Origin of the sequence: Acidovorax sp. Root275, assembly GCF_001428965.1 — a bacterium.
GTDB classification, from domain to species: Bacteria; Pseudomonadota; Gammaproteobacteria; order Burkholderiales; family Burkholderiaceae_C; genus Acidovorax; species Acidovorax radicis.
Genome location: NZ_LMJH01000001.1, coordinates 1,107,879 through 1,165,549 on the forward strand (window position 1 = coordinate 1,107,879; position 57,671 = coordinate 1,165,549).

Sequence of the window (57,671 nt, forward strand, 5' to 3'; positions counted from 1 at the left end):
GCGTGCGCCTGGGGGTCAAGACGACCGGATGCTCGGGGCTTGCCTACAAGCTCGAATATGTGGACGACAGCGAGCCCGAGGACATCGTGTTTGAAAACCACGGCGTCAAGGTGCTGATCGATCCCAAGAGCCTGGCCTACATCGACGGCACCGAGCTGGACTTCGTGCGCGAGGGCCTCAATGAGGGCTTCAAGTTCAACAACCCCAACGAGCGTGACCGCTGCGGTTGTGGGGAGAGTTTCCGCGTTTGAGCACCTGCCGCCTTCGTGCCGTCAAACCGCCATCGCGCTGCGTGCTGGCGGTTTTTTCTTGGATGTTTCGACCCCCGTTGCTCCGCGCATGAACCTGCAATCTGACGACTTTGAACTGTTTGGCATCTCGCGCCGCTTTGCACAGGAGCGCAATGCCATCGACGCGCGCTGGAAAGAGCTGCAGCGCGAAGCCCACCCCGACAAGTTTGCGGCGCAGGGTGCGGCGGCGCAGCGCGTGGCCATGCAGTGGTCCGTGCGCATCAACGAGGCCTACCAGCGCCTGAAAGACCCGATGCGCCGCGCCGCCTACCTGTGTGAACTGCATGGTGCGCCCATCCGCGCCGAGGACAACACGGCCATGCCTGCTGCGTTTTTGATGCAGCAGATGGAGTGGCGCGAGGCGTTGGAAGATACCCGCGCCGAGAGCGAACTCGATGCGCTGGACGATGGTGTCGCCCAGGCCCGCCGCGCCGCGCTGGCACAGTGCGAGCAACTCATCGACCAGCAGCAGGACTACGCAGGCGCGGCCCGCCAGGTCAGAGCCCTCATGTTCATTGCGCGATTTGCGGACGATATTGAACGCCGCCGAGAGCAACTGGGACAATAGAGCGGATTTGCTTTCCCCTTGGGGCCCCATGTCGCTTGCTGATGTGATGGTGTGCCCCACCACGTTGAGACCCGAAATTTCATGGCGCTTCTGCAGATTTCCGAACCCGGCCAATCCCCCGACCCGCACCAGCGGCGCATCGCCGTAGGCATCGACCTGGGCACCACCCATTCTTTGGTTGCCGCCGTGCGCAATGGTGTGTCCGAATGCCTGCCCGACGCGCAGGGCAGGGTACTGCTGCCTTCGGTAGTCCGTTACCTCGAAAAGGGCGGGCGCCAGATCGGATACGACGCCGTGGCCGCGCAGGCCCAGGATGCACGCAACACCATTGCCTCTGCCAAGCGTTTTATGGGGCGTGGCCTGAAAGACGTGGCGGAAGCGGGCAAGCTGCCCTACGACTTTGTTCCCGCCAGTGACGAGGGCGCAGGGGGTATGGTCAGCCTTGCGACGGTGGATGGCAACAAGTCGCCGGTCGAGGTCAGCGCCGAGATTCTGGCGACCCTGCGCTACCGGGCAGAAGACACCTTCAATGATGATCTGTATGGCGCGGTGATCACCGTGCCCGCCTACTTCGACGACGCCCAGCGCCAGGCCACCAAGGATGCGGCCAAGCTGGCGGGCATCCACCTGCTGCGCCTGATCAACGAGCCTACGGCGGCTGCGATTGCCTATGGACTGGACAACGCCAGCGAGGGAGTCTACGCCGTGTATGACCTGGGCGGGGGCACTTTCGACATCTCGATCCTGCGTCTGACGCAGGGCGTTTTTGAAGTCATTTCCACGGGGGGCGACTCGGCCTTGGGTGGGGATGACTACGACGCCGTGCTGGCCGACTGGGTGCTGCAACAGCTGGGACTTCAGGCGACCACTGCCGCGGACAAATCCGCCGTGCGCATGGCTGCCCGCGCCTGCAAGGAAGCCTTGACTGCTACTGATTCGGTAGCATTCAGCGCTTTACTATCAAGCGCTGAAGCCCGATTTGATGTCAAACGTTCGGATTTTGAGGCGATCACGGCCGACTTGACGGCACGCTCCATGGCCGCAGTGCGCCGTGCCTTGCGCGACGCCCATCTGGCCCGCGACGAGGTCCAGGGTGTGGTGATGGTGGGAGGCTCCACCCGCATGCCGCAGGTGCAGCGCGCCGTGGAGGAATTTTTCGCCAAACCGCCGCTCACCAACCTCAACCCCGATGAGGTAGTGGCCCTGGGTGCTGCCATCCAGGCCAACCAGCTGGCGGGCAACAATACGGCGGGGGACCTGCTGCTGCTCGATGTGATTCCACTGTCGCTGGGCATCGAAACCATGGGCGGGCTGGTGGAGCGCATCGTGGCGCGCAACGAGACCATTCCCACGGCCAAGGCGCAGGATTTCACCACCTACAAGGATGGGCAGACGGCCTTGGCCGTCCACGTGGTGCAGGGGGAGCGCGACCTGGTGCAGGACTGTCGCAGCCTCGCGCGCTTCGAGCTGCGTGGCATTCCTCCTATGGCCGCAGGTGCTGCGCGCATCCGCGTGACCTTCACCGTCGATGCCGATGGCCTGCTGAGCGTGAATGCGAAGGAGCAGGGCAGCGGTGTGGAGGCGCGCATTGACGTGAAGCCGTCGTATGGCCTCTCCGATGACCAGATCGCGCGCATGCTGCAGGACGGGTTTGCAACGGCCGCGCAGGACATGAAAGCCCGCGCCGTGGTCGAAGCCCGTGTGGACGCCGACCGCATGCTCATCGCCACCCAGAGCGCGCTCGATGCGGATGGCGATGTGCTGAGCCCGCAGGAGCGCGCCGCCATCGATGCCCTGATGGTGGCCCTGCGCCACCAGCGCGATTCCGACGATGCCGCCGTCATCGAAGCCGCTACCGATGCCCTGGCCAAGGGTACCGAGGCGTTTGCCGCCTTGCGCATGAACCGGGGCATTCACCAGGCCCTGGCTGGCAAGAACGTGCAGGCCCTCTGAGCCCGCCGAACGCATCTCTTCGAACAAAAAAAACACCCCATGCCCGTCATCAAAATCCTTCCCCATCCCGAATACTGCCCTGCAGGCACCGAAATCACGGCCCCCGCAGGCACGTCAATCTGCGAAGCCTTGCTCGACAACCACATCAACATCGAGCATGCCTGCGACATGAGCTGCGCCTGTACCACCTGCCACGTCATCGTGCGCCAGGGGCTGAATTCGCTCAACGAGGCGGAAGAAGAGGAAGAAGACCTGCTCGACCGTGCCTGGGGCCTGGAGCCGCAGTCGCGCCTGTCCTGCCAGGCCATCCTGGCGCAAACCGACGTGACCGTGGAAATCCCCAAGTACACGATCAACCACGCCAAGGAAAACCACTGAAATGACACGGCAGATCGTTCTCGACACCGAAACCACTGGCCTGTCGGCCGAGGGCGGGGACCGCATCATCGAGCTGGGCTGTGTGGAGCTGCTCAACCGCAAGCTCACGGGCAACAACCTGCACCTGTACTTCAACCCGGGCCGCGACAGCCACGAAGACGCGCTCAAGGTGCACGGCATCAGCAACGAGTTCCTGAAGGACAAGCCCAAGTTTGCCGAGGTGGTGGACGACATCCTGCAGTACCTGCAGGGCGCCGAGATCATCATCCACAACGCCGCGTTCGACGTGGGCTTTCTGAACAAGGAGCTGGAACTGGTGGGCCGCCCCGCGTTCCGCACCTATGTGGAGAGCGTCACCGACACGCTGGCCATGGCCAAGGAGATGTACCCCGGCAAGCGCAATTCGCTCGATGCCCTGTGCGACCGCCTGGGCGTGGACAACTCCGGCCGGACCTTGCACGGCGCCTTGCTGGATGCGGAGCTGCTGGCCGATGTGTACATCAATCTCACGCGCGGCCAGGACGCCCTGTTAATCGCCGACGACGCGCAGGACAGTGGCGATGGCCTGAAGGTCGCAGCCATCGACCTGCGAGCGCTGAGCCTCCCTGTCCTGCGCGCCAGCGAGCAGGAACAGACGGCCCATGCGGAGCTTCTGGCGCAAATTGACAAGGCCAGTGGCGGCAAAACAATTTGGCGAACTGTTCAGGCAGCCTGAAAAGCTGTGCCATAATCGAAGGCTGTCACAGCGACACGGGTGATTAGCTCAGCGGTAGAGCACTGCCTTCACACGGCAGGGGTCACATGTTCGATCCATNCGCTTTTGACTTCTTGCGAAAGCACCATGCTTCAGGGTGCCAACGTCGGGTGATTAGCTCAGCGGTAGAGCACTGCCTTCACACGGCAGGGGTCACATGTTCGATCCATNATTTGAAAACCCCTGCAGATTTTGGTCTGCAGGGGTTTTTTCATGGGCGTGGGCATAGGCAGCTGTTTCAGCGGCTGCACCTTGCAGGGCGGCTAAAGTGTCAGACTTGATGCCACGGCGGCTGCGTTTTCTGGCGCCGCGCTGTTTGTCCTCTGGCCTTTTTGCCGCTGTCGATACGCTCCGACCCATGATCACTTTCCACAACCCGTTTCACCAGGGGCATGCCCCCGTCCATGAGTTCTTTCGCGGTGAACGCGTGCCCTGTTTTGAGAAACCGGCACGCGTGGACTATGTCGAAGAGGCGCTGCGGGCGCGTGGCCATGGCCTGATGGCCCCGGACGTGGACAGCGGCCCCGTGTTGTCGCAGGTGCATGCGCCGCGTTATCTGGCCTTCCTGAAGACGGCCTGGCAGCAATGGCTGGCACTTGACGCTGCCAATGCGGGTGTGCAGCCGTTCCCGTCGGTCTGGCCCGTTCGTACCCTGCGCAGCGATCTGGAGCCTGAGAACTTTGTGGCCCGTCTGGGTCTGTACTCCATGGACAACGGCACCCCCATGGCGTCTGGTACCTGGGCTGCAGCCAAGGCGGGGGCCGATGCTGCCGCCAGCGCTGCGACACGGGTGGCCCAAGGAGCCCGCGCGGCGTTTTGCTGCACGCGGCCGCCGGGCCACCATGCCGGACCGGACTTCATGGGCGGCTATTGCTTTTTGAACAATGCCGCCGTGGCCGCACAGGTGCTGCGCAACCAGGGGGCACAGCGTGTGGCGGTGCTCGATGTGGATTACCACCATGGCAATGGAACACAAAGCATCTTCTACGACCGGGCCGATGTGCTGTTCATCAGCATTCATGGCGATCCACGCACCGAGTACCCGTTCTATCTGGGCCATGCGGACGAAACCGGGGCGGGCGAGGGCGCAGGCTTCAATCTGAACCTGCCGCTGCCTGCGGGCACCAGTGCAGCCACCTGGTTCGATGCGCTGGAAAGTGCCTGCTCGCGGATTGCCCGCCAGGGGGCTGACGCCCTGGTGATCTCCCTCGGGCTCGACGCCTTTGAGGGCGACCCCATCTCCAAGTTTGCGCTGGCGTCCGCCGATTTCACCCGGTTGGGTGAGCGCCTCGCGCGGCTGGGCCTGCCCACCGTCTTTGTGCTGGAAGGTGGTTATGCGGCCGCAGAACTGGGCACCAACGCCGTCAATGTGCTTGACGGGTTCGAGCAGGTCTGAGGGCGCAGCGCATTGAAAGGAAAGGCCATGACAAATCAGGTGGATTGTGTGGTGGTCGGCGCCGGTGTGGTGGGCCTGGCCGTAGCGCGGGCGCTGGCTTTGCAGGGGCGTGAAGTGATAGTGCTGGAGTCTGCGGACGCGATCGGGACGGGTATCAGTTCGCGCAACAGTGAGGTGATCCATGCCGGGCTGTACTACCCCACCGGCTCGTTGAAGGCCACGCTGTGCGTGCGTGGAAGAGACATGTTGTATGCCTACTGTGCGGAGCGCAGCGTGCCCCATCGCCGCTGCGGCAAGCTCCTGGTGGCAACTTCGTCGGGCCAGTTACCAAGCCTTGAGTCCATCCAGGCGCGGGCCCAAGCCAACGGCGTGCCGGATCTGCGTTGGCTGGGCCGCCATGACGCCCAGGCCATGGAGCCCGCGCTGGAATGTGTTGCTGCGTTGTTTTCGCCCAGTACTGGCATTGTGGACAGCCACGCCCTGATGCTCGCGTTGCAGGGCGATCTGGAGCACGCAGGGGGACTTGTGGTGCTGAATTCGCCCCTGGCGCAAGCAGAATGCGCGCAAGATGCTATAAATTTGGAAGCATTGGACGGCACCCGCTTGCGAGCGCGCGCTGTGGTTAATGCAGCAGGTCTGCATGCCCCTGGGCTGGCTCGCCGATTTGTGGGGTTGGCTGCCGAACAGGTGCCCCCTGCCCGCTACGCCAAAGGCAGCTATTTCACGCTGTCTGGCAAGGCCCCCTTCAGCCGTTTGATCTACCCTGTGCCCGAGGCCGCAGGCCTGGGCGTGCATCTGACACTCGATCTGGGGGGACAGGCCAAGTTTGGCCCCGACGTGCAGTGGGTGGATTCGCCAGATGACCTGCTGGTAGACCCCGCACGTGGGGATGCGTTCTACGCCGAAGTCCGCAAGTACTGGCCCGCGTTGCGCGATGGAGCGCTCGTACCTGGCTATGCGGGCATACGTCCCAAGATTCACGGCCCAGATGAGCTCGCAGCGGACTTTGTGATCCAGGGGCCATCAATCCACGGCATCCCTGGCCTGGTCAACCTGTTTGGCATTGAGTCCCCGGGGTTGACAAGCTCTCTGGCGATTGCCGAACATGTGGCCGCACTCGTTTGATCTGTGGCAAGCCATTTGCAATCGGTAACCTCTTGAGACCCCGTCCTACGAAGGGGAACAGGGCGGATGGCTAAGATGAACCGGTGCTCTGCCAGGCCATGCCGACAGCGCTGACGGATTTTTTTGTTGCTTAAAGAAAGGCTTGTATGACTGCTTCCGACACCACCACGACCCAGGGCGAACTGGAAAAGCTGGTTTCTGATCTGCGTGGGCTCCTGGCCAACAAAGATCTTGATGCGGTCCCGGAAATCAAGCTGCTGCGCCAGCGCCTTGACGATGGCATGCACAACGTGCGCGAGTCGGCAGTGCGTGCGGCGCAAGATGCCGCCCGCCAGGCCAAGGACGCTGCCCTTGCGGCCGACCGCTATGCACACGATGAACCATGGCGCGTGGCAGGTGCCGCGCTGGCCGTGGGTGCGTTGGTGGGCTTCCTGCTTGCGCGCCGCTGATCTTGGCTGGCAGGGCTCGGTCGCACAACACAGGGGCTGCGCATGAACTGGCTTTCCCTTCTGGGGCTGGAGTCACTGGTGGCCCGTTGGCGTGCCAATGTGATCGAAGGCGCCATCGCTGCCGAAGACCGCATGGACCTCGCCCGGCTGGAGTGGCAGGATCAAAAACAGCGGCTGCAGCAGATGCTGGTGCTGACCATTGTGGTGGCAGGGCTCACGGTGGTGGCATTGATCATGCTCTCGTTGGCGGTGCTCGTGCATTTTTGGGATACGCCCCATCGCACCCTGGTGGCCTGGCTGGTTGCGGCTGTCTGGACCGTGGGTTGGGCTGCCACACTGATGTCGCTCATTTCCGTCGCGCAGAAGGCGGGCAACGGCTTTGCCCTCACGCGCCGCGAGCTCGCGCAGGACTGGCGTGACATCAAGGAGCGTTTGTAATGGCGACATCCCATCCGTCCCCCTCCGTAGCGCCTCAGCCCGTCGTTCCCCCGCCTACTGCCGAACAGCAGAGGCTTCTTGACCGCATTGCCATGCAGCGAGACCGCCTGCGCGCCCGCAGGGCTGCGCGGGCACAGTCGCTGGCCTTGGTGCAGCGTGAACCGGGGGCGGGCGGCATTGACGAATCCTTGGTGCTTCGCGCCGCAGGGTTCGCGCGGGAGCATCCCCTGGCAGTTGCGGCCATGGCAGGGGTTGCCTTGGTGGCAGGGCCGCGCCGCCTGATCCGATGGGCGGGCGTGGTGCTGCCCATGCTGATGCGGCTCCGACGCTAGGCGGGTGCTGCATGCCTCTGCTCAGAGGCGCCTGCTTCTCGTAAATTGAAAAGAGCCGCTGACCACAGCGGCTCTTTTTTGTTTCCGGGTCAATGGGGCAGCCTGGACTCAACCCATGGCCTTGATGGCCTTTGCTGCCTTCACCACCAATGCAGGGCCTTCATAGATCAGTCCGGTATAGATCTGCACCACGTCGGCGCCCGCGCGGACCTTGCTGACCGCATCCTCGGCACTCATGATGCCGCCCACGCCGATGATGGGAAAGCGGCTGCCCAGCGCGGCGCGCAGTTGACGAATGACCTGGTTGCTTGCCTCCAGCACCGGGGCTCCGCTCAGGCCGCCGGTTTCCCCGGCATGGCGCAGGCCCTGCACCGCAGTGCGGCTGATGGTGGTGTTGGTGGCGATCACGCCGTCCATTCCATGGCGCTGCAGCGTGGCGGCGATCACGGACACCTGTGCTTCATCAAGGTCGGGGGCAATCTTCACAAACACCGGCACGCGGCGGCCATGCTGCGTGGCCAGGGCCTCACGCCGCTCGGCGATGGCACCCAGCAAGGCATCCAGGGCCGCGTCGCTTTGCAGCGCGCGTAGGTTCTGGGTGTTGGGTGAGCTGATGTTGACCGTCACGTAGTCTGCGTGGGGGTAGACGCCTTCCAGGCAGGCCAGGTAGTCGCTGGTGGCATTCTCGATGGGGGTGGTGGCGTTCTTTCCGATGTTGAGGCCCAACAGGAGGGGATGTTTGCGACTTTGTGATCGAAAGCGCGCCTGCTGTACGTTGTGCAAGAAGGCGTCCAGGCCTTCGTTGTTGAAGCCCAGGCGGTTGATCAGCGCGCGGGCTTCGGGCAGGCGGAACATGCGCGGCTTGGGATTGCCCGGCTGCGCCTTGGGTGTCACGGTACCGACCTCCACAAAGCCGAAGCCCATGGCGCCCAGGGCGTCGATGCAGCGGGCGTTCTTGTCCAGGCCTGCTGCCATCCCGACGCGGTTGGGAAAGGTCAAGCCCGCCAGTTCCACGGGATCGTCCACGGTTTCATTGCACCAGGCCCACTGCAACGGTGTGCGCTGCCCGCGCGCCAGCATGTCCATGGTGAGTTCGTGGGCGGTCTCGGCATCCAGGCCAAAGAGAAAGGGGCGGGTGAGGGCGTAGGGGATCAGGGACATGGAGGGATAATTCAAGGATTACCCCTGATTTTCTCCCATGACGACCACTCCTTCCCTGACCCAAGACGAACTCAAGACCCTGGTAGGCCAAGCGGCGCTGCAATATGTAGTGCCTGGCGAGATTGTGGGCGTAGGCACCGGCTCCACCGTCAACAAGTTCATCGATGCGCTGGCCACCATCAAGGACCAGATCAAGGGAGCTGTATCCAGCTCGGTGGCCAGCACGGAGCGGTTGAAGGCGCTGGGGATTGCAGTGTTTGATGCCAACGATGTAGCGGCGCTGTCGGTCTACATCGACGGTGCCGACGAGATCGATGGCAAAGGCCATATGGTCAAGGGCGGTGGCGCTGCGCTGACGCGCGAGAAAATCGTCGCTGCACTGGCGAGCCGCTTTGTGTGCATTGCCGACGAATCCAAGCTGGTTCAGGCGCTGGGGCAGTTTCCTTTGCCGGTTGAGGTGATCCCAATGGCGGCCAACCACATTGCGAGGCGTTTTGCGGCGATGGGCGGCCAGGCACAGTTGCGGCTGCGGGACGGGCAGCCCCTGGTGACCGACAACGGTCAATACATCCTGGATGTCCGCGGGCTCTCGATCACAGATCCGGTGGCGTTCGAGTCCGATATCAACCAATGGCCCGGGGTGGTGACGGTGGGAGTCTTTGCCCACCAGAAGGCGTCGGTCTGCCTGCTGGGCACGGCGCAAGGCGTCAAGACGCTCACATACTGATTCCTGGCTTCAGTAAACATTTTGCGCGCAAAGGAAAAGGGGCCTGAAAAGGCCCCTTTGATTTGACAGCCCACGCCAGCTTGTTCCCGGTTTGGAGCTGGCAGGTTTCCCGCGAATTGCGTGGCTTAGAACCGGATACCCGCCGGATTGCTGGGTGTCGGTCCATCGTTGACGGGTGCGGGGGGACGCGGACGCGCCCTGGAAGGCGCGGTGGGAGTGGCTGAGTCTGACGATGCGGGAGTCGCTGCAGGTTCTGCTGCAGCTTTCACGGCAACCAGCGGTGTGGGCGCAGGTTGGCGGTAGTTTCTGGGCAGAGCCGATTGTTTGGGGTAACCCGCCGCGTCCAGGTATTGCACCCATTCGCCTTCGGAGAAGCCTGCGAGCTGCTGGCCGCCGATGGTGCCAAAGGGCAGGCCGGTACCGCCGCTCAGCCGTTGAAGCGCCGCGATGTCCTCGTTGCTGGACACGGTGCGCTCGGTGAAGGGAACACCCCGAGAAGTGAGCAGGTTGCGCGCGGAGGTGCAAGGCGGGCAGTCGTTGCCGGTATAGATCGTGACAGGAAAGCGGTTGGCGATCTGGCGCAGTTCGTAGGGCAGCGCGCCGTTGGCGGCAGGGGGGGGCTCGGTGGCCGCGCGGGCAGGTTGCGCGTTGGCGTCGGCGGGTGCTCGGTCCGAAAACGTCACCTTGCCATCCGGGCCGACGATGCGGTAAACGCCTTGCGCCTGCACGCTGGCGCACGCCAGCGTCATCAGCAAGGACGCCAGCAGGGGGGCGGTCAACGGCTTGTGCATGTTCATTCTCCTCACTCCTTCGTGGTCATCAGGCCCCGGGCGCAGGGTGTGCACGCCAGGGCCATGGTTCGGTTCAGGCGGTTGACTCTTCGGCCATGCCCTGGTGGCGCAGCAGGGCGTCCAGGCTGGGCTCGCGGCCCCGGAAGGCCTTGAACGATTCCATCGCAGGGCGGCTGCCGCCGGCTTCCAGGATGGCCTGGCGATAGCGGCGGCCCGTTTCGATGCTGGGCAGGCCATCGCTCCCAGAGGTTTCCTCGAAAGCAGCATAGGCGTCTGCACTCAGTACCTCGGCCCACTTGTAGCTGTAGTAGCCAGCGGCATACCCGCCCGCAAAAATATGGCTGAAGGTGTGTGCCGTGCGGCTGAATGCCGGGGGTTGCAGCACGGCCACTTCGCGGCGCACCTGGTCCAGCAGAGGCATGATGTCCTGGGCCGGGTCGTGTTCGGTGTGCAGCAGCATGTCGAACAGCGAGAACTCGATCTGGCGCAGCGTCTGCATGCCGCTCTGGTAGTTCTTGGCGGCAATCATCTTGTCGAAGAGCGCGCGGGGCAGGGGCTCTCCCGTGTCCACATGGGCCGTCATGTGCTTGAGCACATCCCATTCCCAGCAGAAGTTCTCCATGAACTGGCTGGGCAGCTCCACCGCATCCCACTCCACGCCGCCGATGCCCGAGACGTCACGCTCGTTCACCTGGGTCAGCATGTGGTGCAGGCCGTGGCCAAACTCGTGGAAGAGGGTGATTACGTCGTCGTGCGTGAGCAGTGGCGGTTTGCCGTCCACGCCACTGGCGAAGTTGCACACCAGGTGCGCCACCGGGGTCTGCAGCACGCCTGTGTCGGGGCGCAACCAGCGTGTGCGCACATCATCCATCCAGGCGCCGCCACGCTTGCCGGTGCGTGCGGGCTGGTCGAGGTAGAACTGGCCTACCAGCTGGGGGCCCTTGTGGGTACCTTCCGGATGCGCGCGCTCGATGCGGTAAAACTCGACGGCCGGGTGCCAGACGGCAGCTGTGTCGCGTCGGATGGACACCTCGAACAGGGTTTCGATGATCTTGAACAGGCCCGCCAGCACCTTGGGCGCCGTGAAGTACTTCTTGACCTCCTGCTCGCTGAAGGCGTAACGCGCTTCCTTGAGCTTTTCGGAAATGTAGGGCCAGTCCCAGGCCTTCGGATCGGCCAGACCCAGGTGTTCGGCGGCAAACGCGCGCAGGTCGGCGATGTCCTTCTCTGCGTAGGGGCGGGCGCGGCGGGCCAGGTCACGCAGGAAGGTGATCACCTGCGCCGGTGACTGGGCCATCTTGGGCACCACGGACACTTCACCAAAATTGGCGTAGCCCAGCAGTTGAGCCTCTTCGCGGCGCAGTGCCAGGATTTCGCTGATCAGTGCTGTGTTGTCGAATTTGCGCGCGTCGCCCTCGGCCTGATCGGAGGCACGGGTCACATAGGCACGGTAGAGCTTCTCGCGCAGTTCGCTGCGCGCGGCAAACTGCATGACCGGCAGATAGCAAGGCATCTTCAGGGTGAGCTTGTAGCCTTCCTTGCCGTCTGCCTGTGCTGCGGCCAGCGCGGCCTGTTGCACATCGTCTGGAATGCCTTCCAGTTCTTCGGCCGTGGCGTAGTAGGCGTAGGCGTCGGTGGCATCGAGGGCGTTTTCGCTGAATTTCTGGCTCAGCTCGGCCTGGCGCTCCTGGATCTGCGCAAAGCGTTCCTTGGCGGCACCGGTCAGTTCTGCGCCGCTCAACACAAAGTTGCGCACCGCGTTCAGGTGGGCCTGACGCTGTTCCGCCGTCAAGGTGGCGGGGTCGATGGCCTTGTATTTGGCGTACAGGCGTTCATCGGCACCCAGGCGCGTCCAGAACTCGGTGACCCGGGGCAAGGCGGCGTTGTAGGCGGCGCGCAGTTCGGGGGTGTCGGCCACGCTGTTGAGGTGGCTGATGCTGCCCCAGGCAGTGCCCAGCCGTTCGGTGGCCACATCCAGCACTTTCGCAATCGCGTCCCAGCGGGCCGGAAAGTCGGGGGCGGTAACGGCCTCCAGCGCCGCGTTGGCGCGCTCGAGCAGTACATCCACCGCAGGCGCCACGTCCTGCGGTGTGATGCGGTCGAAATGGGGGAGGTCCGAGAAGTCGAGAAGGGCGTTGCTCATGCGAAATCAGATGGCGCCAGATGGCGCAGGTTCAAGTTGCAAAGCAGCCGGCATCGACGGCACTGACCCAGGTCAGTGCGCTGCGGTGCGCTCGGCGGCTTCGATGGTGTTCACCAGCAGCATGGTAATGGTCATGGGGCCAACCCCGCCAGGCACGGGGGTGATCCAGCCGGCTACTTCCTTGACGCCGTCAAAGTCCACGTCGCCGCAGAGTTTGCCTTCGTCGTTGCGGTTCATGCCCACGTCGATCACCACGGCGCCAGGCTTGACCATGTCGGCAGTCAGCACATTGCGTTTGCCCACTGCGGCCACGATCACATCGGCTTGCAGGGTTTGTGCCTTGAGATCCTGGGTGGCGCTGTGGCAAATGGTGACGGTGGCATTCTGGCCCAGCAGCATCAGCGCCATGGGCTTGCCCACGATGTTGCTGCGGCCGATGACCACGGCGTGTTTGCCCTTGAGGTCGTAGCCGATGCTTTCCAGCATCTTCATGCAGCCATAGGGCGTGCAGGGCCAGAAGCCGGGCATGCCGGTCATCAGGGCCCCGGCGCTGGCGATGTGAAAGCCGTCCACGTCCTTGGCGGGCGAGATGGCTTCGATCACTTTCTGTGCATCAATGTGTTTTGGCAGGGGCAACTGCACCAGGATGCCGTGGATGGCCGGGTCGTTGTTGAGTGCTTCCACGCGGGCCAGCAGCGCGGCTTCGGTCATGTCGGCCTCGTACTTTTCGAGGACGGAGTACAAGCCGCTGTCTTCGCAGGCCTTGACTTTGTTGCGCACATACACCTGGCTGGCAGGGTTGTCGCCCACCAGGACGACGGCCAGGCCGGGCTTGACGCCGCGTGCCGCCAGGGCAGCTGCGCGTTGCGCCACGTCGGCGCGCAGTTGGCGGGAAAGGGCGTTGCCGTCGATGGGTTGGGCTGTCATGTCAAAAAATATCAATCAAATTGGGCTCTAACGCTTTATTGATAAGCGCTAGAAGCTATCAAAATATGAGTATCAACCCTTGGGGGCATTCTGGCCGAGAGCGATCTTGAGCAGATCGGCCACGGTGTTGGCGTTGAGCTTTTCCATGATGTTGGCGCGGTGCGCCTCCACCGTCTTGATGCTGATGCCCAGGTCGTCGGCGATCTGCTTGTTCAGGCGACCGGCCACGATGCGTTCGAGCACCTGGGCTTCGCGGCTGGTGAGCTTGGACAGCAGGGCATCGCGGCTCGCGGCCTGCTGATAGCCGGCGAAGGCTTCGCGGGCGTGGTCGAGCATGCGCTCGACGAGGCCCACCAGTTCTTCCTCGTCAAAAGGCTTTTGGATGAAATCCAGCGCGCCTTTTTTCATGGTGTTCACGGCCATGGGCACGTCGCCGTGGCCGGTGATGAACACGATGGGCAAGGGGGACTTGCGCTCGATCAGGCGGTCCTGCAGCTCCAGGCCCGTCATGCCGCCCATGCGGATGTCCACAATCAGGCAGGCGACTTCGCGCGGGTCGTAGCGTGAGAGAAACGTCTCGGCCGAATCAAAGCAACGCACCCGATAGTCCTTGCCTTCCAGCAGCCACTGCAGGGAATCGCGAACTGCCTCGTCGTCGTCAACAACGTAGACAGTGCCTTTTTTCGGAATCAAGCTCATGCAATTGTCCTTGGTTTTTGATTGTTTGCTACAGAATTTGTAGTGGCATCAGCAGGCTTGGCAAGCGGCAGCCAGAAGGAGAACCTGCAGCCCGTGACCTCTGATCCATTGTAGAGGTTCTCCGCCAGCATCCTGCCCTGGTGTGACTCGACGATGCTGCGGCACAGATTGAGGCCCATGCCCATGCCTTCTTCCTTGGTAGAGAAGAAGGCTTCGAACAGGCGCTCCAGCACCTCGGGGGCGAGGCCCTTGCCGGTGTCCTGCACCGAGAACTCCACCACTTCGCGGTCTTCGATGTGCTTGGGCACCACGCGCAGCTCCACGCTGCGACCCGAAGGTGGGCGGTTGGCGTGCTGGATGGCTTCGGCGCCGTTCTTCATGAGGTTGACCAGCACCTGCTCGATCAGGATGGTGTCCACCATCACAGGCGGCAAGCGGGCTGCCACATAGTGCGTCAGGCGCACGTTGTGCCGGCGAAGCTCGATGTCGGCCAGCTCCACGGCTTCGTTGACCATCGAATGCACGTCGGCCAGGGTGCGGTTGGGCTCGCTCTTTTTCACAAAGGCCCGGATGCGCTGGATGATCTGACCCGCGCGCTGGGCCTGGTGGGCGGTCTTCTGCAACGCCGTGAGCAGGGCTTCCTCGGTCAGCTGGCCGCTCTGGATGCGCGAGACCATGCCGCTGCAGTAATTGTTGATGGCCGTGAGCGGCTGGTTGAGTTCGTGCGCCACGCTGGAGGCCATCTCGCCCATGGTGATGAGGCGGCTGACGGATTGGGCGCGCTCGGCCTGCCGCGCCGCCTGTTCCTCGGCCTGGCGACGGGGGGTGATGTCGGTGGCAATCACCATCTGGGCCAGGCGGCCATCCACCCAGTTGAGGTAGCGCGAGCGCACTTCGAGCCATTTTCCCAGGTCGGGCAGGTAGATCTCGGCGTTCTCGGTGCGGGCACTGGTGAGCGGGTCGGTCGGCAGGCCCATGAGCCCGTCTTCGTCGTCCATGCCCGTGTGCTCCGTGCCCGCCACGGGCACCACGCCGGCCTGCGCCACCAGCTGCAGGTGCCCACCCGTTTGCGAGCCGAACCATTGGCGGTAGAGCTTATTGGCAAACAGCAGTTCTTCGCTGCCCAGCGGTGCCACGGAGACCGAGGCGTCCAGCGACTCCAGCACGATGGTGAAGCGCTCGTGCGATGCGGAAAGCTGTTCGCGGATGCGGTTGGGCTCGGTGATGTCGGTCATCGAGGTCATCCAGCCCGTCTGCTGGCCGTGCGCATCGATCAAGGGCGACACATAAAGCCTCGCATCGAACAGGGTGCCGCTTTTGCGCCGCACCCGCACCTGAAAACCGCCGACGATGGTTTTGCCCGACAGTTCGTCGCGCAGCTTGGCGTGCAAGGCCTCGTGGTCGGAGTCGGGCCAGTAAGGGAAGGGCGCTTTCAGGCCCACCAATTCGGCCTCGCTCCAGCCGGTCATCTGACAGAAAGCGGCGTTCACGTAGGTGATGCGGCCTTCCATGTCCAGCGCGCGCATGCCTGTCAGGATGGAGTTCTCCATCGCGCGGCGGAAGTTCGTCTCGGCCACCAGGGCCTGCTGGGCCTGCATGCGGCGGCGGGTGTGGCGCCAGGTGGCGATCAGCATCCAGGCCGTCATGGCCGAAAGCGTGCCCACCAGCCAGAACAGCCCGCTGCCCACCACGCCCAGCGAGGTGCGGTAGGCCTGTGCCTTGAGCACCAGCCCGTTGCCCACCGGAGAGACGGGCACCTCGTATTCGTTGGCGCGGGTCGTCCACGGCAGAAGCTGGGTGGCCGTGTTGCGTGGGCCCAGAGGGGTTCCGGCCAGCACCTGGTTCTTGCCATCGAGCAGCGTGACGGCGTAGCGCGCCAGCACCTCGGTGGGCGTGCCATAGCGCAGCAGGCTGTCGATGGAGTATTCGCCCAGCACCACCCCGCTGAATTTGCCCTGGTTGTTCAAAGGCACCTGCAGCTGGAGCAGCGGGGTTGAATCGCCCGAGGTTGCGGCCGGCTGGGCGTACACCGGCTGTTGCAGGTCGCGGGCCAGGCCAAAGGTGTCGGCCGTGTCGCCGGGTTTGAGCACTTCACCGGCAATGCGCAACTCGCTGCTGGCCAGCGTGGGCGCTGCATGGCTGGCACGGATGCGGCGGCGCTCGTCGATCCAGGTGATCGCCTGCAGTTCGGGGTATTGGCTGATCAGGCTTTCGGCACGGCTTACAAACTCCGCGCGTTCCAGCTCCTGGTTCGACAGGTCGCGTGCAATGCGCATGAGCTGTTCCTGCCGCTCCAGCAGCCGCAGGCGCACGCGCTGTTGCGCGTATTCCACGTCACGCCGTAGGGCTTCTTGTTCGCGCTCGGCCTCTTCGGCGCGCAAATACCAGAACGCCGCCACGATGGCGGCCAGAAACATCAGCACGGCCGCCAGGGGCGCCAGCGCCGCGAACCGGTCCTGCCGGGTGGGCGACAACCCGCGCCACCACTTGCGCCACCAGCGGGCGGGCGCTGCCACGACCATGGCCGTGGAGGAGGGGTGGGGGGGCAGGGAATCCATCCTCCGAGTGTAGGGGAGCCGTGGCCCGCCATCGCGGCCATGGGTAATGTGCGTTTGCAGCATTTTCTTGCAATATGAAATGCATGGGCACCATTTGAAATTACAGAAAAATATGCGAAACTAGAGCCAACGTACTAAATTGCTGCCACACCTACAGGAGACAAAGCATGTCAGCTCAGCCCGACCCCCAGGCCGGAAACGGTAACGCGCCCGCCACCGACACCGACCAGCAGGAAACCCGTGAGTGGATGGATGCGCTGTCCGCCGTCATCGACAAAGAGGGGGCCGAGCGCGCCCACTACCTGCTGGAGCAGTTGCTGGAACATGCCCGCCAGAACAGCGTCGACCTGCCGTTCTCGGCCAACACCGGCTACGTCAACACCATCGAGCCCGGCATGGAGGCACGCAGCCCCGGCAACCTCGAAATCGAACAGCGTTTGCGCGCCTACATGCGCTGGAACGCCATGGCCATGGTGGTCAAGGCCAACCGCCACCATCCACCCGAGGGCGGTGACCTGGGCGGCCACATCGGCTCCTTTGCTTCGCTGGCCAGCATGTTCGGCGCCGGCTTCAACCACTTCTGGCATGCCGAGAGCGAGAACCACGGCGGTGACCTGCTCTACATCCAGGGCCACGTGTCGCCCGGCATCTATGCCCGCGCCTACCTCGAGGGCCGTCTGAGCGAAGACCAATTGCTCAACTTCCGCCAGGAAGTGGATGGCAAGGGCCTGTCGAGCTACCCGCACCCCAAGCTCATGCCCGAGTTCTGGCAGTTCCCCACCGTGTCCATGGGCCTGGGCCCGCTGATGGCCATCTACCAGGCGCGTTTCCTCAAGTACCTGCACGCTCGTGGCATCGCCAATACCGAAAACCGCAAGGTCTGGGTGTTCTGCGGCGACGGTGAGATGGACGAAGTCGAATCCCTGGGCGCCATTGGCCTCGCCGCGCGCGAGAAGCTCGACAACCTGGTGTTCGTCATCAACTGCAACCTGCAGCGGCTGGACGGCCCCGTGCGTGGCAACGGCAAGATCATCCAGGAGCTTGAAGGCGAGTTCCGCGGTTCTGGCTGGAACGTCATCAAGCTGATCTGGGGTAAGGGCTGGGACGCGCTCCTGGCCAAGGACCACGACGGCGCACTGCGCAAGCTCATGATGGACACGAACGACGGCGACTACCAGGCCATGAAGGCCAACGACGGTGCCTACGTCCGCAAGAACTTCTTCGGCCGCGATCCACGCACGCTCAAGATGGTCGAGCACATGACCGACGACGAGATCTGGAACCTGCAGCGTGGCGGCCATGATTCGCAAAAGGTGTACGCGGCCTTCCATGCCGCGCAGAACCATGGCGGCCAGCCTTCCGTCCTGCTGATCAAGACTGTCAAGGGTTTTGGCATGGGCAAGATTGGCGAGGCCAAGAACACCGTCCACCAGACCAAGAAGCTCAGCGACGAAGACATCAAGGCCTTCCGCGACCGCTTCAACATCCCGGTCCCGGACAGCCAGCTCGCCGAGCTGCCGTTCTACAAGCCGGCCGACGACACCCCGGAAATGAAGTACCTGCACGAGCGCCGCAAGGCCTTGGGCGGCTACCTGCCACACCGCCGCGTGAAGGCCGACGAGAGCTTCACCGTGCCCGCACTGGACACCTTCAAGGCCATCCTGGAGCCCACGCCCGAAGGCCGCGAAATCTCCACCACGCAAGCCTACGTGCGCTTCCTCACCCAGCTGCTGCGTGATCAGGCCCTGGGCCCCCGTGTGGTGCCTATCCTCGTGGACGAAGCCCGCACTTTCGGCATGGAAGGCCTGTTCCGCCAGATCGGCATCTACAACCCCGCAGGCCAGCAGTACACCCCGGTCGATAAAGACCAGGTCATGTACTACAAGGAAGACAAGGCCGGCCAGATCCTGCAGGAAGGTATCAACGAAGCCGGTGGCATGAGCAGCTGGATCGCCGCAGCCACGTCGTACAGCACGAACAACCGGATCATGATCCCGTTCTACGTGTACTACTCGATGTTCGGGTTCCAGCGCATTGGCGACCTGGCCTGGGCGGCCGGCGACATGCAGGCCCGTGGTTTCCTGCTGGGCGGCACGTCGGGCCGCACCACGCTCAACGGCGAAGGCCTGCAGCACGAAGATGGCCACAGCCACATCCTGGCCAACACCATCCCGAACTGCGTGAGCTACGACCCCACCTTCGCGCACGAAGTGGCGGTGATCATGCAGCATGGCCTCAAGCGCATGGTGGAGCTGCAGGAGAACGTGTACTACTACCTCACGCTGCTGAACGAAAACTACGCGATGCCTGGCCTCACGCCCGGCACCGAAGAGCAGATCATCAAGGGCATGTACCTGTGCAAGCCCGGTGTGGACAGCGCCAGCGCACCCCGCGTGCAACTGCTGGGCTCGGGCACCATCCTGCGCGAATCATTCTTTGCGCAAGAACTGCTGGCCACCGACTGGGGTGTGCAGGCCGACGTGTGGAGCTGCCCGAGCTTCAACGAGCTCACCCGCGACGGCCAGGACGCCGACCGCTGGAACCTGCTGCACCCGCTGGAGACACCGCGCGTGCCATTTGTGGCGCAGCAGTTGGGCGCCAGCAGCGGCCCCGTGGTGGCATCCACCGACTACATGAAGGCTTACGCCGAGCAGATTCGCCCGTTCGTCCCCAAGGGCCGTACCTACAAGGTGCTGGGCACCGACGGCTTTGGCCGCAGCGACTTCCGCAGCAAGCTGCGCGAGCACTTCGAGATCAACCGGCACTACATCGTGGTGGCGGCCCTCAAGGCGCTGAGCGAAGACGGTGTGGTGCCTGCGACCAAGGTGGCCGAGGCCATCAAGAAATACGGCATCCAGGCTGACAAGATCAACCCCCTTTACGCATAAATCGAACCGGAGACAACAATGGCATTGGTAGACATTCAGGTCCCGGACATCGGAGACTTCGACGAAGTCGGCGTGATCGAGTTGCTCGTGAAGCCCGGCGATACCGTCAAGGCTGAGCAATCTCTGATCACGGTGGAGTCCGACAAGGCGTCGATGGAGATTCCCTCCAGCCACGCAGGCGTGGTCAAGGAACTGCGCGTGCAGATTGGTGACAAGGTCAAGCAAGGCTCGGTCGTGCTGACGCTGGAAGTGCAGGGCGCTGCGCCAGCGCCAGCCCCCGCATCGGCTGCGCCGGCACCTGCCGCAGCCCCAGTATCGGCGGCTGCCCCAGCCCCGGTGGCTGCTGCACCTGCGGCAGCCCCGGCTGCAGCAGCAGGCCCGGTGGAAGTGCGTGTGCCCGACATCGGCGACTTCAAGGACGTGGCCGTCATCGAGCTGCTGGTCAAGGTGGGTGACACCATCAAGCTCGAACAATCGCTCTTCACCGTCGAGTCCGACAAGGCATCGATGGAGATCCCTTCGCCCGCCGCTGGCGTGGTCAAGGAGCTCAAGGTCAAGATCGGCGACACCGTCAACATCGGTGATCTGGTGGCCATGCTGGAAGGCGTGGCTGGCAGCGCCCCCGCAGCTGCTCCGGCCCCGGCAGCGGTGGCTCCTGCAAGCCCTGCGGTTGCCGCCTCTGCGCCGGCCCCTGCGGTAGCTGCTGCCGCAGCCCCGGCGGCCGCCACAGCCGCCGTGCCCGCGCACCAGCCCGGTACGCCCACGGCCGGCTTGCCCCACGCCAGCCCGTCCGTGCGCAAGTTTGCCCGCGAACTCGGTGTGCCACTCGAAGAACTCAAAGGCACTGGCCACAAGGGCCGCATCACGCAAGACGATGTGCAGGCCTTCACCAAGCAGGTGATGAGCGGCGCCGCCCAGACCAAGGCGCAGGCTGCCAAGGCTCCGGTGGCCAGCGCTGGCGGCTCCGGCGTCGGCCTCGATCTGCTGCCCTGGCCCAAGGTGGACTTCACCAAGTTCGGCCCCGTGGAGCGCAAGGACCTCTCGCGCATCAAGAAGATCAGCGGCGCCAACCTGCACCGCAACTGGGTCGTTATCCCGCACGTCACCAACCACGACGACGCGGACATCACCGACCTCGAAGCCTTCCGCGTGCAGTTCAACAAAGAGAACGAGAAGAGTGGCGTCAAGGTCACCATGCTCGCCTTCATGATCAAGGCCGCCGTGGCCGCGCTCAAGAAGTTCCCCGAGTTCAACAGCTCGCTCGATGGCGACCAACTGGTTCTCAAGAACTACTTTCACATCGGTTTTGCGGCCGACACGCCCAACGGCCTCGTTGTGCCCGTCATCCGCGACGCCGACAAGAAGGGCATCGTCCAGATCTCGCAAGAGATGGGCGACCTGGCCAAGAAGGCGCGCGACGGCAAGCTCGGCCCGGCCGACATGACCGGCGGCTGCTTCTCCATCAGCTCGCTGGGCGGCATTGGCGGGCGCTACTTCACGCCCATCATCAACGCGCCTGAAGTCGCCATCATGGGCGTGTGCAAGAGCAGCATCGAACCCAAGTGGGACGGCAAGCAGTTCGCCCCGCGCCTGGTGCTGCCCCTGTCGCTCAGCTGGGACCACCGCGTGATCGACGGCGCTGCCGCCGCGCGCTTCAACGTGTACTTTGCCTCGCTGCTGGCGGACTTCCGCCGCATCGTGATGTAACGAAAGGGCAAGACACACCATGGCAATCATCGACATCAAGGTGCCCGACATCGGCGACTTCGCCGAAGTGGCCATCATCGAAGTGCTGGTCAAACCCGGCGACACCATCAAGGCCGAGCAAAGCCTGATCACCGTGGAGTCCGACAAGGCCTCCATGGAGATCCCGTCCAGCCACGCTGGCGTGGTCAAGGAGCTCAAAGTGAAGCTCGGCGACAAGATCGCCGAAGGCTCGGTGGTGCTGACGCTGGAGGTGCAGGGCGCAGGCGTTGCAACTCCAGCGCCCGCTGCAGCCCCAGCGCCTGCCGTTTCTGAACAAAAAGCGCCCCCCGCGCCCGCTAGTCAAGCTCCAGGAGCTATCAATCCAGTAGCATCCAGCTTCGCGGGTGCGGCTGACCTCGACTGCGACGTGCTCGTGCTCGGCGGTGGCCCCGGCGGCTACAGTGCTGCCTTCCGTGCGGCCGACCTGGGCCTCAAGGTCGTCATCGTCGAACGCTACGCCACCCTGGGTGGCGTGTGCCTGAACGTGGGCTGCATTCCCTCCAAAGCGCTGCTGCACGTGGCGGCCGTCATGGACGAGGTCAGCCACATGGCGGACCTGGGAGTGAGCTTCGGTGCGCCCTCGCTCGACATCGACAAGCTGCGCGGCCACAAGGAAAAGGTCATCGGCAAACTCACTGGCGGCCTGGCCGCCATGGCCAAGATGCGCAAGGTGACCACCGTGCGCGGCTATGGCAGCTTCGTCGGCGCCAACCACCTGGAAGTGGAAGAAACCACTGGCACTGCGCAAGAAAAGACGGGTAGCAAGAAGGTCATCGCCTTCAAGAAGGCCATCATCGCCGCCGGCAGCCAGGCCGTGCGCCTGCCTTTCATGCCCGACGATCCACGCGTGGTCGACTCCACCGGCGCCCTGGCGCTCAAGGAAGTCCCCAAGCGCATGCTCATCCTGGGCGGCGGCATCATCGGTCTGGAAATGGGCACCGTGTACAGCACGCTGGGCGCGCGCCTCGATGTGGTCGAAATGATGGACGGCCTGATGCAGGGCGCCGACCGCGACCTCGTCAAGATCTGGCAGAAGATGAATGCCAAGCGTTTTGACAACATCATGCTCAAGACCAAGACGGTGGGCGCCAAGGCCACGCCCGAAGGCATCGAGGTGACGTTTGCCGCCGCGGAAGAGGGTGGCACCGCCCCCACGCCCCAGGTGTACGACCTCGTGCTGCAGGCCGTAGGCCGCACGCCCAACGGCAAGAAGATCGCTGCCGAGAAGGCTGGCGTGGCCGTGACGGACCGTGGCTTCATCAACGTCGACATCCAGATGCGCACCAACGTGCCGCACATCTTCGCCATCGGCGACATCGTGGGCCAGCCCATGCTGGCGCACAAGGCGGTGCATGAAGCGCACGTGGCGGCTGAAGTCATCGCCGGTGAACTGCAAGGCAACAAGGAGCTGGCCGCTGCCGCCTTCAACGCCCGCGTGATCCCATCAGTGGCCTACACCGACCCCGAAGTGGCCTGGGTCGGCCTCACCGAAGACCAGGCCAAAGCCCAAGGCATCAAGGTCAAGAAGGGCCTTTTCCCCTGGACGGCTTCCGGCCGCGCCATTGCCAACGGCCGCGACGAAGGCGTGACCAAGCTGCTGTTCGACGACTCGCCCGAGGCCCATGGCCACGGCAAGATCCTCGGCGGCGGTATGGTCGGCACGCATGCGGGCGACATGATCGGCGAGATCGCCCTGGCCATCGAGATGGGCGCCGACGCGGTGGACATCGGCAAGACCATCCACCCGCACCCCACGCTGGGCGAAAGCATCGGCATGGCGGCGGAGATTGCGCACGGCTCTTGCACGGACGTGCCGCCGCAAAAGAAGTGAGCTGACCCTCCTTCGAGGTTGCTACTGATTCAGTAGCTGGCCGCGCAGATTCCGAAAGGGCTGCGCGGCTTTTCTTTGGCTATGCCGCGTTGTTTTGACGGGGTGCGTGGCGGTAATTCTAGTTGGCTTAAATGTTGGCAAAATTCTTGGCATAAATTGATAAATATTTAATTAAATCAATAATTTACAATTGTCATAAAGTTGGCAAAATAAAGCCATGTGCACATCGCCCCATCAGTTCGAGCCCTTGCTTCCATCCGATGCGCGGATGGAGCCTTTGCTGACCAACGCGCACGACCTGTCCCGCGCTGCCACATTGTTGGCGGGCACCCGGGTGCCGCCCGAGTTGCGCACTCTGCTGCGCAGCATGAATTCCTACTACACCAACCGCATCGAGGGCCAGCACACGCGTCCGCACGAGATCGAGCAGGCGCTGCGCAAGGATTTTTCGCAAGACGCAGTGCTCGCCGCCAAGCAGCGCCTGGCCGTGGCCCACATAGAGGCGGAGAGCGCCTTGGAGCAACGTTACGCCGGGGTGGAGGGGGGGCGCGCCTTGTATTCGGTGGATGCGGTGCAGGTGCTCCACCGCGAGCTGTTTGGTCGGCTGCCATCCTCCGACCTGGTAACGGCGGAAAACGAACCCATCGCACCCGGTGCCTTGCGCCAGCGCGAAGTGCGGGTGGGTCAGCATGTGGCTCCGGCCTGGGCTAGCGTGCCGCAGTTTCTTGAGCGATGGGCGGCCTGCTACAGCGGTGTGCGCCGGGGCGAAGCCGCGCTGGTGGCCATGGCGTGCGCGCACCAGCGTCTGGGCTGGGTGCACCCATTTGTGGATGGCAATGGGCGTGTCATGCGGCTGCACACGCACACGCTGCTGAGTGCGCTGGGCTACACCGGGGGGCTGTGGTCGCCCCTGCGAGGTTTTGCACGCAGCACAGAGCAGTATTACGCGCTGCTTGCCGACGCCAACAGCGCGCGCCGTGGCGATCTGGACGGGCGCGGCAACTTGAGCGAACAGGCTCTGGTCGCCTGGGCCGACTATGTGCTGGATGTGTGTCAGGACCAGGTGGGCTTCATGTCCGACATGCTGGACTTCAAAACCTTGAAGGCCCGCATCGAAGCCTGCCTGGTGTTCGAAGCCACGGTAGAAAAATCGGGCGTGCGGCAAGAGTCGCTGCGCGGGTTGCACTACCTGTTTCTGAGCGGCGAAGAGATGGCGCGCGGTGACTTCAAGTCCATGCTGGGCATGAGCGACCGGGGCGCCACCGATGCGTTGGGTGCGCTGGTGCGGCGCGGGCTGCTTGTGTCCGATTCGCCGCAAGGGAAGGTGCGGTTTGGGCTGCCGCAACATGCGCTGCGCTTTTTGTTTCCCAGGCTATGGCCTGAGGCCGAGGCGGACGCGATGGCCCGGTAAACCACATGGGCCTTAGAACCCGTTCATGTTGAGGCGCGGTCCTTCAGGCCCGCGCCAAAGTGCCCCGACAAAAGTCGTGGAAAATAGAGGGTTTTCTGCCGCCATCCATGGGGCAGAACATCCGCCCGGCCTCCAATCTTTTTTGCTCCTCTGAGCTTGCCCATGTCAGACGTCAACTCCTCCAAGATCTCTGTCGAGAAAATCGGCGGTACTTCCATGACCGCTTTTGGCGATGTGTTGCGCCACATCGTGCTGCACGACCCCAAGCGCATTAACGGCCGGATCTACGTGGTGTCCGCCTACTCGGGTGTGACCAACCAGCTGCTGGAGCACAAGAAGACCGGCGAGCGTGGCATTTACGCCCTGTTTGCAGAAGGCCAGGGCTACCAAGACGCCTTGACCCAACTGGCGGTCAGCCTCAAAAAACTGAACGCCGGCTACGCTGACCTGGGATTGCCGCTGGATGTGGCCGATGCCTTTATCGACCAGCGCATTGGCCAGGCGCGCGAATATCTGAACGCCATGCAGCACGTGCTGGCCAGCGGCTATCTCAGCCGCAAGGATGTGTTGCTCGCGGCGCGCGAAGTGCTGGCCTCCATTGGCGAGTCGCACAGCGCATTCAACTCGGTCGAGATCCTCAAGGCCAATGGCGTGAAGGCCGTGCTGATGGATCTGGCGGGGTTTGACGACAACGAGGCCTGGACGATTGACGAGCGCATTGCGCACAGCTTCAAGGACCTGGACCTGGCCAACAGCGTGATTGTTGCCACCGGCTACACCAAGGGCACCGAAGGCATCATGCGCGAGTTTGACCGCGGTTATTCCGAGGTCACCTTCAGCAAGATCGCCGTGGAAGTGCGCCCGGCCGAGGCGGTGATCCACAAGGAATTCCACCTGTCGTCTGCCGACCCCAACCTGGTGGGTCTGGAAAACGCCATCGTGGTGGGCGCCACCAACTACGACGTGGCCGACCAGCTGGCCGACGTGGGCATGGAAGCCATCCACCCCAAGGCCGCCAAGCCCATGGAACTGGCGGGCATCCCGATCCGCCTGAAGAACACGTTTGAGCCCGACCACCCCGGCACGCTGATCACCAAGGACTTCGTGGGTGAGCGCGCGCGTGTGGAGATCGTGACCGGTACCGACAAGGTCACGCTGATCGAGATCCACGACCCCAGCATGGTGGGCACCGTGGGCTTTGATGCGGGCTTGATGAACGTGTTCTGCAAGCACGATGTGAGCTACATCCTCAAGGCCACCAACGCCAACTCCATCGCCCATCTGGTGTGGGACAACCAAGTCACGCCCGAGCTGGTGGCCGAGCTGCAGGAGGGCTACCAGATCGTGACGATCAAGCCCAGCGCGATTGTGTGCACCATCGGCTCCAACATCGGCATCCCTGGCGTGCTGGCCAAGGCCGCACAGGCGCTGGCCGATGCGCGGGTCAACGTGAACTGCGTGTCGCAAACCCTGCGGCAGGTGAACATGCAGTTCGTGATCGAGCGTGAAGACTACAAGACGGCCATCAAGGCGCTGAACCTGGCGCTGTGCGTGAACTCAGGAACTCCGGTTCCACGCGTTTGAAGGAATAGCGGCAGGCATGCTTGCCGCTAAGCCTTTCCATAAGGAGCCCGCCATGCGCGGGCTTTTTGTCGCCTGGATGTCTCCGTCAGGCGGTGCCGAGCAGCCTTTCGAACAGATCCGTTCCGCCCATCTGTCCACCCTTGAGCATCAACTCGAGCCCGTGGCGCGACGGGTCTGCACTGTGTGCGCTGCTCAGCGTGACCCCGGGGCATATCGTGGTTATGTACGACAGCCCCCATAGTTGCAGCGCCTGCGCGGCGTGGCGGGAGGTGTCGCCGCCCGCGATACCGATGCGGCGCAGTGGCTGGCGTGCCGTGCTCCGCTTGGGCTTGCACCACGCGGGCCACCAGGTTGGCTCTGGCCTGGGCGACATGCTCGGCTGAGGTGATGTTGGCGGCCGTGCCGTTGGAGGGGTGGGTGTAGGCGAGCACATGCTGGTCTTTTTTCAGGCCGGTGCAGACGGCGTCCCGCTCGGTCTGCGCATACGCCGGCTTGCTGCCCAGCCGCTGTGCGGCCACGGGGATGCACTGGTAAGCCGTGGCGGCCTGCACCTGGGCTGCGGTGAGGGGGGACAGGCTTCCCGCCCACGCGTAGACGGGGCCGTCGGCCATGGCCAGAGGGGGCGCTGCCGGGGGGCGGGTTTTGCCCAGTCGGCCAGCAAAGCCTGGCAGGGCCAGGCTTTCGGCATCTCCTCGCCTTGTCCTTCGACGGCAGCACGCTGGTGGTGCGGGCCTACGGCGAAGGCAGCAACGCGGTGGGCATCGGCGGCGACAAGACCAGCAACGGTGCGGCCAAATCGGGCGCGATCTATTTCTATTGATGCGCTCCGAGGCGTCACCAAGCTGTTGTCCGACGATTCACCCGAAGCCCATGGCCACGGCAAGATCCTGGGCGGTGGCACGGTGGGCACGCATGCGGGAGACAAGATCGGCGAGGCCGCGCTGGCCATCGAGATGGGCGCGGATGCGGTGGCCATTGGCAAGACCATTCACTCGTACCCCACGCTGGGCAAGAGCATCGGCATGGCGGCGGAGATTGCGCATGGCAGCTGCGCGGATGTGCCGCCGCAGAAGAAATAAAGTGCTTTAGCACTGGCCTGCATCGGAGCCCGAACCCGTAACGGTTCGGGCTTTGTGCTTGGCGTGCCAGATCAATGGTCGGCCGCCGACATAGGCCGTGGCCATCGTCGACGATATCAAAACACCCGGCATATGCAGAAGCGACCATCTCCAACCCTTTTTCTCGACGAAATCGGGCTCCTGCGCTTGTAGATAAAACGCGGGGTGCTATCAAAAAAGGGCGTTGAGGACGCCTTGTTGGCGCTTTGCTGGGTTATTTGCAGGCAAGGGTATGTTCTTGCGGTGCTTGGGCTTGAATCGAGTATCTTCTGGTTACAAGACGCGCATTGGGGCACCGTCTTGGGTCGGCACAAGTGTGCGGCGAGCCTCACCGAGGGGATACAAATGAACTTGTTCTTTCGTTCCGTGTTGGTTGGCTGCTGGTTGCTCGCACTGTGCACGGCACGGGCGGCAGAAAAGGACGTCAACATCGTCTTCATCCCCAAGTCCAGTGACCAGGTTTTCTGGGAGCTGATGCGCATCGGGGTCGATAAAGCTGTGAAGGACGATGGCCAAATCAAGCTCACTTGGCGCGGCCCGGAGCACAACGACGACACCGATTCCCAGATCAAGATCGTCCAGCTCTACACCAAGCCCGGGGTGGATGCGATTCTGATCGCGCCCACCGACCGGGCGCGCCTGGTCGAGTCGGTGCAAAAGGCCGTGGCCCTGGGCATCCAGGTGATTGCGGTCGATTCGGGGTTGGACGGTAACCTGCACCTCAACTTTGTCACCTCCGACAACTACGCGGGCGGGCAACTGGCGGCCAAGACCCTGGCGGGCTTGCTGCAACACCGGGGGAAGGTGGCGATGTTGCGGACCGTAGCCGGCAGTGCGTCCACCGATGAGCGAGCCCGGGGCTTTGTCGACTACCTGAAAGAGAAGGCTCCGAAGATCACGCTGGTAGCCGACGTGTATGGCGGCGGCTCGATTGGCAAGGCGCGGCACAGTGCTACCCAACTGCTGGCGGCGCATCCGGGCATCGACGGCGTGTTTGCGGTCAACGAATCGTCCACCGATGGCATGCTGCGCGCGTTGCGCGACAAAGGCCTGGCCGGCAAGCTGCGCTTTATCGGCTTTGACTCCACCGACTTTCTGCTCACAGGCCTGGAGCAGCAGGAGATCCATGGACTGGTGATTCAAAACCCCACCCAAATGGGCTACAAGGGCATACAGGCTGCCGCTGCAGCGGCCCGCAACCAGGCGATCCAGACCCGGACCATTTTTACCGACATCACCCTGGTGACGCGCGCCAACTACAAAACCCCCGATATCCAGAAGCTGATGTGCAGCCGTTGCTGAAACCAAGTCCAGTGGTCCACTTTTTCCTGCCCATGGCCAGGACCGAGAAGGCCTATGTCCAACCTGGGTGACCGGCTGAGCAGCCTGAGCGTCGGCATGGTGGTTGCCATGGCGGCCGGCTTGTTCATGCCCGCCCTGATTGGCATCATGACCCTCAGCTACCTGCGCCAGGAGCAGATCAACAAGGAGCTGTCGACCTACCTGGACGAAAGGGCTCTGCAGCTGTCCAACAGCTTGGCGATACCGGTGTGGAACTACAACACCGTTAGTGTGCGCACCACCGGGCAGTCGGCCTTGCTGGATCCGCAGGTGGTGCGAATCACGGTGAGTGATTCCGACAAGGTGCCTATCGTTGTGCTGGAGCAAGCCCAGCGCAGGCTGGGGACGTCCCAGGTGGTTCAGCGGCCGCTGCTGATGCGCGGCAATGGCACTGAAGAGCTGGCGGGCTTTGTCGAGATCGAGGTCGATGACGGCCTGAAGCAGCAGGAGTTTGCCCGGGACCGCAGGGCTTATGCGTTCATCCTGCTGGGTCAGTTTGTGCTGTCCCTGGGCTGTATTCTGGTTGCGCTGCACTTGCGCGTGCTGCGGCCGTTGCACAGGTTGACGCTGTTTTCGAACCGGCTGGCCGGTGGCGATTTTGAGCAGTCCATAGGCTGGGAGCGGCAGGACGAAATCGGCCACCTGGCCCATCAGATGGACCGTATGCGCAGTGACCTGAAAACCTCGTTCGCCGAGCAGCAGGTCATCTTGAGCAATGTGCAGGTGGGCGTGCTGTTCGTGCGCGACGGCAAACTGCACATCGCCAACCGCCACGCAGAGCAAATCTTTGGTTATGGCCATGGCGCCATGGTGGGCTTGCCGGCCAGCGCACTCTATCCGGCAGACAGCCCGCTGCCCGACACCCGGCTGGACGAGGAATTGCAGTTTTTGCAGCGCCAGGACGGCACACACTTCTGGGCACATGTGCGCAAGCGCAGCCTGGACCCTCAGTTGCCGCAGGCCGGCAGCATCTGGGTGATCGAAGACTTCACTGCGCGCAAGGCGGCCGAAGACGAGATCAACAGCTTGGCCTTCTACGACCCTCTAACCCGGTTGCCGAACCGCCGCCTGCTGATGGACAGGCTCAAGCAGGCCTTGGTCGCCAGCTCCCGCAGCGCCAAGTGCGGCGCCTTGCTGTTCATTGATCTGGACCACTTCAAAACCCTGAACGATACCCTGGGCCATGACAAAGGCGATCTGCTGCTGCAGCAGGTGGCGAGCCGCCTGGTGACCTGCGTGCGCGAGGGCGATACCGTGGCCCGCCTGGGCGGTGACGAGTTCGTAGTGATCCTGGAAGACCTGGGCGAGAGCCCGGAGGAGGTGGCCGCGCACTGCCGTGTCGTGGGTGACAAGATCTTTGCGGCGCTGAATCTCTCTTACCCCTTGGCTGGGCATGATGTGCGCAGCACCCCCAGCATCGGCGTGGCACGGTTCGACGGGCCGCGTGACTCCATCGACGAACTGCTCAAGCAGGCCGATCTAGCGATGTACCAGGCCAAGACTGCGGGGCGCAACACCTTGCGGTTTTTCGATACGGCGATGCAGGCTGCAGTAAGCGAGCGCGCGGTGCTGGAGTCCGATCTGCGCGAAGCCTTGCAGCAGCAGCAGTTTGCCCTGCACTACCAACCACAGGTGGAGGGCCAGAGCCAGATTACCGGGGCCGAGGTCTTGCTGCGCTGGCGGCACCCGCAGCGCGGCATGGTGAGCCCGTCGGACTTCATCCCCCTGGCTGAGGAAACAGGCCTGATCGTGCCGCTGGGCTATTGGGTGGTACAGACGGCCTGCGCCCAGTTGGCGCGATGGGCCTTGCGCCCGGAAACGGCGGGGCTCTGCATCGCGGTGAACGTCAGCGCCAAGCAAATGCAGCAGGACGACTTTGTTTCGCAGGTGCTGGCGTTGCTGCGCGAAACCGGCGCCCCGCCACACAGGCTCAAGATGGAGTTGACCGAGAGCGTACTGGTCGTCGATGTCGAGAACACCATCTGCAAGATGGACGCTCTGAAGGCCCACGGCGTGGGCTTTTCGCTGGACGACTTTGGCACCGGCTACTCGTCGCTGACCTACTTGAAGCGCCTGCCGCTGGACCAGCTGAAGATCGACAAGGGTTTCATCAAAGACATCCTGGTCGACCCGAACGACGCCGCCATCGCCCGCATGGTGATTGCCCTGGCGGAAAGCCTGGGCTTGCGCGTAATTGCCGAGGGCGTGGAGCAGGAGGCGCAGAGGGCCTTTCTGGCCGACTGCGGCTGCCGTGCCTACCAGGGGTATTTAATGGCCCCCCCACTGCCAATTGCGGATTTCGAAGCCATGCAAGACCCGTCCATCTGCACGACAAGACTGGAGACGCAGCTTGCGATTCCCGCGCCCCCCGCAGAACCGCCCATCCCCAGTCCTCAATGATGTTGCGCAGCGCCTGCAAAATCAGTTGGGTGCTCAGGTTCAGATGAAGGCAGCCCTGCTGAACGGGCCGACAACATGTCATGGCTGACATACAGCCAGTCCGCCCGAGGGGCCGGATTTCAGCAGCGCATTTCCATGCACGCTGTGCGGTTTGGTTATATGCCTACCAGCCTCTCAAACAGATTCACCCCACCCATCTGCCCGCCCTTGAGCATCAGCTCCAGCCCCTGGCGGCTGGGGTCTGAGCTGTGGGCGCGGCTGATGGTCACGCCGGGGCACAGCGTGGTCTGGTGCGACAGTCCCCACAGCTGCAGCGCCTGGACTGCGTGGCTGGAGGTGTCGCCTCCGGCGATGCCAACCCGGCGCAGTGGCGCGCCGTGTTCTGCGCGGGCTTGCACCACGCGGGCGATCAGGTCGGCGCTGTTCTGGGCGACTTGTGCGGCAGCGGTGATGTTCGCCGCGCTGTCGTCGTTGGGCCCGGTATACGCCAGCACGTGTTGGCCGTTCCGCAGTTGGGTACAGATCGCGTCTTGCAGTGTCTGCGCATAGGCAGGGTCACTGCCCAGCTTTTGCGCGTCTACAGCGATGCGCTGGTAAGCCGTGGCGGCTTGCACCTGGGCTGCGGTCAGGGGCGACAGGCTTCCCGCCCAGGCGAAGATGGGGCCATCTGCCATGACTAACGGGGGCGCTGCCGGTGGGGCGGGTTTTGCCCAGTGGGCCACCAGGGCCTGCGCCACCGCACTAGAGCCCACGGCCAGCAGCCGGGCCTGTTGAGACTGCTGCCACAGCAAGCGGCCCACGGTGGCCAGCTGATCCGGCGTGGTCAAGTCCAGCAAAGTGGGTGCCATGGCATGGGGGGTGGCCTCATGGTCGAGCAGAGCCTGCAGTGCAGCGTCCAGTGCGTTGGTGCCGGCGCTGGTGCCGGCGGCGGCGCTGATGTCGTACAGCGGGTAGTGCAGGGCGGTGATGCCGTCCAGCCCTTGCAGCGCCAGATGGAGCCGCAGGTCAGCCTCGCCCATGGGCGTGACGGGGTGCTGGCGCATGGTGGGGTGGCGGTCGATGCGGTGCACGGCGCCGCCCGTGCCCGCAGCAGCGAACAGGTTGCTGAACGCGCAGTAGCGCCCCAGGCTGGGCTGCCCGCCCACGATGGGCACCCAGCGGTTACTCACGAACGGGTGTAGGGTCTGAATGCCACAAGCGATGTTGCCGACATGCGGGGCGCTGTCGAAGGTGGAGCACACCTTGTAGTGCAGCACCGGCGGCGCCAGCTTTTCAAAGAAGCGGCCTACAGCCGACATCTCGGCCCGCATGGCCTCTGGCGGCATGGCGCGCGCAGCGCCGGCGATGCCCACCGCATCGAGCGGCCCGGCAGCGGCCAGGGCCTCTGCGCTGGGCACGCCCATGAACAGCATCGAGCGCAGGCCGGCCTGGGCCAGCACGGCCAGGGTGTCGGTGGCGCCGGTGAAATCGTCGCCGTACCAGCCGTACTGGGGGGCACTCGTCGTCATCGTTTATTTCTTGCCGAAGAATTCGATCGCACGGCGCAGCTCGGAAGCCTGGGTGGCGCGCTGGGCCAGGGTCTCGCCTTTTTGCACCGCGTCCCAGGCCTGCTGCAGGCTGGCCACGCCCGCAGCCGGGCCGTCCGGGTGGGCCAGGATGCCGCCGCCGGACATGAACAGCAGGTCGTTGGACCGGATGCTGTCCCAGGTGGCGGGCACCGTGCCGGCCCACTGGCCGTTGGAGAAGGCTGGCAACACGCGGTCGTCCAGCCCTTCGCACAGCGGGGCCAGGGTGTCGTGGGCCGACTCAATGACTTCTTCGTCGGTCTGCGAGAACTTGCCCTGCAAGCCGTGCACATGCATGTGATCCACGCCCGCCAAGCGCCACAGCGTTTGCCAGGCGTTGAATGAAAAGCCCAGCAGCGGGTGGCGCGACAGCGCGCCGTAGCCGTTGCGGTGGCCATGCAGCGCCATTGGGCTGTGGCGGCGCAGGGTTTGCACGGCCGAGTAGCCGCACCAGTTCAGGCTGACCATGATGCAGCTGCCACCTTCGGCGGCAATCAGGTCGGCGTGGCGGCGCATGGCGTCGGTTTCGTCGGTGATGTTGAAGGCCACCATCACCCGCTTGCCGGTCTTGTCCTGGTGGGCGCGCACACGGCGCATCACGGCTTTGACGCGGTCGGCCAGCGGCGCGTGGACCGGGTTGGCGCAGACCTCGTCGTCCTTGATGAAGTCCACCCCCGCAGCGCACAGGCGGCCGGCCAGGTCGCCGGTTTCTTCGGCCGACAAGCCCACGTTGGGTTTGATGATGGTGCCGATCAGCGGGCGGCCGTGCACGCCGGTCAGCGCGCGGGTGCCGGCGATGCCGTGGCGGGGCATGTCGAACTGGGCGCGGTAGGCGCTGGGCAGCTTCATCGACTCCAGGCGCAGGCCGGTGACCTCGCCCAGGTCATACAGATTGCCCGACACCGTGGCGGCCAGCGTCGGCAGGTTGGGGCCGATGTTGTCACACGGAAAGCTCACGCGCAGCCGGGCCCGCTGCCAGGTCTGCGGTGTGTCGAACATGCCGCGCCGCTGCATCCAGCCGTTGGGCAGCGAAGGGGCGGGCGCCACGTCCAGCAGCTCGACCGACTCGACCGTGGCGCGCGCACGCTCGCGCAGCGCGTCGGTCTCGCCCTCGACCCGGGTGAAGGTGCCGCACGACTGCTCGCCCGCCAGCACTTCGGCCACGTGGGCGGGGTCTAGCGGGGTTTCGATCAGGTAGGTGGCTTCAAAGCGGTCTGGAGACATAAGTCGGTTTACTACTGTTTTGATAGCTGCTAGCGCTTATGGATCAAGCGGTAGAGGCCTATTTGGCTTGAAAATTGCACGCACTTAATGCGTTACTCCCGGTCGTAGTGAGCCTGACGAAGGACTTGCCGTGCGCGCAGAAGCTTCGACCAGCTCAGCCTGAACGGTGAGGCGGACTTGGCTCATGCGCACAGGCTTCGACAGGCTCAACCCAGACGTTTGGGGGTAGAGATGGACGGCCCTTAAAAATCAAATCTTCGACAGATCAGGAAAAGGCCGCACCGGGTCCGTCGTCCCGTCCCACGTTTCCGACTCCGCACGGATCAGGTCGAACATCCGTCCCTTGGGGCCGGCCACTTCCGACAGCTCGATCACGGTGCCGGGGTGGTACTCGGTGTCGAAGTAGACAAAGCGGCCTTTCTCGCCCACCTCGCCGCTCATCACCGTCTTGAAGCCCTGGGCCGTCAGGCGCGCCAGGTCGGCGTCGTAGTCGCTCGTCCAGTACGCCACGTGCTGCAGCCCCGTGCGCCCGGCTTGCAAAAAGTCGCGGTACATCGACGGCACGTCGTTGCGCGTCTGGATCAGCTCGACCTGCACATAGCCCGAGTTGGCCAGCGCCACCGAGTTGTGCGGCTCGTATTGCTCGCCCTTGTAAACGTAGTTCTTGATCGGAACCTTGGGGTTGTAGAACCACGGGCCCACGCCCAGGGTCTTGCTCCAGTAGTCCATGGCGGCTTCGATGTCGTGGACCACATAGCCAAGTTGGCGGATGGCGCCGAAATGACGACTCATAAAAATTTCCTTTGGTGGTGATGCGTCAGAGCAGGGCGCAGCCGGGCGGGCCCATCAGGCGCCGCCCAAGTTGCACGCTTGGCTTGCTTGTTGGCTTACTTCGCGCCGTCGATGATTTCTTTGGGGATCGGCACGCCGGCGTACTTCACATGGATGTCGTTGAGCTTGCCGTTGGCCAGGTTGGTCTTGATCCAGCCGTTGACGGCGGCCATCAGCTCGGGTTGGCCCTTGCGCATGGCCACGCCCAGCTGGTACGACTGCAGGATGAATTTGGTCTCGAAGTCGCGCGACGGGTTCTTCTTGGCGATGGCCGCGATGATTGGCGGGGTGATGGCCACGATGTCGGCCTGGCCGGTGGCGGCCGCGGTGATGGATGCGGATTCGTCGTCGAACCGCACCACCTTGGCCTGCGGTGCGCGCTCGGTCAGGATCTTGTCCTGCGGGCCACCGCGCGTCACGGCCACGGTCTTGCCGGCCAGGTCTTCAATGCTGGTGAGCTTCAGGCCCTTGGGCGCGCCCACCGCGGCCTGGATGGCGCCGTACGGGATGGAGAAGTCCACCGCCTTCTGGCGCTCGGGCGTGATCGACAGCGACGAGATGATCAGGTCCACCTTGTTGGACAGCAGGTTGGGGATGCGTGAGGAGTTGGTCGTGTTCACGATCTCCAGCGTCAGGCCCAGGTCCTTGGCCAGCAGCTCGGCGGCTTCCACGTCCGAGCCCACGGGCTTCATTTTTTCGTCCACGTAGCCGTAGAACGGCGCGCCAAAGTCGATGCCCACGCGCAGCTTGCCGGCGGACTTGATGTCGGCCAGCTCGGCCATGGCGGGCACGCACAGGGCGGCGGCGCTGAAGGCCAGCAGGGTGCGGCGGAAGATGAGGGAAGCGGTCATGGTGGTTGTCTCCTGGTGGTTTTTTGGTAAGGAATCGAAGAGGGCAGGGCTTTCGCTATCCGGCCCTTTGAAATCTCAACATCCGTTCGGGCTGAGCTTGTCGAAGCCTCGCGCGGCGCTTCGACAGGCTCAGCGTGAACGGTTCTAGTGGGTTCATGTCGTCTCTCAATGCGGCGCACCGTCATCACAGCCCGTGCGACAGAAAGTCGCGCAGCTCGGCGGTCTGCGGGTGCTTGAGCATGTCGCCCGGGCCCGTCTCCCAGACCTTGCCTTCGTGCATGTAGATGATGGTGTCGGCCACCCGGGCGGCAAACTCCATCTCGTGCGTGACCAGCACCATGGTCATGCCGCCCTGGGCCAGGGCTTCGATCACGCGCAGCACCTCGCCGGTGAGCTGCGGGTCCAGGGCCGAAGTCACCTCGTCGAACAGCATCACCTGCGGCTCCATCGCCAGCGACCGGGCAATGGCCACGCGCTGCTGCTGCCCGCCCGACAGTTGCTCGGGGTAGGCCTGCGCCTTGTCCGCCAGGCCCACCTGCTGCAGCGTGCGGGCGGCAATCTCGCGCGCCTTGGCCGTGGGCAGGTTCTTCACGGCCCTGGGGGCCAGGGTCACGTTCTGCTCCACCGTCAGGTGCGGGAAGAGGTTGTAGCTCTGGAACACGATGCCCACGTCCTGGCGCAACTGGCGCAGGTCGATGGCCGGGTCGTGCACCGCGTGGCCGCAGACATTGATGGTGCCGCTGTCGATGATCTCCAGCCGGTCGATGCAGCGCAGCGCCGTGCTCTTGCCTGAGCCGCTCTTGCCGATGATGGCCACCACCTGGCCCCGGGGAATGGCAAAGGACACGCCCTTGAGCACCTGGTTGCTGCCAAAGCTTTTGTGCACGTCTTTCAGTTCGACCACGGGCTGTTGTTGTTGTCGTAGTTGTTGTGCAGACAGAGCCGCTTGCGCAAAAGGGTGCACGGCAGCGTCTTGGGCGAGGTTCATGGTGTCTTCTCGTTTCATGCGGTGGTCACAGGCACAGTGGCTGCGCCACGGTTGCCAAACTGCTGGCGCTGCTCCAGCTTGCGGCTCCACACCGACAGCGGGTAGCACATCGCAAAGTAGACGATGGCGATCAGCAGGTACACGGTAAAAGGCTGAAAAATGGAGTTGTTGATGAGCTGCCCCGCACGCACCAGCTCAATAAACCCCACGATGGACGCCAGCGAGGTGTTCTTCACGATCTGCACCATGAAGCCCACCGTGGGCGGCGTGGCAATGCGCACCGCCTGCGGCAGCACCACCAGCCGCATGCGCTGGGTGCGCGACAGCGCCAGGCACTCGGCCGCCTCCCACTGCGTGCGCGGCACCGACTCGATGCACCCGCGCCAGATCTCACCCAGGTACGCGCTGACGTAAACAATCATCGCGATGCTGGCCGCCACGATGGCGGGCAGCTCCAGGCCCGCGATGGACAGGCCGAAGTAGCACAGGAATAGCACCACCAGCAGCGGCGTACCCTGGATGATCTGAATCCACGCAATCGTCGCCCAGCGCACCGCCTTGATCGGGCTGACGCGGCACAGCGCAATCACGCCCCCGGCAAGGCCACCGCCCACAAACGCAATCAGCGACAGGCCGACGGTCCACAGCGCGCCAAACAGCAGGTACTGCAGGTGATACGAGTTCAGTCCACCGTCAATCATTTGGCGCTCCCCAATTTGCGTTGGCGCGTGAACACGATCTGCCCGAACACCCACAGCCCCAGCCGCATCAGCAGCGACAGCGCCAGATACGCCACCGCCACCAGGATGTAAGCCTCAAACGGGCGGAAGGTCTCCGACTGCACCCGCGCCGCCACGGCGGTGAGTTCCTCCACCGAGATCTGCGAGGTGATGGACGAGGCCAGCATCAGCAGCACGAACTGGCTGGTGAGCGCGGGGTACACCTTCTCCATCGCCGGGCGCAGCACCACATGCCAGTACACCTGTCGGCGCGTGAGGCCCAGACACTCGGCCGCCTCGATCTGGCCCTTGTGGATCGAATCCATGCCCGCCCGCATGATTTCGCAGGTGTAGGCCGCCACGTTGATCACCAGCGTCAGCAGCGCCGCAGCAAACGCCGACACCTTGAAGCCCAGGCTGGCCAGGCCAAAGAACACCAGAAACACCTGCACCAGCAGCGGCGTGTTGCGCAGCACCTCTACATACGCACCGCAGGCCTTCACCACCCAGCGCCTGTCGCCGCGCCGGCCAATGGCCAGCAGCGTGCCGCCCAAAAAACCAATCACCGTGGCCGGGAACGACAGCAAGATGGTCATCCACGCCCCTTCCAGAAACTGGGGCCAGTTGGCCAGCACGCTGGCAAAGTCGAACTCGTACGTCATGGGTAGGGCAGCCGTGCGCGTCAATCAGCGAGTGCTGGCGCGGCGGCCAAAAGCTGGCGGCTTGCCCTGTGGGCGCAGGCGAGCGTGAGCGGAAATACCAAGCATGTCTTTGTCTCCTGTGTGATCGGTTTGGCAGAGGGGCCACCGTCACAACCTAGGGTTTGTACTGATGGTTTCTGATGCCTTTCAGCACCGAACGCCCAGTGATACTATCCGCGGAATCCATCAAATACCAGCAAACTAGATGATGGTTTTTGATTGAATTCATATGGCCCAAAACCCGCCTAGTCCCAGCAATCCCAGCAGTCCACGCAGCCCCCGCATACCCGACATCGCCCAGCTGTCCGGCGTCTCCACGGCCACGGTCGACCGGGTGCTCAACCAGCGCTCGGGCGTGCGCAACGCCACCGCGCAGCGGGTGCTGCAGGCCGCTGCCACCCTGGGCTACCTGCCGCAGGCCGAGCTGCACGCAGCGCTGCAACCCCAGCCCCTGCGCCTGATGGTGCTGATCCCCGAGGGCAGCAACCGCTTTCTGCAAATGCTGGGCGACGTGATCGGCTACGCGCAGGACCACTGGGCCCCGTTCAACGTGCGCTGCCAGGCGGCGTATATCGAAAGCTTTAACCCCGACGCGCTGGCCAAAGCGCTGCTGCACTACGGCAAGCGCTGCGACGGCATCGCCTTCATGGCGCTGGAGCACCCCGTGGTGCGTGAGGCCGTGGCCCAGCTGGCAGAGCAGGGCGTGCCCACCGTCACGCTCATCTCCGATTTATCCAACTCACGCCGCGTGGCCTACGTGGGCCTGGACAACCGCGCCGCAGGCCGCACCGCCGCCTACCTCATCGCCCGCTTCATGGGCCCGCTGGCCCACAGCCGCAAGGCGCATGTGGCGATGATTGTTGGATCACTGCGCTACCGCGCCCACGAGGAGCGCGAGGCGGGCTTTTTGCACCTGTTCGAAGAACAGTTCCCCCTGGTGCAGGTGGTGGGCGTGCGCGAAGGCCAGGACGACGCCGAACGCAACTACCGCCAGGCCCGCGCGCTGCTGGAGCAGCACGACGACTTGGCAGGCATCTACAACATCGGCGGTGGCGCCGAAGGCATTGGCCGGGCCCTGAAAGAAGCCGGTGCAGACCGCAAGATCGTGTTCATCGGCCACGGCCTCACGCCGGATACGCGGGCGCTGCTGATCGACGGGACGATGGATGCGGTGATCACGCAGAACCCACAGGGGGCGGTGATGAACTGCGTGCGGATCTTTGCCAACCTGAGGGATGGGCGGGAGCCGACGAGTGGGGTGGAGACGACACGGAGTCAGGTGATATTTCGGGAGAATTTGCCTTAGGGGTGATCGCAGAATCCGCTGAATGTCGTCAGGGCGGCAAGCATTTCCATTTGATAAGTAGCTACCCGTTAGCTCGTTTGGCGAAGTGGTCTACCGACAAACCAGAAGAACCTTGTTCCTGTCTATATCAAGACACTGCTTTCAAATCTGCCCACCAACACCCTTGAACTTTTCAACGAAGGCGGCAATTTTCTGAAAGACGCTCTGCTTTTTTGTGAGGTATTGCGGATTCAGCGGGCTCATTTTTGGTAGCACGGCATTGAGTTCAGTGCCGCTATCGCTGGCAAATTCCCGCTTTAGGGATGACATGATGTAGCGTTTGGCTGCATCAACATTCAGGTTTTCTGCTTCGATCAGTTCGTCGAATTCCTGTTGTTGCTCTGCACGGGCAAAACCATAGAACGCTTCAATCACACTGGCCGCGTCGCCAATCTGGTCCAGATCGGTCTGGTTAATGAAATCAACCAGCAAACTTTCTTTGGCACGGTGACCCAGGCTAGCGCGAATCACCCTTCGCATATCCTCAACCAGCGCCGCTTTGTCCTTCACCTTTTTATTGTTCTCAAAAATCAGTTCGAGGATGTAGTCCAGATTGATTTCTTGCGACTTCAGCAGGTCAACTTCAAAGACTACATCGTCCCAGTCGATGGTAGATTTTTCCTTTTCTGCAGACGATTTTTCCCGTCGCAGCCAGTCACGAACATCGTTGTAGGTAGAGCGGTAGTCTTGAATCTTTCGCTCTGGTGGAATGTGAATCTCTTGGAGATCTGCCAGTGCAGCATCATCCAGATAGTGCTTCGCTTTGAATGCTTCGACTGCTGCCGGGTCATTAATATCCACGGTTTGCAAGGCCTTCAAGCTGGCAAATTCGTCGTAGTTTTGCAGAACGTTCTCAACGCGCAAATACTCCCCAAACAGTTTTGCAAATGCCTTTTTGTCGGATTCTTTTTCAATGGCTGCAGGGTCCGGAAAACGCTGCTCTAGCTCTGTGACTACTGCCACAAAACCACGCCGTGCTTCACCTGTCATCAGATCGGTAAAGCCTTCCATGTATTCCTTGTAGCTCTTCTCCAGCACCACGTTTTTGGTGCTGTTGTTGCCAAACAAGGTGATGGCGTCAATGGTTGGTTGCTCCAGATCGCGGAAGGTAACGATATTGCCGAAGGTTTTGGTCGCATCAAAAATGCGGTTAGTGCGCGAGTAGGCCTGCATCAACCCGTGGTAGCGCAGGTTTTTGTCCACGAACAAGGTGTTTAGCGTCGGGGCATCAAAGCCAGTCAGGAACATGCCCACCACAATCAACAGGTCGATTTCCTTGGCTTTGACCTGCTTGGCCAAGTCGCGGTAATAGTTCTGGAAGCCGTTGCTATCGACGCTAAAGTTGGTTTTGAACAGCGCGTTGTAGTCGGTAATCGCTGCGCTCAAAAACTCTTTGGCGCTGCTGTTCATGGCCGACACGTCAAAACTCTCGTCTTGAATCTCGCCCACCGCGTCCTGCTCTTCGTTCGCTGCGAACGAGAAGATTGTGGCTACCTTCAAAGGCCTTTCTTTGCCCTTTTGCAGTTCTTTGAACGACTCGTAATACAGCTTGGCAGCATCTACGCTACTCACTGCAAACATGGCATTGAAGCCTTTTGCGTTGGGCTGTAGACGATGGGTTTTTTGCCTGTAGCTATTCAGGATGTACTGGGTAATCTCGCGGATGCGGTCGGGGTGCAGAAGTACTTGCCTATTCTCTGCGGCACTGAGCTTCTGCTCGTCCTGCTCGGTTTCGATGGCTTTGAACTGCGGGCGCACATCGTTGTAGTCCACCTTGAACTTCAGCACCTTCTCGTCGCGAATGGCATCGGTAATTACATACGAATGCAATTCGCGGCCAAACACGCTGGAAGTCGTTTCCGCGCCAGCGGCATTCTGCGGAAAAATTGGTGTGCCAGTAAATCCAAACTGGTAAAAGCGCTTGAACTTCTTCTTCAGGTTCTTCTGTGCTTCACCAAACTGGCTGCGGTGGCACTCATCGAAAATGAAAACCACCTGCTTTCCGTAAATAGGCAGGTCGGTCTCGCTCTTCATTAGGTTGTTGAGCTTTTGGATGGTGGTGACGACGATTTTATTGTCGTCTTTCTCAAGGTTGCGCTTCAGGCCCGCAGTGCTGTCAGAGCCATTCACACTGTCAGGTGAAAAGCGCTGGTATTCCTTCATGGTCTGGTAGTCCAGATCCTTGCGGTCCACCACAAAAAATACCTTGTCGATGAACTCCAGCTCGGTGGCAAGACGCGCCGCTTTGAAACTGGTCAGCGTCTTGCCCGAGCCAGTGGTATGCCAGATGAAACCACCGCTTTCGGTATTACTCCAGTTCTTTGCCTGATATGCGCAGTTGATCTTCCACAAAATGCGCTCGGTGGCGGCAATCTGGTACGGCCGCTTCACCAGCAGCGTGTTGCTGGTGTCGAACACCGAGTAGTGCAGCAGCACGTTGAGCAGGGTGTGCTTCTGGAAGAAGGTGGCCGTAAAGTCCTTCAGGTCCTTGATCAGGCTGTTGTCCGCCTTCGCCCAATTCATTGTGAAGTCGAAGCTGTTCTTGTTGCGCTGGGTAGTGTTCGCAAAGTAACGGCTGTCTGTGCCGTTGGAGATCACGAACAGCTGCAAATACTTGAACAAGGATTGCTCGCTGTTAAAGCTCTCCTTGCTGTAGCGGTGCACCTGGTTAAAGGCTTCACGAATCGCCACACCGCGCTTCTTCAATTCCACCTGCACCAGCGGCAGGCCGTTGACCAGAATGGTCACGTCATAGCGGTTGGCATGCGAGCCAGTTTGCTCAAACTGCTTGATGACCTGCACCTTGTTGCAGGCGATGTTCTTTTTGTCCAGCAGGTAAATGTTCTGGATGCGACCATCGTCAAACACGAAGTCGTGCACGTAGTCTTCGTGAACCTTGCGAGTCCTCTCAACAATGCCATCACTGGGCTTGTCCAGCCAAGTCTCCACAAAGCGCTGCCACTCGGCATCAGCAAACTGCACGTTGTTAAGCGCTTGCAACTGCACGCGCACGTTAGCTAGCAAAGCGTCACCCGTATTCAGGCCAAGCGGGGACTCATAGCCCTGATGGACCAAATCCTGAATGAACTCTCGCTCCAGATCGCCTTCACTCTGGTAGCTCTCATTGACCTGCCATTCCTTGTTGTATTTGTCCAGAACGATGAAGTTTCTGGATTCGGCAATGGTCGTGTAGTCATTCATTTTGTTTGTTCTCATCCTCGTGAATCGGCTCGATCATTCCTTCAGACCGCCTCTTGCTGCCAAAAACCATAGTTGTTTTTCAAATGATCGAGCAACAACTTCACCGTTGCTTTTTCTGCTGGTGTTGGCTCTGCAATAGCCTCATTGGACAGCGTGCTGTGGCTTGTGAAATTAATGATTCTGCTCAGATAGAGCTGTTTGTCGTCGGGCAAGAGCTCCGACCACTTCGGATAGCCCAGAAAGCTGGCCGCTTTTTCGTAAAGATTGCGCAGTAGCGTGAAGTGGTAACGCTCGACTTTTTGATCCGCAATCGCCTGCTCTATAGTCTCCAACAGGTGCAGATGATAGGAAAAACTCTTGTTAGAGTCTCCATGTTTTTCAGTGAGTGTGAAGCTGCCATCTTCGAAACGCTCCAGCATATAGCAGGTCTTGTTATTAAACTCGTTGAACAGAACGTTGTAGAACAGTGGATTGTGCGTGGTGATGATGAACTTGAGATCGGATTTGCTGGATTTGATGATTCCTGCCAAATTGACTGCCACCTCAATAAGGTGGTTGTCGTCCAGCGAGCTGACCGGATCATCAATAAACACATATTCCAGTTGATCAAACTGCCGGGTTTCACGGCTCTCAGGCTCGGCGACGTTGAGGATTGCTATCACTTGATCCAATAGCGCATAAAAAACACTCCAGATGAAATTGCTTTCCTCGCCCTTGGAAATCTTGATACTCCCGGAGCGCTCGTTGTCCCCGCGCTCCAGTGAAAAGCTGACCTCCGCAAAATCCTCGCTGAAATGTGGCGTCAGCTTGTCATTCGTGTAGCGCTGGAAATACTTGACGATGTTCCCGTCTTGACCCAAATCCTTAAGCAGAGTGAGCAACCAATCCGTGTATGAATTAGGTTGTATTTTCAGCTTGTGCTCAGCATCCTCCGCCAAATCGTTATCCCAATAAAACAGGTCCTCGGTGAAGGCGTTGTAATAGAGAATTTTGTTACGTGACAACTCGGACTCATCAGCTTCTTCATCGTCCTCTTCACCATTGGCTTTGGGAACTATAAGCTGCTTGAATTCCCGCGAAAGGCGCGTTTTTCCCGTGCCGTTAAAGGCATAGATCAGTTGCACCTTTGGTACCGGTTTAGTTTCGTCAACGTCCTTGGTTTTTTCAGGAACCGTCTTTCTGACAGTCTTGGGCGTGCTCAGTTGCTGAGCAATTTCGGTCAGCGTCTTGCTCATGTCACATCGCCACTTCTTCGGGCTTCGGGAAGTTCAACAGCAGGTTGCGGTAGTGCTCGTATTGCTTTTGGCGCAACTCTATTTCACGGGGCAGACCTTCAGTAATGGAGTTCGTCAGCGCATCAAACTTGTCAAGGATGGCGACGATTCTGGCCTGCTCTGCAACTGACTTTTCGGGATCGTCCGGGAATGGAACGGGGATTCTGACTTTTTCAAGTCCATTGATCAACAGCCTATTAATCTTTCCTCGTGATACATGTTTGGCTTTTTCATCAATGAATGCAGCGGTTTGCATTACATAAGAAATAAACTTTGGATTCATCGAATGACGAAAAGCATAGCTATCGTCATGAATGGCAACTTGCTCTGCTCCAACCCATGCGACAGCCTTGCCGACGTCCTCGACAGTCTCCCCAACGCCTGCAATCACCACATCTCCGGGTTCTGCATAACGCAGTGAATCAGCCAAATCACTATCCACTTGAGAAAAGGCTTTGTCTGCAAAAACGCCGTACTTGGTGTATATCTCGCCGTAGTGAATAGCAGGGATGCCATTTTCTACAAAATCAGCCTTGGTAAAGCGCTTTCCACGAATAAACTTTCCAATTTCGCCCAACGGCTTCCATGCGACTTTTTTGTTTTCAAAACGCAAAAAGCTGTCGCGATAGTGCTTGTATTGTATTTTTCGCGCTGTAAGCTCGGCTGTAAGCTCGGCTGTAAGCTCGGTAAAGGAATCTAGTATTCGAACTATTTTTGCTTGAATTTCAAGCGATTTTTTTGGATTATCTGGGCAGGGGATAGGTATTTTGATTTTGGCCATATCCGTAGCCGAAATATCAATTACCTTTGCTCCTTTTGCGTATTTTCGCTTTTTGTTGAAAAACTCATTAGTCTGTGAAAAATATGCAAAGTACTTACCCAGCAGAAGTTCTCCGGGCTTCAAGATGGTCGCATGTCCACCTGTGACTGCTTGGCGCTCACCAAGATAAACTAATGCCTTACCTACATCCTCAAGGTTTTCACTTGTATTGGTAATTACAACATCACCCTGATCAACTTTCTTTAATTGTTTGGCCAACTCGGGCGACACGAAAGATTTTGTTTCTTTTGTGGATAACTCGTAGTAGGTATAGATTTGGCCATAGTGAATCGCGGGGACACCAGTTTCGGTAAAGTCACTTTTTTGCAATCCGTTGCCGCGAATCAACTCCCCCAGGCTACCCAGCGCCAGCCACTCCACTAAAAATTCATCTAGCAGTTTTTCCAAAAAATTACTGTCATTCATACCTCCTGCTCCTGGTCTTCAATTTCTGCCACGATGGCATCAATATCTTTGCGGAGCTGGTCAATTCGAACCACAGTGGTTTTAAGCTTGGCATTGATCTGAGCAATATCCACCACCTCGCGGTTGTCCTTGGCATCGATATAGCTGCTAACCGACAGGTTGTAGTCGTTGGCAGCGACCCTCTCAAACGGTATGGACTTGGCGAAGTGCTCTACATTCGCCTTGCTGTCGAACACTGCAATGATTTGCTGGATATGGCCGGGGCTGTTCTCGTCGTCGTTATCGGTGAGGATGTTGTTATTGGTTTCTTTTTTGAATAGACCACTGGCATCTACGAACTGAATGGTGGTGTCGGTCTTGCGTTTGGACAGCACCAAAATATTCACGGCAATGGTGGTGCCATAGAAAAGGTTGGAGGCTAGCGCAATCACCGTCTCCACATAGTTGTTGTCCACCAGATATTGGCGAATCTTCTGCTCGGCGCCGCTGCGGTAAAAGATGCCAGGAAAGCAGACGATGGCGGCGCGGCCTTTGGCTGAGAGGTAGCTGAGCGCGTGCAGCACAAAGGCAAAGTCGGCTTTGGATTTGGGTGCCAGCACGCCAGCCGGGGCAAAGCGGTCGTCGTTGATGAGGGTGGGGTCGTCGGAGCCCTTCCACTTCACTGAGTAGGGCGGGTTGGAGACGATGGCGTCAAACGGCTTGTCGTCGCCAAAGTGCGGCTCGGTCAGGGTGTCGCCCAGCTGAATGTTGAATTTGTCGTAGTTGACGTTGTGCAGGAACATGTTCATCCGCGCCAAGTTGTACGTGGTGTGGTTGAGTTCCTGGCCAAAAAAACCGTCTTCGATGATGTGGTCGTCAAACTGCCTTTTGGCTTGCAGCAGCAGCGACCCAGACCCGCAGGCCGGGTCGTAAATCTTGTTGATGCTGGTTTGCCCGTGCATGGCCAGCTGGGCAATCAGCTTGGAGACTTGCTGCGGTGTAAAAAACTCGCCGCCCGATTTGCCCGCGTTGGCGGCATAGTTGGAGATGAGAAATTCGTAGGCGTCGCCAAACAGGTCGATTTTGTGGGCTTCAAAACCACTGTCGCCAAAGGTACCAAAGTCCAGGTCGGCCACGCCTTTAAGCACGGCAGCCAGGCGGGCGTTTTTGTCTTTGACGGTATTGCCCAGGCGATTGCTGGTGGTGTCAAAGTCGGCAAACAGCCCCCGGATGTCGCGCTCTGAGGGGTAGCCGATGGCTGAGGCTTCGATGAGAGAAAAGATTTTGGCCAGGTCGGTGTTCAGGCTGTCGTTGGTGCTGGCTTTGGCTGCGACATTGACGAACAGCTGGCTGGGGTAGATGAAGTAGCCCTTGGTCTTGACTGCGTCGTCGCGGATTTCGGGGGTGATGACGATATCGCCCAGCGCTGCATAGTTAACGCTGTCGTCCCCGCCTTCGATGTAGGCCGCAAAGTTTTCACTGATGAAGCGGTAGAACAGAGCGCCAAGCACGTATTGCTTGAAGTCCCACCCATCTACGGCACCACGAACATCGTTGGCGATTTGCCAGATACGGCGTTGGAGTTCTTTGCGTTGTTCGATGCTGGTCATGGTTTGTTCTTGTTTCGATACGGTGGTGCAGACATGGCGAGCTTTGGGCCTCTGAGCGTTGTCGAGAGCGCGAGTCGTTGAGATGGGCGGCTGTCGCTCAAGGTGGGTGGCAGTCTACTTGGGCTCTGAGGATTGGATTTGGGACAAATTGACGAACGTACGGTCGCTATGAGTGGCTACGCAGCGCTGGCTGAAAGGTGGGTTCTGTTGCCAAGCACTGCAAGAATTTTTTGCTACTCTTATGATAGCTGCTACCGCTTTACCAATAAGCGCTAGCAGCTATTTTGACTCATATTTTCCGGGGGCCATCCCTTCTTCGCTCCTTTCCATCCCAGCAAGATCTTCCAGTGCGCAACTCAGTCGCGGGTGCAAAAATCGGTAGCCCCGAGCCAGCGCGGCACTCGGCACTGGGTTCTGCCCCTCCAGCAACAGGGAGGACATTTCTCCCAACAAGACCCGCAAGGGCAACTCAGGAATGCGCAGCCAGGCACGTCGCCCAAACGATGCAGCCAGCGCCTGCGCAAACCTAGCCTGTGTCGCTGCCTCAGGTGCTACGGCATTCACGGGGCCTTGCAGGTGGGGGTGCCCCATCGCAAACCGCACCAGTCCTACTGCGTCAGCCAAGTGAACCCAAGGCGCAGGCTGGCGACCATGGCCCAGCACAGCGCCCAAGCCCAGGCGGGCGCTCAACGCTTGCATCGGGTAGGCGCCCCCGCCGCGCCCCAGCACCACACCAAACCGCATGCGCACCACCCGCACGCCCAGGGCTTCGGCGCGGCGTGCCTCGTGCTCAATGGCGGCGCACAGGTCGGACTGGAACTCGCCCGGGCGGGGTGGGGCGGATTCGTCCAACGGCTCCATCGACGCGTTGGGCGATGCGCCGTAGAAGCCCACGGCCGATGCGCTGACCAGCACGCGCGGGGCCTTGTGCAGGCGGCGCATCAGGCTGACTACCGCCACGGCGGTGTCCACGCGGCTGGCCAGCAGTTGGTGCCTGCGCGCCTGGGTCCACGGCATGCCCAGCACGCGGGCGCCTGCCAGGTTGACCACCGCGTCGATGGTCGTTTCGGACGGGATGGCGTCCAGCGTGTCCACCACCCACACGCCGGGGCCAAAGCTGGCGCGGGCCTGCAGGGCGTCGCGGGTCAACACGATCACCCGCTGGCCGTCGCGCACCAGGTCGGCCACCAGGGCGCTGCCCACAAAGCCGGTGGCGCCGGTGACCAGGGTGGCGGGCTGGGGTTGGAGGCTACGGGCGTGCAGGGCGCTGGGCTGTGGCGCAGGCGGGGCCGTGCGATAGAGCCTGATGGCGGCCAGCGTGTTGCGCACGCTCCAGGCCCACACGCCGATGGCGTAGGCCGTAAACAGCCACGACACCCAGCCGTGCGGGGCCAGCACCATGGCGCTGGGCTGCTGCCCCCATGCCCACAGCACGGGGGCGACGAGGCCCAGGAAGAGGCCGTAGCTGATGGTCAGCACGGTGTGCAGCACACGCTCGAACGGCGGCAGGCGGCGGGTGCGGTCTTCTTCCAGAAAATCCGCCAGGGTGATGCCCACTTCGATGAGCAGCAACCCGGCCAGCACGGCGGCAAAGGCGCCGCGCCATTCAAACCAGGCCAGGCCGACAAAGACGACGCCGTAGATGGCCTCGCGCGCGGCGTGCAGCGAGAGCTCGTACCGTGCCGAGCTGCGCTGCGGCAGCCGGGCCTGCAGCTCGTGGTGCCACAGGTTGTCAAACGCGCCCAAGGCGGCCTGGATGGAGAGCAGCAGAAAGATGGTGTTCATGGCGGTCATGGTGTGGGCTCAGTGTGATGAAGAATCGATGCCGACGGGTGCGGTGGGTCAATCCACCACGGGATCGGTGAACACGCCGGACTGGTGGAAGGTTTCGCCCCACAGCGGGTGCACCATGCTCAGCGTGAAGCGGAACTGGCCTGCGCCCAGGTCGGTGTGGGCAACGCGGCAGGTGCCGGGCGTCAGCAAGGTCGGCACGGGGATGCGCAGGCCTGCCAGCACCCACCAGAAGCAGCGGCTGCGGAACACCAGCGCGCCGTCTTCTTCCAGCACGTCCAGCGACATCGCCAGGCCGCCGTCGGTGCGCTCCAGCAGGGTGCCGTCGGTGCCCAGCTCCTTGGTGGACCGCACGGTGCGGTCTGCGCCGTGGTGGGTTCCGTTATTGGCGTCGGTGCCGGTGTGAAAGCGCCGCTCCCACACCACACCGCCGCGCCCGTTGTGGCTGACGTTGACGGTGGCGGGCAGGGCGGTGGTGTTGATGTGGGTCAGCGGGCCGCCCCAGGCCCGGGTCAGCGCGGCGTACACGTGGCCGATCAGCGAGCAGCGCAGGTCCATGTGGCCGTGGTAGCTCACGTCGGCGTGGGCGGTGCCAAAGCGGCGTTGCACTGCGGCCGGCAGGCGTGCCCACGCTGCGGCGCCGGCCAGGGCGGGCAAGTCCAACACTGGCGTTGCGTGTGCTGGGTTGGCGGTGCAGTGGCGGGGCGCTGGGGTGAAAAGGGCAAACATGGCGGGCTTGCAAGAGTGGCGGTTGCACTCTCTATTGCGAAACCCGGGCCAGGCTTAGCGGCCGCTGCAAGTGGTTGATTTCATTGGAATTTGCTTGGCTGGCTGCATACTTGGTTTACAGTGCGCGCAGCCCCTACCGTTAACCCCAGGAACAGGTCACCGACATGCGTAGCGCCCCCATCACCAACACCCAAATCGCAGCCTGCGCATGCTGATCCACGCCGTCCTCGGGTTTTCGGTGCTCGAAACGCTGGTGCTGGCAGCCCTGCTGCTGGCCTGGGCTGACCGCGTGGCGGGGGCCCGCCTGTTGGCGGCTTTTTTGATCGGTATTTCGCTGTGGATGGTGGGCAACGAGCTGCCCAACTGGCTGGGGCCTGAGACCGAACCGGTGGCGATGCGCTTGCTGGCTACGGCGCCGTTCACCTCTGCGCTGTTCTTTCATTTCTGCACGGTGTTTTGCCGTGTCGACCTGGGGCGCTGGGGCGTTGCAGTGGCCTATGCGCTGGGCGCGACTGCGTCGGTGGTTTCCATCATCCTGGTGCCGGGGCACCTGATTGAGCACCGCGACATTGGCTTTATTGCGGTGGCCGACCCGGTGGGCACCATCGCCAGCATGGCCTGGGTGATTTTGGGCATTGGCGGTGTGGCGGTGCTGCTGCTGGCCTTGCTGCGCGCACGCCGGTCGGGTGATGGGCAGAAGTTTCGGCAGATTGCCGCCGTCACCGCGTCGTGCCTGTGGGGGCTGCTGTGCTTGGCGGGCTATGGCATTGCGGTGCTGGATTTGCCGATTTACCCGTTTCCGCTGCTGGGCCTGCCGCTGTACTCGTTGATTCTGGTCTACGGCATCTTGCGTTATGGCGTGTTTGTGGCCAACGCCTGGGCACGCCGCGCGCTGGTGTGGGCGCTGCTGCTGGCGCTGGGCGCGGTGGTACTGGCGCTCACGCCGCTGCTGCCGTTCGAGTCGCGCTGGCTGGGTGGACTGGCCGTGGCCGCCAGTGTGCTGGCGCTCAACGGCCCGGTGCGCCGCGTGGCCGAGCGGCTGGTGTACCCGGGGGGCGAGGTATCGATTGCCGACCTGGGCGCCTGGCGCAGCGCGCTGCTGTCGGCGGAGACACCCGAGGCCCTGGCGCAGCAGGCCGCCACGCTGCTGAGTGCGCGCATTGGCACGCAGGTGGAGGTGCAGATTGGCGCTCCGTCCGCATCAACAACACCTTCAACGTCATCAGCGCCATCAACGCTACCCGGCAGCACCCCGCAACTGGTGTGCACCCCGGGCGAGCAAGGCTGGCAAACCACGCTGCACGGCTGGGACGCCGCGCCGCCCGGGCCGCGCCACGTGGCCGAGCTGTTTGGCACGGTGGTGGCCGAAGCGGCGGCGCGCGTGGAGCAGGCCCAGCAGTTTGCCGCCCGCGAACGCGAGCGCCAGCTGCAGGCGCGGCTGGCCGAGCTGGGCGCGCTGGCCGCCACGGTGGCGCACGACATTCGCAACCCGCTCAACATCATCTCGATGGCCGTGGCTGCTGCGCCCGGCGAGGCGCGGCGCGAGGTGGCCGACCAGGTGGCGCGTATTGCGAACCTGACGCACGACCTGCTGGACTTTGCCAAGCCCTGGAAGCTGGTGCCCCGTGAGCTGGACCTGGCCGCCCACGTGCGCAACGCGGCCATGCGGTTGCCCGATGTGACCCTGGGCGCGGGCCTGGCCCAGCCGCTGGTTTTGCAGGCTGACCCGCGCCGCTTGGACCAGGCGCTGACCAATTTGCTCGAGAACGCGCGCATCGCGATGGCGTCTGATGCCGTGGATACCGATGCCGGTGGTGACCCAACAGCGTCAGCAACGCACAGCCCTGTGCACATCGACGCAGAAACCACCGCCGACGCCGTGCTGCTGCACATCTGCGACGCCGGCCCCGGCGTACCCGACGAAATCCGTAGCCGCCTGTTCGAGCCCTTTGCATCGCGCAGCCCCGGCGGCACCGGGCTGGGGCTGGCCATCGTGGCCCGCATCATGGCTGCACACGGTGGTTCGGTGGCACTCACCGAACGGCCGCCGTGGAGCACCTGCTTCACGCTGCGCTTTCCTTTGACGACGACGCAACGCCTGCCATGACCGCCAACACCACAGACAACGCAGCTGACGCCCCGCCGGGTGCAGGGCAAGACGCCGCGCCAGCGGGCGAGCCGATAAGCGACCATGTCAACGGCCACGTGCTGCTGGTCGATGACGAGGCAGCCTTCCAGCGGCTGGGCGGTGCCTTTTTGCGCAACCTGGGCCACACCGTCGCGCTGGCGGGCGATGGCGACCAAGCCCTGGCGGCGTTTGCCAAACAGCAGCCCGAGTTGGTGCTGCTGGACCTGGCCATGCCGCCCCACATGGACCCGGAGATCGGCCTGGAGCTGATCCCACGTTTTGCACGCGTGCCGGTGGTGGTGTTGACCGGCCACGGCGACCACGCGCTGGCCCTGCGCGCCACCGAGCTGGGCGCCTGGGACTTTCTGACCAAGCCCATCGACCCCGACATGCTGCGGTTTGTGGTGGCGCGCGGGCTGCGCAAGGCGCGGCTGGATGCCGAACTGGCCGCCTTGCGCGCAGGGCAGTCGCTGGACGATCTGGGCATGGTGGGGCAGGCGGCGGCCACGGTGCAACTCCGCGCCCTGGTGCGCCGCGTAGCGCCCACCCACGTCAGCGTGCTGGTGCTCGGTCCCACGGGCACGGGCAAAGAACTGGTGGCCCGCGCCCTGCACGCCTGCAGCGCCCGCCGCAGCGAGCCCTTTGTCGCCATCCACTGCGGCGCCTTGTCGGCCGAGCTGCTGGAGAGCGAGCTCTTCGGGCACCTGAAGGGCAGCTTCACCGGCGCCTACCGCGACCAGCCCGGTTTGGTGGAGGCCGCACACGGCGGCACGCTGTTTCTGGACGAGGTGGGCGAAATGCCGCCACCCATGCAGGTCAAGCTGCTGCGCTTTTTACAAGAGGGCACTTTTGTGCCCGTGGGCGGGCGTGTGCCGAAGCGCGCCGACACCCGTGTGGTGGCCGCCACCCACCGCGACCTGGAAGCGATGGTGCGCGACGGTACGTTCCGCGAGGATCTGTTCTACCGCCTCAAGGGCGTGGTGCTGCGCACCCCGTCGCTGGCCGAGCGGCCCGCCGACATCCCGCTGCTGGCCACGCGCTTTCTGCACCGCGTGGCACACCGCGCCAGCCTGTCGGCCAGCGCCCTGGCGTGGCTGATGGCGCGCGAGTGGCCGGGCAATGTGCGCGAGCTCAAAGCCGTGGTGGAGTCCGCCGGGGCACTGCTGATGCCCGACCAGCGCGAGGTGGATGCCGAGCTGCTGCAACTGGCCAGCGGGGATATGAGCGAGAGTGCGGTGGATCAAAAAACTCCTGCAGTGGCGCCATCCGGCAGCACCGGCCCCCTGGACGCCGCGCTGATGGAGCTGGAAGTGCGCATGGTGCGCGACACCATGGTGGCGGTGGCGGGCAATCAGTCGGAGGCGGCACGGCGGCTGGGGATTTCGCGGGTGGGGTTGATCAAGAAGCTGACGCGGCTGGGGTTGCGTTGAACCTGGCCTGGGCAGGCGCAGGGCACGCCCGCGATGGAAGAAAAGTAATCATCCACCGGCAAAGTTGACGCTGCCTTGCCTTGGCACCACGGTGGCCATGGATAAGGCGCTCGGTTTTCATGGCCGCTGGGTGCCGCACTGCATCAGGGCTAAGGTTGCCCGAAGCTCAACATCACTTGATGCCCCTCTGGCTCCACGCTCAACATCCAGTAGCGTCCATCAATCAGGGCCAGGGCAGGGGTGATGTTGCTTAAAAGCTGCTCGCCGTCAGCTGCATCCACATCACCAGGAAGGTACTGGCGTTGTGTTGTGTCGCCAAGGGTCTGCTGGGTGATGCTGCGAAGTGCGTTGTCATCGTGCGGCACGACCAGCAACACCTGGCTGTCAGTGGGGTGTGCGGCAGCCGCTATGGCTGCTGACGACCACGCGACGCTTTTGTCGATCAGGCGGATGGGCTCGTTGCCGTAGAAGTAGAAGTTTCTAGCGGGGTCGTTGTCGCTGACCCAGATGGAGTACACACTGCGTCCGCCATGGGCGCGGAAGTACACGAAAGCACCCTCGCGCGTGCAGGCAGCGCAAGGCTGTTCATCTGTCATTGCTGCGTAGCCCTGGCCCGTCTGAACCGGTGTGTTTCCCAACCACTTGGTTTCCTTTTCAAAGCGCCATGCGTAGTAGAGGTCACTCGACTGATATCCCTTGAAAAACAGCACAAGGTGGCGTGCGTTGGGCAGTGAAACCGCACAAGGGGCGCGATCGGTTTTGGCGGCACTGCCGTTGACTTGCACGGTGCCATGTTTCATCCAACGGTCGCCGTTCCATTGCAGCCACTGTAGACAGCCCTCGAAGTCGGCATAGAAGCAATGCAGCACGTCGCCATGAACAACCAGTGTCGCAGGGGTGGATGTCTGCACCGGATCGCCGGACACCTTCAGCAGTTGAAAGTCGGTCCACTGCGTGCGGTGGCGCCCGATCAAAAACTGGTTTCCTTGTTTGACGCACACCCACCGTTCACCCTTGAACTCGGCGATGGCAGGTGAAGACTGCGTGGTCAGCGGTTTGCCCAGACGCTCCAGCAGACGGGCTTGCACTATCCAGTTTGTGGCGCTGCCAGAACCGGTGTTTGGGCCTGTGGCCTGGCCTTTGCCGGGTGGTACGCCTATTTTTGGGGGGCGCAGCGCACCATTGAGCTCTGCCGCCAGTACCCACCAAGGCGCAACGCCTAGTATTCCCGCGCGCATCCACATGCGCGAATTGGGGTTTGCAGTTGGGACACGGACCCGAGCCAAGGCTTCACCCGGTTTTGCGACAAACAGTGGTGAAAAATTGTCGGTAGCCTGAGGGTCGAGCGGGAGCTTGGGAAGCAGTCGCAGGTAAGTGGGAGCGGCCACGGCCTTGCCATCGGTGAACGCGCGATACACATCGGCAATAGCCGCGCGAAGGGCAGCGCGCATCACATTTCGGTTGGCCGCATTCACGGTGTCAAAGTAGCGCCCATCGCCGTAGGTGATCCAGTGGTCGCCAGCCGCATTGCTTACCCACAAACCGTTGAAACCATCCTCGTCATGCATCGCCTTGGCGCATGCATCCGGCGCAAAGTCGATCGAGTGGGTCTGAGAGCTCTTGAAGTCGTGCAGGTGACGCCGCGGCGTGCGCAGATGTCCGCTGGCGAAACCGTCGGTCAGATAGTGGCTGGCGAATGCCAGGTACGCATACGCCTTCAACAATCCGTTGCTGCGATGCATCCCCTGCTGGGCACTGGCTGAAGCGGCGGTCTCCATTGCTACTTGAAGACCTGCGCGGCAGACATCCTGGGCGTGGGCACCGAAATGGTCCCAGTTGAAGCTGGCAATCCACATGTAGCGGCCCCACAAACTGGTGTCATAGGGATAGACTTTTTTGTCCGCCCCTCCGGTGGCGATGTTGTATTGCAGGTCCCAGTGGTCGCTGTTGCGTGCGTAAGCTTCGTGGGGGTCTTCGCCCTTCGCGATCGCGTTGGCGATGGCCTGAAACTCTTCCTCCATGATTCCCAAAATTTTTTTGACCTCCTGCGGGTCTGCCTTGTCGAGCTCGGCGAAGGTTTCGCGAAACGCAGCGGGCTTGTCCGGCTGATCGGAGATGGGCTTGTGCGGAAGGGCATAAAAATCGCCAGCCAGCGCGACGATCTGGCCGAAACTCAGTCGGCAGCCGTTTTCCAGTGTGAATTCGAGATGAGCGGCATCGTGTGAGCTGCCATCCGCCAGCGTGAGCCTGAGCCCATCCACGACCGACCAGTGCTCGGCGCTACCGAAAAAAGCCACCCCTGGCCTACGTCCACCAGCAAGTGCTGTGCGTGTGCGAAAGCGCATCGGAACCTTGCGAGATTGCTGCTGCGTCTGATCCGGACCGAGCGGTTGATTGACTTTGATGTCCATGAGGTTCTCCTGGTAGTCGGCTTGGTTGGCGCTGCTTCGCGCTTATCAGCCGGTGTTGGGAAGAACCAAAGGCTAGCGACACAGGGTCGCGTCGAACAGTCCAAAGCTTGCATGGATCGTGTGGGTGGCATGAACACACGAGGTTTTTCAGGCATTCGGCTGATCACCAACCTGAATCTGCGCATCCGACCGTTGGCCACGAATTTGGGGAATCCTTCGAGTTCGGCATGGCCATGCTGTTGGCTGCTCCTGTCGGGAAGCAGACGGCCATCACGGCCGGGCGCTGACGACCTTGGCCCCCGCCGCCCGCAGGCCGGCGACAACCTTGCCCGGGGTGGCCGCTGGCACGACCAGCGTCGCCAGCTCCTTGAGCGCCGCAATGCCGAAGGGGGAGGCGGTTCCGAGCTTGTCGATGGAGGCCAGCACCACGGTTTCTGCGGCGCGCGCATGCAGCGTGCGCTTGACGGCGGCCTCCTCGAAATCGCCGGTGGTCAAGCCAGCGTCGGCATGCACACCCGTCACGCCCATCAGGTACAGGTCTGCGCGCAGCCTCATGGCGGCTTCGGTCACGCTGGCGCCCACGTTCACCATCGAGTGGCGGAACAGGCGGCCGCCCAGCATCAGCACCTCCACCTGCAGGTGGTCTGCCAGCGCCACGGCCACGCTGGGGCTGTGGGTGACCACGGTGGCGCGCAGGTCCAGCGGAAGGTGCTGCACCACCTGCAGCGATGTGGTGCCGCCATCGATGATCACCACCTGCCCAGGCTGCACCAGCCCGGCCCCGGCGCGGCCCAGCTCACGCTTTTCGTCGGTGGCAAGTTGCGCGCGCACTTGCAGGCTGCCCACGGCGGCAGAAGCGGGCAGGGCGCCGCCATGCACCCGTTGCAACCGCCCTTCGGCCGCCAGTTCACGCAGGTCGCGCCGCACCGTGTCTTCGGAGATGCCCAGCTCTTCGCTGAGCGCGCGGGCCACGATCTGGCCGTCCTGCTGAAGCCGGTGGAGGATGAGTTGCTTGCGTTGGGTGGTGAGCATATGGGCCCGTATTGTGGTGCGGATGGGTGTCAGTGGTTGCGTGAAACTGCCTGAAAGTGCATGATACTGCACGATTGCAATTTTTCGGAGAAACCATGTCCATTGCGCCCCCGGCCGACTCTCCTTGGCTCGTTCTGATCGCCGGTCCTTATCTCTCGGGCACCGACGGCGACCCCGCCCGGATCGCCGCCAACCGCGAACGGCTTGAAGCCGCAGCGCTGCCCATCTACGAACGTGGCCATTTGCCGCTGCTGGGAGAGTGGCTGGCCCTGCCCATCATCCATGCGGCGGGTGGGCAAGAGCCTGGCGACGCGGTGTTCCACGCCTACCAATACCCCGTGGCCGAGCGGCTGCTGGCCCGCTGCGACGCCGTGTTGCGGCTGCCTGGCGCATCGCGCGGCGCAGACATGGACGTGGAGCGGGCCCGGGCGCGGGGCCTGCCCGTGGTCCACCACGTGGATGAACTGCCGATGCGGCTGGCCGCTGGCGAAGGGGCTGCCGCATGAGCCGTCCACCACCACCTCCCATCGCCGCGCAGGCGGACCATGTGCGGCTGCTGGATGTGCAACTGCTCTCCAACGACTGGTATGTGCTGCGCAAGATCACGTTTGAACTGCGCCGCCGCGACGGCCAGTGGCAGCGCCAGAGCCGCGAGGCCTACGACCGGGGCAACGGCGCCACGCTGCTGCTGTATGACCCGCAGCGCCACACCGTGGTGCTGACGCGCCAGTTCCGCCTGCCTGCGTTCATCAACGGAGGCGCCGACGGCTATCTGATTGAGGCCTGCGCGGGCTTGCTGGATGGCGACGACCCCGAGACCTGCATCCGCCGTGAAGCGGAAGAAGAAACGGGCTACCGCATCCGCCAGCCGCGCAAGGTGTTCGAGGCCTACATGAGCCCAGGCTCGGTCACCGAGAAAGTGCACTTTTTTGTGGCCGAGTACGAACCGCAGGACCGCATCCGCGAGGGCGGCGGCCTGGCCCAGGAAGGGGAGGACATCGAGGTCATTGAAATGCCCCTCGCCGACGCCATCGCGGGCATTCATGCGGGCACCATCCAGGACGGCAAGACGGTGATGCTGCTGTTGCATGTGGCGCTGATGCTGCAAGGGGGCGCCACAAGCGGGTAACCTCGGCACCCTCGCAACGCACGTTGGCCGGCCCCGTGGCGGCCGATGTGCCGAAGCCACTCTGCCGCAGCCCCAACACACGCCTTTGATCCCCATGCAAGCCCTGCTCGACGCCATCGCCCACATGCCTTTGCCCACGGATGCACAGCGCATCTTCCACGGCCGGGGCGGGCGCCACCCCGGTTGTGAGCAATGGACGCTGGACGCCTATCCGCCGGTCTACGTGCTCACCAGCTTCCTGCCTGCGGGCGAGGACACTGAAACCCAGCTTGCGACGGTGGGCGCTGCACTGGCCGCGCGCTGCGAGCAGCTTGCCCCCGGCCAGCCGCTGAACTGGGTGTTCCAGTGCCGCAACGAACAACTTCGCACCCAGGGCCGCACCGAGACACGGTTGATGGCGGGCGCCGTGCCCGAGCCGCATGCGGTGACGGAGCACGGCCTGACATTCAAGGTGCATGTGCTGCGCGGCCAGAACCATG

Annotated in this window: 47 protein-coding genes and 1 pseudogene (2 of these 48 cut by a window edge); 26 read left to right on the forward strand and 22 right to left on the reverse strand. The window is 62.5% G+C overall.

The annotated features are described in order from the left end of the window. The 10 genes from iscA to ASE52_RS05095 all read left to right on the forward strand — a co-directional run. Positions 1-251, forward strand: partial view of an iron-sulfur cluster assembly protein IscA gene (gene iscA, locus ASE52_RS05040; protein WP_008904781.1) — the 3' portion only. The gene continues 73 nt to the left of window position 1, outside the view; only the last 251 of its 324 coding nucleotides appear in the window; its start codon lies off the left edge, out of view; it ends in the stop codon at positions 249-251. 88 nt (positions 252-339) lie between these two features. Beyond that, positions 340-858 carry a Fe-S protein assembly co-chaperone HscB gene (gene hscB / locus ASE52_RS05045; RefSeq protein WP_057224248.1) on the forward strand — a complete coding sequence of 173 codons (519 nt, stop codon included), beginning with the start codon at positions 340-342 and terminating at the stop codon, positions 856-858. An 81-nt stretch (positions 859-939) separates the two neighbouring features. Continuing rightward, positions 940-2,811, forward strand: coding sequence for a Fe-S protein assembly chaperone HscA (hscA, locus tag ASE52_RS05050; protein ID WP_057224250.1), 1,872 nt, complete (start codon positions 940-942; stop codon positions 2,809-2,811). A 39-nt stretch (positions 2,812-2,850) separates the two neighbouring features. Next, complete coding sequence (fdx, locus tag ASE52_RS05055) at positions 2,851-3,189, forward strand: ISC system 2Fe-2S type ferredoxin (RefSeq protein WP_010458418.1); 339 nt, start codon at positions 2,851-2,853, stop codon at positions 3,187-3,189. A 1-nt stretch (position 3,190) separates the two neighbouring features. After that, on the forward strand, positions 3,191-3,904 hold the full coding sequence (dnaQ, locus tag ASE52_RS05060) for a DNA polymerase III subunit epsilon (protein ID WP_057224252.1): 714 nt from the start codon (positions 3,191-3,193) through the stop codon (positions 3,902-3,904). A 397-nt stretch (positions 3,905-4,301) separates the two neighbouring features. Then, positions 4,302-5,339 carry a histone deacetylase family protein gene (locus ASE52_RS05075; RefSeq protein ID WP_057224254.1) on the forward strand — a complete coding sequence of 346 codons (1,038 nt, stop codon included), beginning with the start codon at positions 4,302-4,304 and terminating at the stop codon, positions 5,337-5,339. A 27-nt stretch (positions 5,340-5,366) separates the two neighbouring features. Then, complete coding sequence (locus tag ASE52_RS05080) at positions 5,367-6,464, forward strand: NAD(P)/FAD-dependent oxidoreductase (RefSeq protein ID WP_057224257.1); 1,098 nt, start codon at positions 5,367-5,369, stop codon at positions 6,462-6,464. A gap of 146 nt (positions 6,465-6,610) precedes the next feature. Beyond that, positions 6,611-6,913 (forward strand): DUF883 family protein, encoded by a 303-nt coding sequence (locus ASE52_RS05085; protein ID WP_010458410.1) that lies wholly within the window; start codon positions 6,611-6,613, stop codon positions 6,911-6,913. Between the two features lie 42 nt (positions 6,914-6,955). Beyond that, positions 6,956-7,351 (forward strand): phage holin family protein, encoded by a 396-nt coding sequence (locus ASE52_RS05090; protein WP_010458409.1) that lies wholly within the window; start codon positions 6,956-6,958, stop codon positions 7,349-7,351. Beyond that, positions 7,351-7,683, forward strand: a complete 333-nt coding sequence (locus ASE52_RS05095; protein ID WP_010458408.1) for a hypothetical protein — start codon at positions 7,351-7,353, stop codon at positions 7,681-7,683. The genes ASE52_RS05090 and ASE52_RS05095 overlap by 1 nt, the downstream gene beginning before the upstream one ends. A gap of 108 nt (positions 7,684-7,791) precedes the next feature. On the opposite strand, the gene ASE52_RS05100 is transcribed toward ASE52_RS05095, so the two are convergent. Next, positions 7,792-8,844, reverse strand: coding sequence for a quinone-dependent dihydroorotate dehydrogenase (locus tag ASE52_RS05100; RefSeq protein WP_057224259.1), 1,053 nt, complete (start codon positions 8,842-8,844; stop codon positions 7,792-7,794). Positions 8,845-8,881: 37 nt separating this feature from the next. On the opposite strand from ASE52_RS05100, the gene rpiA reads away from it, so the two are divergent. After that, a complete protein-coding gene (gene rpiA, locus ASE52_RS05105) occupies positions 8,882-9,571 on the forward strand; it encodes a ribose-5-phosphate isomerase RpiA (RefSeq protein WP_057224261.1) in 690 nt (229 codons plus the stop codon). Positions 9,572-9,696: 125 nt separating this feature from the next. On the opposite strand, the gene ASE52_RS05110 is transcribed toward rpiA, so the two are convergent. From ASE52_RS05110 to ASE52_RS05130, 5 genes are all read right to left on the reverse strand, one after another. Next, entirely contained in the window at positions 9,697-10,368 is a 672-nt protein-coding gene (locus tag ASE52_RS05110; RefSeq protein WP_198928058.1) for a glutaredoxin family protein, read from the reverse strand. A gap of 67 nt (positions 10,369-10,435) precedes the next feature. Beyond that, entirely contained in the window at positions 10,436-12,505 is a 2,070-nt protein-coding gene (locus tag ASE52_RS05115) for a M3 family metallopeptidase (RefSeq protein WP_057224263.1), read from the reverse strand. 72 nt (positions 12,506-12,577) lie between these two features. Beyond that, positions 12,578-13,432: a bifunctional methylenetetrahydrofolate dehydrogenase/methenyltetrahydrofolate cyclohydrolase FolD gene (folD, locus tag ASE52_RS05120; RefSeq protein WP_057224265.1), complete on the reverse strand. Its 855-nt coding sequence runs from the start codon at positions 13,430-13,432 to the stop codon at positions 12,578-12,580. 72 nt (positions 13,433-13,504) lie between these two features. Continuing rightward, positions 13,505-14,131, reverse strand: a complete 627-nt coding sequence (locus tag ASE52_RS05125) for a response regulator transcription factor (protein ID WP_007848524.1) — start codon at positions 14,129-14,131, stop codon at positions 13,505-13,507. After that, positions 14,128-16,689, reverse strand: coding sequence for a PAS domain S-box protein (locus ASE52_RS05130; protein WP_010458399.1), 2,562 nt, complete (start codon positions 16,687-16,689; stop codon positions 14,128-14,130). Before ASE52_RS05130 ends, ASE52_RS05125 begins: the two co-directional genes overlap by 4 nt. Positions 16,690-16,856: 167 nt before the next feature. Between ASE52_RS05130 and aceE the strand changes: the two genes are divergently transcribed. From aceE to ASE52_RS05155, 5 genes are all read left to right on the forward strand, one after another. Beyond that, positions 16,857-19,577, forward strand: a complete 2,721-nt coding sequence (aceE, locus tag ASE52_RS05135) for a pyruvate dehydrogenase (acetyl-transferring), homodimeric type (RefSeq protein WP_057224266.1) — start codon at positions 16,857-16,859, stop codon at positions 19,575-19,577. Positions 19,578-19,595: 18 nt separating this feature from the next. Then, positions 19,596-21,284: a dihydrolipoyllysine-residue acetyltransferase gene (gene aceF, locus ASE52_RS05140; protein WP_010458388.1), complete on the forward strand. Its 1,689-nt coding sequence runs from the start codon at positions 19,596-19,598 to the stop codon at positions 21,282-21,284. A gap of 19 nt (positions 21,285-21,303) precedes the next feature. Then, complete coding sequence (gene lpdA, locus ASE52_RS05145; protein WP_057224268.1) at positions 21,304-23,154, forward strand: dihydrolipoyl dehydrogenase; 1,851 nt, start codon at positions 21,304-21,306, stop codon at positions 23,152-23,154. Positions 23,155-23,371: 217 nt separating this feature from the next. Continuing rightward, entirely contained in the window at positions 23,372-24,565 is a 1,194-nt protein-coding gene (locus ASE52_RS05150; protein ID WP_057224270.1) for a Fic family protein, read from the forward strand. Between the two features lie 162 nt (positions 24,566-24,727). Further along, a complete protein-coding gene (locus ASE52_RS05155; RefSeq protein WP_057224273.1) occupies positions 24,728-26,149 on the forward strand; it encodes an aspartate kinase in 1,422 nt (473 codons plus the stop codon). Between the two features lie 85 nt (positions 26,150-26,234). Here ASE52_RS05155 and ASE52_RS26175 read toward each other — a convergent pair whose 3' ends face one another. Beyond that, positions 26,235-26,522 (reverse strand): nucleotide-binding domain containing protein, encoded by a 288-nt coding sequence (locus tag ASE52_RS26175; RefSeq protein WP_057224275.1) that lies wholly within the window; start codon positions 26,520-26,522, stop codon positions 26,235-26,237. A 324-nt stretch (positions 26,523-26,846) separates the two neighbouring features. Here ASE52_RS26175 and ASE52_RS26405 point away from each other — a divergent pair, with 324 nt between their 5' ends. The 4 genes and pseudogenes from ASE52_RS26405 to ASE52_RS26185 all read left to right on the forward strand — a co-directional run bounded on the left by ASE52_RS26405 (position 26,847) and on the right by ASE52_RS26185 (position 31,008). Further along, positions 26,847-26,969, forward strand: coding sequence for a hypothetical protein (locus ASE52_RS26405; protein WP_277814397.1), 123 nt, complete (start codon positions 26,847-26,849; stop codon positions 26,967-26,969). Between the two features lie 16 nt (positions 26,970-26,985). Next, a pseudogene (locus tag ASE52_RS05165) lies at positions 26,986-27,228 on the forward strand (dihydrolipoyl dehydrogenase); the annotation flags it as partial. A gap of 384 nt (positions 27,229-27,612) precedes the next feature. Further along, entirely contained in the window at positions 27,613-28,569 is a 957-nt protein-coding gene (locus ASE52_RS05170; RefSeq protein WP_057224279.1) for a substrate-binding domain-containing protein, read from the forward strand. A gap of 54 nt (positions 28,570-28,623) precedes the next feature. Next, positions 28,624-31,008 carry an EAL domain-containing protein gene (locus tag ASE52_RS26185; protein ID WP_057224282.1) on the forward strand — a complete coding sequence of 795 codons (2,385 nt, stop codon included), beginning with the start codon at positions 28,624-28,626 and terminating at the stop codon, positions 31,006-31,008. A 155-nt stretch (positions 31,009-31,163) separates the two neighbouring features. Here the strand turns inward: ASE52_RS26185 and ASE52_RS05180 are convergent, their stop codons facing one another. From ASE52_RS05180 to ASE52_RS05210, 7 genes are all read right to left on the reverse strand, one after another. Then, entirely contained in the window at positions 31,164-32,516 is a 1,353-nt protein-coding gene (locus tag ASE52_RS05180; protein WP_057224285.1) for a four-carbon acid sugar kinase family protein, read from the reverse strand. Between the two features lie 3 nt (positions 32,517-32,519). Then, a complete protein-coding gene (locus tag ASE52_RS05185) occupies positions 32,520-33,797 on the reverse strand; it encodes a ribulose-bisphosphate carboxylase large subunit family protein (protein ID WP_057224288.1) in 1,278 nt (425 codons plus the stop codon). 249 nt (positions 33,798-34,046) lie between these two features. Next, positions 34,047-34,589 carry a VOC family protein gene (locus tag ASE52_RS05190; protein ID WP_057224290.1) on the reverse strand — a complete coding sequence of 181 codons (543 nt, stop codon included), beginning with the start codon at positions 34,587-34,589 and terminating at the stop codon, positions 34,047-34,049. A gap of 95 nt (positions 34,590-34,684) precedes the next feature. Further along, complete coding sequence (locus ASE52_RS05195; RefSeq protein ID WP_057224292.1) at positions 34,685-35,479, reverse strand: transporter substrate-binding domain-containing protein; 795 nt, start codon at positions 35,477-35,479, stop codon at positions 34,685-34,687. A gap of 184 nt (positions 35,480-35,663) precedes the next feature. After that, entirely contained in the window at positions 35,664-36,467 is an 804-nt protein-coding gene (locus tag ASE52_RS05200) for an amino acid ABC transporter ATP-binding protein (RefSeq protein WP_057225226.1), read from the reverse strand. 14 nt (positions 36,468-36,481) lie between these two features. Beyond that, positions 36,482-37,168 carry an amino acid ABC transporter permease gene (locus ASE52_RS05205; RefSeq protein ID WP_057224294.1) on the reverse strand — a complete coding sequence of 229 codons (687 nt, stop codon included), beginning with the start codon at positions 37,166-37,168 and terminating at the stop codon, positions 36,482-36,484. Further along, on the reverse strand, positions 37,165-37,848 hold the full coding sequence (locus tag ASE52_RS05210) for an amino acid ABC transporter permease (protein ID WP_057224296.1): 684 nt from the start codon (positions 37,846-37,848) through the stop codon (positions 37,165-37,167). The genes ASE52_RS05205 and ASE52_RS05210 overlap by 4 nt, the downstream gene beginning before the upstream one ends. Before the next feature lie 268 nt (positions 37,849-38,116). Between ASE52_RS05210 and ASE52_RS05215 the strand changes: the two genes are divergently transcribed. Next, the gene (locus ASE52_RS05215) at positions 38,117-39,193 is read left to right on the forward strand and encodes a LacI family DNA-binding transcriptional regulator (protein ID WP_057224298.1); all 1,077 of its coding nucleotides are present in this window, start codon (positions 38,117-38,119) and stop codon (positions 39,191-39,193) included. 141 nt (positions 39,194-39,334) lie between these two features. Here the strand turns inward: ASE52_RS05215 and ASE52_RS05220 are convergent, their stop codons facing one another. The 6 genes from ASE52_RS05220 to ASE52_RS05245 form a co-directional block, all read right to left on the reverse strand. Further along, positions 39,335-42,433, reverse strand: coding sequence for a type I restriction endonuclease subunit R (locus ASE52_RS05220; protein ID WP_057224300.1), 3,099 nt, complete (start codon positions 42,431-42,433; stop codon positions 39,335-39,337). A gap of 41 nt (positions 42,434-42,474) precedes the next feature. After that, entirely contained in the window at positions 42,475-43,668 is a 1,194-nt protein-coding gene (locus tag ASE52_RS05225) for an AAA family ATPase (protein WP_057224302.1), read from the reverse strand. Position 43,669: 1 nt separating this feature from the next. Beyond that, on the reverse strand, positions 43,670-44,953 hold the full coding sequence (locus tag ASE52_RS05230; protein WP_057224305.1) for a restriction endonuclease subunit S: 1,284 nt from the start codon (positions 44,951-44,953) through the stop codon (positions 43,670-43,672). Then, positions 44,950-46,542, reverse strand: coding sequence for a type I restriction-modification system subunit M (locus tag ASE52_RS05235; protein WP_057224307.1), 1,593 nt, complete (start codon positions 46,540-46,542; stop codon positions 44,950-44,952). The genes ASE52_RS05230 and ASE52_RS05235 overlap by 4 nt, the downstream gene beginning before the upstream one ends. Before the next feature lie 279 nt (positions 46,543-46,821). Next, the gene (locus ASE52_RS05240) at positions 46,822-48,336 is read right to left on the reverse strand and encodes a TIGR01777 family oxidoreductase (protein ID WP_057224309.1); all 1,515 of its coding nucleotides are present in this window, start codon (positions 48,334-48,336) and stop codon (positions 46,822-46,824) included. 48 nt (positions 48,337-48,384) lie between these two features. After that, a complete protein-coding gene (locus tag ASE52_RS05245; RefSeq protein WP_057224311.1) occupies positions 48,385-49,062 on the reverse strand; it encodes a DUF4166 domain-containing protein in 678 nt (225 codons plus the stop codon). 208 nt (positions 49,063-49,270) lie between these two features. Here ASE52_RS05245 and ASE52_RS05250 point away from each other — a divergent pair, with 208 nt between their 5' ends. Continuing rightward, on the forward strand, positions 49,271-51,169 hold the full coding sequence (locus ASE52_RS05250; protein WP_057224313.1) for a HAMP domain-containing sensor histidine kinase: 1,899 nt from the start codon (positions 49,271-49,273) through the stop codon (positions 51,167-51,169). Then, positions 51,166-52,620 (forward strand): sigma-54 dependent transcriptional regulator, encoded by a 1,455-nt coding sequence (locus ASE52_RS05255; protein ID WP_198928059.1) that lies wholly within the window; start codon positions 51,166-51,168, stop codon positions 52,618-52,620. The genes ASE52_RS05250 and ASE52_RS05255 overlap by 4 nt, the downstream gene beginning before the upstream one ends. A 149-nt stretch (positions 52,621-52,769) precedes the next feature. Here the strand turns inward: ASE52_RS05255 and ASE52_RS05260 are convergent, their stop codons facing one another. Both ASE52_RS05260 and ASE52_RS05265 read right to left on the reverse strand, forming a co-directional pair. Next, positions 52,770-55,031 carry a hypothetical protein gene (locus tag ASE52_RS05260; protein WP_140426134.1) on the reverse strand — a complete coding sequence of 754 codons (2,262 nt, stop codon included), beginning with the start codon at positions 55,029-55,031 and terminating at the stop codon, positions 52,770-52,772. A gap of 270 nt (positions 55,032-55,301) precedes the next feature. Continuing rightward, positions 55,302-56,063 (reverse strand): DeoR/GlpR family DNA-binding transcription regulator, encoded by a 762-nt coding sequence (locus tag ASE52_RS05265; RefSeq protein WP_057224317.1) that lies wholly within the window; start codon positions 56,061-56,063, stop codon positions 55,302-55,304. Positions 56,064-56,158: 95 nt separating this feature from the next. Here ASE52_RS05265 and ASE52_RS05270 point away from each other — a divergent pair, with 95 nt between their 5' ends. From ASE52_RS05270 to ASE52_RS05280, 3 genes are all read left to right on the forward strand, one after another. Beyond that, positions 56,159-56,569 (forward strand): hypothetical protein, encoded by a 411-nt coding sequence (locus ASE52_RS05270; protein ID WP_010458366.1) that lies wholly within the window; start codon positions 56,159-56,161, stop codon positions 56,567-56,569. After that, the gene (locus tag ASE52_RS05275; protein WP_010458365.1) at positions 56,566-57,192 is read left to right on the forward strand and encodes an NUDIX domain-containing protein; all 627 of its coding nucleotides are present in this window, start codon (positions 56,566-56,568) and stop codon (positions 57,190-57,192) included. The genes ASE52_RS05270 and ASE52_RS05275 overlap by 4 nt, the downstream gene beginning before the upstream one ends. A 94-nt stretch (positions 57,193-57,286) precedes the next feature. Continuing rightward, positions 57,287-57,671, forward strand: the start of a protein-coding gene (locus ASE52_RS05280; RefSeq protein ID WP_057224319.1) for a class I SAM-dependent methyltransferase. It continues 575 nt past the right edge of the window; the window shows 385 of its 960 coding nt (coding positions 1-385); the start codon lies at positions 57,287-57,289; its stop codon lies beyond the right edge, outside the window.

What these genes read in the sequence shown, in the direction of transcription:
- ASE52_RS05195 (WP_057224292.1), bottom strand. Translation starts at nt 35,479, where the DNA reads ATGACCGCTTCCCTCATCTTCCGCCGCACCCTGCTGGCCTTCAGCGCC.
- ASE52_RS05240 (WP_057224309.1), bottom strand. Translation starts at nt 48,336, where the DNA reads ATGACCGCCATGAACACCATCTTTCTGCTGCTCTCCATCCAGGCCGCC.
- ASE52_RS05080 (WP_057224257.1), top strand. Translation starts at nt 5,367, where the DNA reads ATGACAAATCAGGTGGATTGTGTGGTGGTCGGCGCCGGTGTGGTGGGC.
- ASE52_RS05205 (WP_057224294.1), bottom strand. Translation starts at nt 37,168, where the DNA reads ATGATTGACGGTGGACTGAACTCGTATCACCTGCAGTACCTGCTGTTT.
- ASE52_RS05085 (WP_010458410.1), top strand. Translation starts at nt 6,611, where the DNA reads ATGACTGCTTCCGACACCACCACGACCCAGGGCGAACTGGAAAAGCTG.
- ASE52_RS05155 (WP_057224273.1), top strand. Translation starts at nt 24,728, where the DNA reads ATGTCAGACGTCAACTCCTCCAAGATCTCTGTCGAGAAAATCGGCGGT.
- dnaQ (WP_057224252.1), top strand. Translation starts at nt 3,191, where the DNA reads ATGACACGGCAGATCGTTCTCGACACCGAAACCACTGGCCTGTCGGCC.
- ASE52_RS05150 (WP_057224270.1), top strand. Translation starts at nt 23,372, where the DNA reads ATGTGCACATCGCCCCATCAGTTCGAGCCCTTGCTTCCATCCGATGCG.
- ASE52_RS05225 (WP_057224302.1), bottom strand. Translation starts at nt 43,668, where the DNA reads ATGAGCAAGACGCTGACCGAAATTGCTCAGCAACTGAGCACGCCCAAG.
- ASE52_RS05130 (WP_010458399.1), bottom strand. Translation starts at nt 16,689, where the DNA reads ATGGATTCCCTGCCCCCCCACCCCTCCTCCACGGCCATGGTCGTGGCA.
- ASE52_RS26185 (WP_057224282.1), top strand. Translation starts at nt 28,624, where the DNA reads ATGTCCAACCTGGGTGACCGGCTGAGCAGCCTGAGCGTCGGCATGGTG.
- ASE52_RS05190 (WP_057224290.1), bottom strand. Translation starts at nt 34,589, where the DNA reads ATGAGTCGTCATTTCGGCGCCATCCGCCAACTTGGCTATGTGGTCCAC.
- ASE52_RS05270 (WP_010458366.1), top strand. Translation starts at nt 56,159, where the DNA reads ATGTCCATTGCGCCCCCGGCCGACTCTCCTTGGCTCGTTCTGATCGCC.
- hscA (WP_057224250.1), top strand. Translation starts at nt 940, where the DNA reads ATGGCGCTTCTGCAGATTTCCGAACCCGGCCAATCCCCCGACCCGCAC.
- ASE52_RS05090 (WP_010458409.1), top strand. Translation starts at nt 6,956, where the DNA reads ATGAACTGGCTTTCCCTTCTGGGGCTGGAGTCACTGGTGGCCCGTTGG.
- ASE52_RS05220 (WP_057224300.1), bottom strand. Translation starts at nt 42,433, where the DNA reads ATGAATGACTACACGACCATTGCCGAATCCAGAAACTTCATCGTTCTG.
- ASE52_RS05215 (WP_057224298.1), top strand. Translation starts at nt 38,117, where the DNA reads ATGGCCCAAAACCCGCCTAGTCCCAGCAATCCCAGCAGTCCACGCAGC.
- ASE52_RS05245 (WP_057224311.1), bottom strand. Translation starts at nt 49,062, where the DNA reads ATGTTTGCCCTTTTCACCCCAGCGCCCCGCCACTGCACCGCCAACCCA.
- ASE52_RS05125 (WP_007848524.1), bottom strand. Translation starts at nt 14,131, where the DNA reads ATGAGCTTGATTCCGAAAAAAGGCACTGTCTACGTTGTTGACGACGAC.
- ASE52_RS05230 (WP_057224305.1), bottom strand. Translation starts at nt 44,953, where the DNA reads ATGAATGACAGTAATTTTTTGGAAAAACTGCTAGATGAATTTTTAGTG.
- ASE52_RS05115 (WP_057224263.1), bottom strand. Translation starts at nt 12,505, where the DNA reads ATGAGCAACGCCCTTCTCGACTTCTCGGACCTCCCCCATTTCGACCGC.
- ASE52_RS05110 (WP_198928058.1), bottom strand. Translation starts at nt 10,368, where the DNA reads ATGAACATGCACAAGCCGTTGACCGCCCCCCTGCTGGCGTCCTTGCTG.
- ASE52_RS26175 (WP_057224275.1), bottom strand. Translation starts at nt 26,522, where the DNA reads ATGTCGCCCAGGCCAGAGCCAACCTGGTGGCCCGCGTGGTGCAAGCCC.
- fdx (WP_010458418.1), top strand. Translation starts at nt 2,851, where the DNA reads ATGCCCGTCATCAAAATCCTTCCCCATCCCGAATACTGCCCTGCAGGC.
- folD (WP_057224265.1), bottom strand. Translation starts at nt 13,432, where the DNA reads ATGACAGCCCAACCCATCGACGGCAACGCCCTTTCCCGCCAACTGCGC.
- ASE52_RS05095 (WP_010458408.1), top strand. Translation starts at nt 7,351, where the DNA reads ATGGCGACATCCCATCCGTCCCCCTCCGTAGCGCCTCAGCCCGTCGTT.
- ASE52_RS05235 (WP_057224307.1), bottom strand. Translation starts at nt 46,542, where the DNA reads ATGACCAGCATCGAACAACGCAAAGAACTCCAACGCCGTATCTGGCAA.
- ASE52_RS05075 (WP_057224254.1), top strand. Translation starts at nt 4,302, where the DNA reads ATGATCACTTTCCACAACCCGTTTCACCAGGGGCATGCCCCCGTCCAT.
- ASE52_RS05255 (WP_198928059.1), top strand. Translation starts at nt 51,166, where the DNA reads ATGACCGCCAACACCACAGACAACGCAGCTGACGCCCCGCCGGGTGCA.
- lpdA (WP_057224268.1), top strand. Translation starts at nt 21,304, where the DNA reads ATGGCAATCATCGACATCAAGGTGCCCGACATCGGCGACTTCGCCGAA.
- rpiA (WP_057224261.1), top strand. Translation starts at nt 8,882, where the DNA reads ATGACGACCACTCCTTCCCTGACCCAAGACGAACTCAAGACCCTGGTA.
- ASE52_RS05260 (WP_140426134.1), bottom strand. Translation starts at nt 55,031, where the DNA reads ATGGACATCAAAGTCAATCAACCGCTCGGTCCGGATCAGACGCAGCAG.
- ASE52_RS05265 (WP_057224317.1), bottom strand. Translation starts at nt 56,063, where the DNA reads ATGCTCACCACCCAACGCAAGCAACTCATCCTCCACCGGCTTCAGCAG.
- ASE52_RS05200 (WP_057225226.1), bottom strand. Translation starts at nt 36,467, where the DNA reads ATGAACCTCGCCCAAGACGCTGCCGTGCACCCTTTTGCGCAAGCGGCT.
- ASE52_RS05275 (WP_010458365.1), top strand. Translation starts at nt 56,566, where the DNA reads ATGAGCCGTCCACCACCACCTCCCATCGCCGCGCAGGCGGACCATGTG.
- ASE52_RS05180 (WP_057224285.1), bottom strand. Translation starts at nt 32,516, where the DNA reads ATGACGACGAGTGCCCCCCAGTACGGCTGGTACGGCGACGATTTCACC.
- ASE52_RS05210 (WP_057224296.1), bottom strand. Translation starts at nt 37,848, where the DNA reads ATGACGTACGAGTTCGACTTTGCCAGCGTGCTGGCCAACTGGCCCCAG.
- ASE52_RS05100 (WP_057224259.1), bottom strand. Translation starts at nt 8,844, where the DNA reads ATGTCCCTGATCCCCTACGCCCTCACCCGCCCCTTTCTCTTTGGCCTG.
- ASE52_RS05250 (WP_057224313.1), top strand. Translation starts at nt 49,271, where the DNA reads ATGCTGATCCACGCCGTCCTCGGGTTTTCGGTGCTCGAAACGCTGGTG.
- aceF (WP_010458388.1), top strand. Translation starts at nt 19,596, where the DNA reads ATGGCATTGGTAGACATTCAGGTCCCGGACATCGGAGACTTCGACGAA.
- hscB (WP_057224248.1), top strand. Translation starts at nt 340, where the DNA reads ATGAACCTGCAATCTGACGACTTTGAACTGTTTGGCATCTCGCGCCGC.
- ASE52_RS05185 (WP_057224288.1), bottom strand. Translation starts at nt 33,797, where the DNA reads ATGTCTCCAGACCGCTTTGAAGCCACCTACCTGATCGAAACCCCGCTA.
- ASE52_RS05170 (WP_057224279.1), top strand. Translation starts at nt 27,613, where the DNA reads ATGAACTTGTTCTTTCGTTCCGTGTTGGTTGGCTGCTGGTTGCTCGCA.
- aceE (WP_057224266.1), top strand. Translation starts at nt 16,857, where the DNA reads ATGTCAGCTCAGCCCGACCCCCAGGCCGGAAACGGTAACGCGCCCGCC.